The 57,671-nt window shown below is 32.6% G+C and carries 63 protein-coding genes (2 of these 63 cut by a window edge); 25 read left to right on the forward strand and 38 right to left on the reverse strand.

Features of this window, described 5'->3' with window-relative positions:
* The 5 genes from AC2D6V_RS03370 to AC2D6V_RS03390 all read right to left on the reverse strand — a co-directional run.
* Positions 1-998, reverse strand: the 5' portion of a protein-coding gene (locus AC2D6V_RS03370; protein ID WP_484646635.1) for a sensor histidine kinase. Its footprint begins 409 nt before the window's first position; the window shows 998 of its 1,407 coding nt (coding positions 1-998); its start codon is at positions 996-998; the stop codon falls past the left edge of the window.
* A gap of 174 nt (positions 999-1,172) precedes the next feature.
* Positions 1,173-1,721, reverse strand: a complete 549-nt coding sequence (locus AC2D6V_RS03375) for a CopD family protein (protein WP_484646636.1) — start codon at positions 1,719-1,721, stop codon at positions 1,173-1,175.
* Between the two features lies 1 nt (position 1,722).
* The gene (gene hemH, locus AC2D6V_RS03380) at positions 1,723-2,760 is read right to left on the reverse strand and encodes a ferrochelatase (protein ID WP_484646637.1); all 1,038 of its coding nucleotides are present in this window, start codon (positions 2,758-2,760) and stop codon (positions 1,723-1,725) included.
* A 70-nt stretch (positions 2,761-2,830) separates the two neighbouring features.
* Positions 2,831-2,992: a hypothetical protein gene (locus tag AC2D6V_RS03385; RefSeq protein WP_484646638.1), complete on the reverse strand. Its 162-nt coding sequence runs from the start codon at positions 2,990-2,992 to the stop codon at positions 2,831-2,833.
* 36 nt (positions 2,993-3,028) lie between these two features.
* Positions 3,029-3,919, reverse strand: coding sequence for a helix-turn-helix transcriptional regulator (locus AC2D6V_RS03390; RefSeq protein ID WP_484646639.1), 891 nt, complete (start codon positions 3,917-3,919; stop codon positions 3,029-3,031).
* 197 nt (positions 3,920-4,116) lie between these two features.
* Between AC2D6V_RS03390 and hemA the strand changes: the two genes are divergently transcribed.
* The 13 genes from hemA to AC2D6V_RS03455 all read left to right on the forward strand — a co-directional run bounded on the left by hemA (position 4,117) and on the right by AC2D6V_RS03455 (position 16,986).
* Positions 4,117-5,379: a glutamyl-tRNA reductase gene (gene hemA, locus AC2D6V_RS03395; protein WP_484646640.1), complete on the forward strand. Its 1,263-nt coding sequence runs from the start codon at positions 4,117-4,119 to the stop codon at positions 5,377-5,379.
* Positions 5,372-6,949, forward strand: coding sequence for a hydroxymethylbilane synthase (gene hemC / locus AC2D6V_RS03400; protein ID WP_484646641.1), 1,578 nt, complete (start codon positions 5,372-5,374; stop codon positions 6,947-6,949). The genes hemA and hemC overlap by 8 nt, the downstream gene beginning before the upstream one ends.
* 4 nt (positions 6,950-6,953) lie before the next feature.
* Positions 6,954-7,988: a uroporphyrinogen decarboxylase gene (hemE, locus tag AC2D6V_RS03405; protein WP_484646642.1), complete on the forward strand. Its 1,035-nt coding sequence runs from the start codon at positions 6,954-6,956 to the stop codon at positions 7,986-7,988.
* Positions 7,989-8,138: 150 nt separating this feature from the next.
* Positions 8,139-8,897: an EI24 domain-containing protein gene (locus AC2D6V_RS03410; protein WP_484646643.1), complete on the forward strand. Its 759-nt coding sequence runs from the start codon at positions 8,139-8,141 to the stop codon at positions 8,895-8,897.
* A complete protein-coding gene (locus AC2D6V_RS03415; protein ID WP_484646644.1) occupies positions 8,887-9,432 on the forward strand; it encodes a GNAT family N-acetyltransferase in 546 nt (181 codons plus the stop codon). Before AC2D6V_RS03410 ends, AC2D6V_RS03415 begins: the two co-directional genes overlap by 11 nt.
* 3 nt (positions 9,433-9,435) lie before the next feature.
* The gene (locus AC2D6V_RS03420) at positions 9,436-9,783 is read left to right on the forward strand and encodes a 5-carboxymethyl-2-hydroxymuconate Delta-isomerase (RefSeq protein ID WP_484646645.1); all 348 of its coding nucleotides are present in this window, start codon (positions 9,436-9,438) and stop codon (positions 9,781-9,783) included.
* Positions 9,784-9,786: 3 nt separating this feature from the next.
* Positions 9,787-10,695, forward strand: coding sequence for an oxygen-dependent coproporphyrinogen oxidase (hemF, locus tag AC2D6V_RS03425; protein WP_484646646.1), 909 nt, complete (start codon positions 9,787-9,789; stop codon positions 10,693-10,695).
* Positions 10,696-10,723: 28 nt separating this feature from the next.
* Entirely contained in the window at positions 10,724-11,713 is a 990-nt protein-coding gene (hemB, locus tag AC2D6V_RS03430) for a porphobilinogen synthase (RefSeq protein ID WP_484646647.1), read from the forward strand.
* Positions 11,714-11,739: 26 nt separating this feature from the next.
* Positions 11,740-12,825 (forward strand): CNNM domain-containing protein, encoded by a 1,086-nt coding sequence (locus AC2D6V_RS03435; protein WP_484646648.1) that lies wholly within the window; start codon positions 11,740-11,742, stop codon positions 12,823-12,825.
* Positions 12,826-12,910: 85 nt separating this feature from the next.
* Positions 12,911-13,384, forward strand: coding sequence for a methylated-DNA--[protein]-cysteine S-methyltransferase (locus tag AC2D6V_RS03440; RefSeq protein WP_484646649.1), 474 nt, complete (start codon positions 12,911-12,913; stop codon positions 13,382-13,384).
* A gap of 61 nt (positions 13,385-13,445) precedes the next feature.
* Positions 13,446-14,603 (forward strand): serine hydrolase domain-containing protein, encoded by a 1,158-nt coding sequence (locus AC2D6V_RS03445; RefSeq protein ID WP_484646650.1) that lies wholly within the window; start codon positions 13,446-13,448, stop codon positions 14,601-14,603.
* Positions 14,593-15,306 (forward strand): 3'-5' exonuclease, encoded by a 714-nt coding sequence (locus tag AC2D6V_RS03450; RefSeq protein WP_484646651.1) that lies wholly within the window; start codon positions 14,593-14,595, stop codon positions 15,304-15,306. Before AC2D6V_RS03445 ends, AC2D6V_RS03450 begins: the two co-directional genes overlap by 11 nt.
* Positions 15,307-16,986, forward strand: coding sequence for an ABC transporter ATP-binding protein (locus AC2D6V_RS03455; protein ID WP_484646652.1), 1,680 nt, complete (start codon positions 15,307-15,309; stop codon positions 16,984-16,986).
* Here AC2D6V_RS03455 and AC2D6V_RS03460 read toward each other — a convergent pair.
* From AC2D6V_RS03460 to trhO, 7 genes are all read right to left on the reverse strand, one after another.
* Entirely contained in the window at positions 16,981-17,103 is a 123-nt protein-coding gene (locus tag AC2D6V_RS03460; protein WP_484646653.1) for a hypothetical protein, read from the reverse strand. The two genes, AC2D6V_RS03455 and AC2D6V_RS03460, sit on opposite strands and share 6 nt — an antisense overlap.
* Positions 17,104-17,275: 172 nt before the next feature.
* The gene (locus AC2D6V_RS03465; protein WP_484646654.1) at positions 17,276-17,929 is read right to left on the reverse strand and encodes a 3-oxoacid CoA-transferase subunit B; all 654 of its coding nucleotides are present in this window, start codon (positions 17,927-17,929) and stop codon (positions 17,276-17,278) included.
* Between the two features lie 94 nt (positions 17,930-18,023).
* A complete protein-coding gene (locus tag AC2D6V_RS03470; protein ID WP_484646655.1) occupies positions 18,024-18,725 on the reverse strand; it encodes a CoA transferase subunit A in 702 nt (233 codons plus the stop codon).
* A 101-nt stretch (positions 18,726-18,826) separates the two neighbouring features.
* Entirely contained in the window at positions 18,827-21,172 is a 2,346-nt protein-coding gene (locus AC2D6V_RS03475; protein ID WP_484646656.1) for a penicillin-binding protein 1A, read from the reverse strand.
* A gap of 65 nt (positions 21,173-21,237) precedes the next feature.
* On the reverse strand, positions 21,238-21,732 hold the full coding sequence (locus AC2D6V_RS03480; protein WP_484646657.1) for a gliding motility lipoprotein GldH: 495 nt from the start codon (positions 21,730-21,732) through the stop codon (positions 21,238-21,240).
* A 5-nt stretch (positions 21,733-21,737) separates the two neighbouring features.
* Entirely contained in the window at positions 21,738-22,904 is a 1,167-nt protein-coding gene (locus AC2D6V_RS03485; RefSeq protein ID WP_484646658.1) for a PSP1 domain-containing protein, read from the reverse strand.
* Positions 22,905-23,093: 189 nt separating this feature from the next.
* On the reverse strand, positions 23,094-24,161 hold the full coding sequence (gene trhO, locus AC2D6V_RS03490; RefSeq protein ID WP_484646659.1) for an oxygen-dependent tRNA uridine(34) hydroxylase TrhO: 1,068 nt from the start codon (positions 24,159-24,161) through the stop codon (positions 23,094-23,096).
* A 503-nt stretch (positions 24,162-24,664) separates the two neighbouring features.
* Here trhO and recA point away from each other — a divergent pair.
* The 4 genes from recA (at position 24,665) to AC2D6V_RS03510 (ending at position 28,274) form a co-directional block, all read left to right on the forward strand.
* Positions 24,665-25,669 carry a recombinase RecA gene (recA, locus tag AC2D6V_RS03495; RefSeq protein ID WP_484646660.1) on the forward strand — a complete coding sequence of 335 codons (1,005 nt, stop codon included), beginning with the start codon at positions 24,665-24,667 and terminating at the stop codon, positions 25,667-25,669.
* A gap of 103 nt (positions 25,670-25,772) precedes the next feature.
* Entirely contained in the window at positions 25,773-26,177 is a 405-nt protein-coding gene (locus AC2D6V_RS03500) for a hypothetical protein (RefSeq protein ID WP_484646662.1), read from the forward strand.
* Positions 26,178-26,206: 29 nt separating this feature from the next.
* Positions 26,207-26,752: an RNA polymerase sigma factor gene (locus tag AC2D6V_RS03505; protein WP_484646663.1), complete on the forward strand. Its 546-nt coding sequence runs from the start codon at positions 26,207-26,209 to the stop codon at positions 26,750-26,752.
* The gene (locus AC2D6V_RS03510) at positions 26,745-28,274 is read left to right on the forward strand and encodes a hypothetical protein (protein ID WP_484646664.1); all 1,530 of its coding nucleotides are present in this window, start codon (positions 26,745-26,747) and stop codon (positions 28,272-28,274) included. Before AC2D6V_RS03505 ends, AC2D6V_RS03510 begins: the two co-directional genes overlap by 8 nt.
* Here the strand turns inward: AC2D6V_RS03510 and AC2D6V_RS03515 are convergent.
* Entirely contained in the window at positions 28,245-29,003 is a 759-nt protein-coding gene (locus AC2D6V_RS03515; protein WP_484646665.1) for a lysophospholipid acyltransferase family protein, read from the reverse strand. The two genes, AC2D6V_RS03510 and AC2D6V_RS03515, sit on opposite strands and share 30 nt — an antisense overlap.
* A 66-nt stretch (positions 29,004-29,069) precedes the next feature.
* Here AC2D6V_RS03515 and AC2D6V_RS03520 point away from each other — a divergent pair, with 66 nt between their 5' ends.
* Positions 29,070-29,312 (forward strand): GlsB/YeaQ/YmgE family stress response membrane protein, encoded by a 243-nt coding sequence (locus AC2D6V_RS03520; RefSeq protein WP_298237147.1) that lies wholly within the window; start codon positions 29,070-29,072, stop codon positions 29,310-29,312.
* Positions 29,313-29,417: 105 nt separating this feature from the next.
* A complete protein-coding gene (gene trpS / locus AC2D6V_RS03525; protein WP_484646666.1) occupies positions 29,418-30,386 on the forward strand; it encodes a tryptophan--tRNA ligase in 969 nt (322 codons plus the stop codon).
* Positions 30,387-30,393: 7 nt separating this feature from the next.
* Here trpS and dprA read toward each other — a convergent pair whose 3' ends face one another.
* The gene (gene dprA / locus AC2D6V_RS03530; RefSeq protein ID WP_484646667.1) at positions 30,394-31,497 is read right to left on the reverse strand and encodes a DNA-processing protein DprA; all 1,104 of its coding nucleotides are present in this window, start codon (positions 31,495-31,497) and stop codon (positions 30,394-30,396) included.
* 100 nt (positions 31,498-31,597) lie between these two features.
* Here dprA and AC2D6V_RS03535 point away from each other — a divergent pair, with 100 nt between their 5' ends.
* The 3 genes from AC2D6V_RS03535 to AC2D6V_RS03545 all read left to right on the forward strand — a co-directional run bounded on the left by AC2D6V_RS03535 (position 31,598) and on the right by AC2D6V_RS03545 (position 33,805).
* Complete coding sequence (locus tag AC2D6V_RS03535; RefSeq protein ID WP_484646668.1) at positions 31,598-32,941, forward strand: HU domain-containing protein; 1,344 nt, start codon at positions 31,598-31,600, stop codon at positions 32,939-32,941.
* An 88-nt stretch (positions 32,942-33,029) separates the two neighbouring features.
* The gene (locus AC2D6V_RS03540; protein ID WP_484646669.1) at positions 33,030-33,539 is read left to right on the forward strand and encodes an acyl-CoA thioesterase; all 510 of its coding nucleotides are present in this window, start codon (positions 33,030-33,032) and stop codon (positions 33,537-33,539) included.
* A 53-nt stretch (positions 33,540-33,592) separates the two neighbouring features.
* Complete coding sequence (locus AC2D6V_RS03545; RefSeq protein ID WP_484646670.1) at positions 33,593-33,805, forward strand: DUF6515 family protein; 213 nt, start codon at positions 33,593-33,595, stop codon at positions 33,803-33,805.
* 51 nt (positions 33,806-33,856) lie between these two features.
* On the opposite strand, the gene AC2D6V_RS03550 is transcribed toward AC2D6V_RS03545, so the two are convergent.
* From AC2D6V_RS03550 to AC2D6V_RS03645, 20 genes are all read right to left on the reverse strand, one after another.
* Positions 33,857-35,083: a murein hydrolase activator EnvC family protein gene (locus AC2D6V_RS03550; RefSeq protein ID WP_484646671.1), complete on the reverse strand. Its 1,227-nt coding sequence runs from the start codon at positions 35,081-35,083 to the stop codon at positions 33,857-33,859.
* A complete protein-coding gene (gene lolB1, locus AC2D6V_RS03555) occupies positions 35,083-35,850 on the reverse strand; it encodes a lipoprotein insertase outer membrane protein LolB1 (protein WP_484646672.1) in 768 nt (255 codons plus the stop codon). The genes AC2D6V_RS03550 and lolB1 overlap by 1 nt, the downstream gene beginning before the upstream one ends.
* 11 nt (positions 35,851-35,861) lie before the next feature.
* On the reverse strand, positions 35,862-37,226 hold the full coding sequence (locus AC2D6V_RS03560; protein WP_484646673.1) for a tetratricopeptide repeat protein: 1,365 nt from the start codon (positions 37,224-37,226) through the stop codon (positions 35,862-35,864).
* Positions 37,219-37,536, reverse strand: a complete 318-nt coding sequence (locus AC2D6V_RS03565) for an antibiotic biosynthesis monooxygenase family protein (RefSeq protein WP_484646674.1) — start codon at positions 37,534-37,536, stop codon at positions 37,219-37,221. The genes AC2D6V_RS03560 and AC2D6V_RS03565 overlap by 8 nt, the downstream gene beginning before the upstream one ends.
* 62 nt (positions 37,537-37,598) lie before the next feature.
* Positions 37,599-38,618, reverse strand: a complete 1,020-nt coding sequence (locus AC2D6V_RS03570) for a sugar nucleotidyltransferase (RefSeq protein WP_484646675.1) — start codon at positions 38,616-38,618, stop codon at positions 37,599-37,601.
* 18 nt (positions 38,619-38,636) lie between these two features.
* Entirely contained in the window at positions 38,637-39,071 is a 435-nt protein-coding gene (gene dut / locus AC2D6V_RS03575; RefSeq protein WP_484646676.1) for a dUTP diphosphatase, read from the reverse strand.
* Positions 39,061-40,533 (reverse strand): oligosaccharide flippase family protein, encoded by a 1,473-nt coding sequence (locus tag AC2D6V_RS03580; protein ID WP_484646677.1) that lies wholly within the window; start codon positions 40,531-40,533, stop codon positions 39,061-39,063. Before AC2D6V_RS03580 ends, dut begins: the two co-directional genes overlap by 11 nt.
* Before the next feature lie 83 nt (positions 40,534-40,616).
* Entirely contained in the window at positions 40,617-41,123 is a 507-nt protein-coding gene (locus AC2D6V_RS03585) for a hypothetical protein (RefSeq protein WP_484646678.1), read from the reverse strand.
* Between the two features lie 183 nt (positions 41,124-41,306).
* A complete protein-coding gene (atpG, locus tag AC2D6V_RS03590) occupies positions 41,307-42,167 on the reverse strand; it encodes an ATP synthase F1 subunit gamma (RefSeq protein WP_484646679.1) in 861 nt (286 codons plus the stop codon).
* A gap of 66 nt (positions 42,168-42,233) precedes the next feature.
* Complete coding sequence (atpA, locus tag AC2D6V_RS03595) at positions 42,234-43,814, reverse strand: F0F1 ATP synthase subunit alpha (protein WP_484646680.1); 1,581 nt, start codon at positions 43,812-43,814, stop codon at positions 42,234-42,236.
* Positions 43,815-43,858: 44 nt separating this feature from the next.
* Complete coding sequence (atpH, locus tag AC2D6V_RS03600) at positions 43,859-44,395, reverse strand: ATP synthase F1 subunit delta (protein ID WP_484646681.1); 537 nt, start codon at positions 44,393-44,395, stop codon at positions 43,859-43,861.
* Positions 44,396-44,402: 7 nt separating this feature from the next.
* Entirely contained in the window at positions 44,403-44,903 is a 501-nt protein-coding gene (locus AC2D6V_RS03605; protein WP_484646682.1) for a F0F1 ATP synthase subunit B, read from the reverse strand.
* Positions 44,904-44,983: 80 nt separating this feature from the next.
* Complete coding sequence (gene atpE / locus AC2D6V_RS03610; RefSeq protein WP_142784445.1) at positions 44,984-45,175, reverse strand: ATP synthase F0 subunit C; 192 nt, start codon at positions 45,173-45,175, stop codon at positions 44,984-44,986.
* 35 nt (positions 45,176-45,210) lie between these two features.
* On the reverse strand, positions 45,211-46,305 hold the full coding sequence (gene atpB / locus AC2D6V_RS03615) for a F0F1 ATP synthase subunit A (RefSeq protein ID WP_484646683.1): 1,095 nt from the start codon (positions 46,303-46,305) through the stop codon (positions 45,211-45,213).
* A 194-nt stretch (positions 46,306-46,499) separates the two neighbouring features.
* The gene (locus AC2D6V_RS03620) at positions 46,500-46,886 is read right to left on the reverse strand and encodes a DUF6168 family protein (RefSeq protein WP_484646684.1); all 387 of its coding nucleotides are present in this window, start codon (positions 46,884-46,886) and stop codon (positions 46,500-46,502) included.
* Positions 46,886-47,125, reverse strand: coding sequence for an AtpZ/AtpI family protein (locus AC2D6V_RS03625; protein ID WP_484646685.1), 240 nt, complete (start codon positions 47,123-47,125; stop codon positions 46,886-46,888). Before AC2D6V_RS03625 ends, AC2D6V_RS03620 begins: the two co-directional genes overlap by 1 nt.
* A complete protein-coding gene (locus AC2D6V_RS03630; protein ID WP_484646686.1) occupies positions 47,076-47,501 on the reverse strand; it encodes a bactofilin family protein in 426 nt (141 codons plus the stop codon). Before AC2D6V_RS03630 ends, AC2D6V_RS03625 begins: the two co-directional genes overlap by 50 nt.
* Before the next feature lie 11 nt (positions 47,502-47,512).
* Positions 47,513-50,080 (reverse strand): type IX secretion system periplasmic lipoprotein PorW/SprE, encoded by a 2,568-nt coding sequence (porW, locus tag AC2D6V_RS03635; RefSeq protein ID WP_484646687.1) that lies wholly within the window; start codon positions 50,078-50,080, stop codon positions 47,513-47,515.
* 162 nt (positions 50,081-50,242) lie between these two features.
* A complete protein-coding gene (locus AC2D6V_RS03640; protein WP_484646688.1) occupies positions 50,243-50,938 on the reverse strand; it encodes an ABC transporter ATP-binding protein in 696 nt (231 codons plus the stop codon).
* A 12-nt stretch (positions 50,939-50,950) separates the two neighbouring features.
* Positions 50,951-52,429 carry a DUF5687 family protein gene (locus AC2D6V_RS03645; RefSeq protein ID WP_484646689.1) on the reverse strand — a complete coding sequence of 493 codons (1,479 nt, stop codon included), beginning with the start codon at positions 52,427-52,429 and terminating at the stop codon, positions 50,951-50,953.
* A 121-nt stretch (positions 52,430-52,550) separates the two neighbouring features.
* Between AC2D6V_RS03645 and AC2D6V_RS03650 the strand changes: the two genes are divergently transcribed.
* Complete coding sequence (locus tag AC2D6V_RS03650) at positions 52,551-53,612, forward strand: 2Fe-2S iron-sulfur cluster-binding protein (protein ID WP_484646690.1); 1,062 nt, start codon at positions 52,551-52,553, stop codon at positions 53,610-53,612.
* 118 nt (positions 53,613-53,730) lie between these two features.
* On the opposite strand, the gene AC2D6V_RS03655 is transcribed toward AC2D6V_RS03650, so the two are convergent.
* Positions 53,731-54,753 (reverse strand): glycosyltransferase family 9 protein, encoded by a 1,023-nt coding sequence (locus tag AC2D6V_RS03655; protein WP_484646691.1) that lies wholly within the window; start codon positions 54,751-54,753, stop codon positions 53,731-53,733.
* Positions 54,754-54,831: 78 nt separating this feature from the next.
* Positions 54,832-55,437: a DUF4254 domain-containing protein gene (locus tag AC2D6V_RS03660; RefSeq protein ID WP_484646692.1), complete on the reverse strand. Its 606-nt coding sequence runs from the start codon at positions 55,435-55,437 to the stop codon at positions 54,832-54,834.
* Positions 55,438-55,581: 144 nt separating this feature from the next.
* On the opposite strand from AC2D6V_RS03660, the gene upp reads away from it, so the two are divergent.
* Positions 55,582-56,241 carry a uracil phosphoribosyltransferase gene (upp, locus tag AC2D6V_RS03665; RefSeq protein WP_484646693.1) on the forward strand — a complete coding sequence of 220 codons (660 nt, stop codon included), beginning with the start codon at positions 55,582-55,584 and terminating at the stop codon, positions 56,239-56,241.
* Here upp and AC2D6V_RS03670 read toward each other — a convergent pair.
* A complete protein-coding gene (locus tag AC2D6V_RS03670) occupies positions 56,230-57,153 on the reverse strand; it encodes a DUF6427 family protein (protein ID WP_484646694.1) in 924 nt (307 codons plus the stop codon). The two genes, upp and AC2D6V_RS03670, sit on opposite strands and share 12 nt — an antisense overlap.
* 68 nt (positions 57,154-57,221) lie before the next feature.
* On the opposite strand from AC2D6V_RS03670, the gene AC2D6V_RS03675 reads away from it, so the two are divergent.
* Positions 57,222-57,449: a DUF6341 family protein gene (locus AC2D6V_RS03675; RefSeq protein WP_484646695.1), complete on the forward strand. Its 228-nt coding sequence runs from the start codon at positions 57,222-57,224 to the stop codon at positions 57,447-57,449.
* Here the strand turns inward: AC2D6V_RS03675 and purD are convergent.
* A protein-coding gene (gene purD, locus AC2D6V_RS03680; protein WP_484646696.1) for a phosphoribosylamine--glycine ligase crosses the window boundary here: on the reverse strand, positions 57,444-57,671 show its final stretch. Its footprint extends 1,044 nt past the window's final position; the window shows 228 of its 1,272 coding nt (coding positions 1,045-1,272); its start codon lies off the right edge, out of view; its stop codon occupies positions 57,444-57,446. The genes AC2D6V_RS03675 and purD overlap by 6 nt on opposite strands.

The following is a 57,671-nucleotide window of genomic DNA, read 5'->3' on the forward strand; positions in this document are numbered from 1 at the left end:
ACAACATTAAGAGTTTCGTTTTGCTGCGCTGGCATTTTTGCAAAATTAGAAAATGCTGATGCAATAGAACTCATAGTATCTATTTGCTGAATAAGTGTTTTACTATATTCATCTACTTTTGAATTAATTTTTGGATCTTCAGGATTAAATTTCCTTTGAAAATTTTGAACCGTAAGTCGCATTGGTGTGAGCGGATTTTTTATTTCATGAGCCACCTGTTTTGCCATTTCCCTCCATGCCTGTTCCCTTTCGCTTTTTGCTAATTGAACGGCGCTATCTTCCAGCTCATCAATCATACTGTTATAAGAATTTACAAGTGTTGAAATTTCTTCACTAGTATCGTCTATTTCAATTTTTTCGTTCCGTCTTTCTAACCGCGTCGCATTTATCTTATCGCTTATGGTTTTTAATGATCTAGTGATATATTTAGATAGTAAAAAAGCTATAAATATGGCAGTAAGTAATACCAGAAGATACGCGTAGCCTAAGCGTTCTAGAAATTCATTTAGTTCTTTTGCTAAAAAATCGTCATTCTCTAGATATGGTAAATTTAAAATACCAAGCGCATTGGATTTATGATCCATGAAATAGGTGTAGGACGATTGATATGTTTTTCCATTTTTATCAATCTTTTCTATATACCTATGATCGGCTGTATTTGCCAGTTCATTTAAAATATTAGCGCTTAAACAATCTTGAATGGAATCCATTACAAACGATGCTCTAGAGGTTTTTAGAACCCCTCCTTCTAAATCATAAAGATTTATTTGTTGATTATGAATATCTGCAATTTTATGGATTTCACTTTTGAAAATAAACGGAATCTTTTCAGGAATCACTTCGAAAGACGTTTCACGAATAACAAAATCTATATTTCTCTTTATTGCTTTTTCTTTACGTTCAAGTCTTTGCTCGTGGTAATCTTTAGTCTCTTCGTTATATTGATAAATAGCTACCGCAGCAATAAGTATAGAAGCTAATAATACTAAAAGTATCATAGCTATAAATATGCGGGTTCGCAGGGAAAGTTTTTTTAATTTCATCCTAAATATTGATGCATTAAATATAGCAATAATCAAACCAAAAACGCTTTGTGTAAATTCAGAAAAAATAAAGCACCAAATTCCAATTAAACACTTTTGAAATTTGGTGCTTGGAATTTGAAAATTTATTTATGCTTCTGGATTTTTATCTCTAATGTTCTTATAAATTTTAAAACCTAACATTATCAGAATACCTAATACTATAATGCCAATAATACCCCAAACCCAATTAATAGCACTTTTTAAAACCACCAAAAATATAACTGCAAACAAAATGAATGTAGCTCCTTCATTCCAAATACGCATGAAACTAGAAGTTTTTTTAATCTCGCCTTGCTGTAGTTGCTTAAAGTATTGATGGGTTTTTAAATGATAGATAATGAGTAAAAGTACAAAGCCTAATTTTACTTGCATCCATGGCTGTTCTAGCCAATACGGCTGCAAAACGAGCAGCCAAACAGCGAATAGCGTTGCTAATATCGCCGAAGGCCAAGTAATTATATACCACAATCGTTTCGCCATAAGTTTAAGTTGCTTACCTAAAATTTCTTTATCTGGCGAAGGTTTATTAAACGCTTCAATTTGATATACAAACAATCGTGGAATATAAAACAATCCCGCAAACCATGTGATTACAAAAATGAGATGAAATGATTTTATGTATGGGTAGTATTCCATATCAATTTATTTCTACATGAGGAGATTTAGTCCATTCCTTAATCCAATTAGAAAGTAAGGCAACAAATTCATCATCGTCGTTTAAACATGGTACGGTTGTAAAATCTTTTCCTCCCATTTCATGGAATATCTCTTGCCCTTCCATAGCAATTTCCTCAAGAGTTTCTAAACAATCACTAACAAATGCTGGTGTCACAATCGCCATGTTTTTAATACCTTGTTTTCCTAATCTTTCTATAGTTCTATCTGTGTATGGTTGTAACCAAGGATCAAACCCTAATCGTGACTGGAATGAGGTTGAATACATTCCTTCATCGAGTTCAAGTTTTTCTGCCACCAACCTAGTAACTTCTAGACATTGATGTTTATAACAAAACTCATGCGCTTTTGAGGGAGTGATACAACAACTCCTGTCAATTTTACAATGTGATTTGGTTACATCACTTTTTCGGATGTGCCTCTCAGGAACTCCATGATATGAGAATAACAGGTGCTCGAAGTTTTTATTTTCTAAATGTCTACTTATGGAATTTGAAAGCACCTCAATATAATCAGGTTTATTATAAAACGCTGGAACCGATTCTATTTTTAAATTTGGAAAATATTCTTGACGAAGTTCTTCGGCTAAAACCAAAATAGTTTCGGTTGTAGCCATAGCAAATTGAGGATATAATGGGAACAACAGCACTTCATCAACACCTTTATCCACCAATTCTTGAAGTCCTTTTTTTATGGTCATACTACCGTAACGCATAGCTAAGGCTAAAGGTGTTTCAACTTGTTTTTGTACTTTATTTTGAAGTCTTTGAGATAAAACAATTAACGGAGATCCTTCTTCCCACCATATTTTTTTATAGGCAGCAGCCGACTGTTTTGGACGTGTATTCAAAATAATTCCTTTTACTAAGGCCGTTCTTGCCACCAAAGGGATATCAATAACACGCTCATCCATTAAAAACTCACCTAAATACTTTTTTACATCTTTTGGTTCAGGACTATCAGGTGAACCAAGATTAACAAGTAAAACTCCTTTTTTCATATAGCAATATTATTTTCCAAAAATACGACACAAAGGGCAATTAAATAATTTTAACTTACCCAACTCTAAATTATTTAATACCTTTTTCTGTTTTCTCCTCATAATATAAACTAGGTTTATCTTCTGAAGGATTACAATCTTGAAAAATACCGCAAGACACATTAGTGCGTGCTAAGGACTTTTCATTTAAATTTTTATAGAAAGCTGCAATTTCCGGGGTTAAATATTTCATGTTATAAATTTAATACTCAATGTGCAATCTTAAAATTTAACTCAAAGACATCACATACTTTTTAGGTGTCGTCCCATACTTCTTTTTAAACGCAGCTATAAAATGACTGGATGTACTATAGCCCACTTTATGCCCTACTTCGTTTACATTATCATCTCCTGCTTCAAGAAGTTTTCTCGCAACTTCCATTTTGTAATCAAATAAAAAACTAAATACTGAATCGCCATAAATTTGTTTAAACCCTTCTTTAAGCTTTTTAATATTAAGTCCTATTTCATCCGCAAGCTCTTGTAAACTAGGTGGTTCTGCCATACGAGCAACTACAATATCTTTAGCTTTTCTGATTTTTATCACGTTATCTTCATCTACTAAAAACGGGCATTGTTCTATATTGGCATCTTCACTTCTATTAAAATATAAGCTTAATAACTCATACCCTTTTCCTTTAAAATACAATTGTTTTATAGATGAATTTAAACTATAACTAATCAATTGATTCAATACAATTGCCATTGATGGGGAGATAACCCCATCCTTGTAATACTTTTTATCCTTATTGTCTTTATTCAAAAATGAAATATAATCTGCCTCTTGAGAAAACAAGCCATGAAACTGTTTTATCGAAATTAAAACAGAAACAATCCATGAATTTGAATCCACTTGAAGATCAATAGGTAATTCCCGTTGAGGATTGTATAAAAGCAACGAATTCTCTTCTTGAATATCTAAAGTATAGCTCCCTTGGTTAAAAACAAATTTGGTAGCCCCTTTAACGCAAAAATGAAACTGAATGAATTCGCTATCTATTTCTTTAGCAACATTTTGAGCGATATTTTGATCATTTTTAAATGTTAAAATAAAAAAACCTTCGTCTATTTTTGTTTCTTTAAAAGAACTTCTAGCGACACTTTTTATATTGTTTTCCATATTCATTTCTAGATTTTATTTAGATTTGTTCTAAATTACATCAATAAAAACAGTCAATTAAAGTACAAAAATATGACAATTATCAGGTTTTAAGAAAAAACATCGATAAAAAACCACAAACGATATTAAAAGTTCTTTGAGCGTTATTTTTTTTTCAAGCATCCCGTTACTTTTGTTTCGAAATTTCAGGTATAGCAATGCAGAAGTACAACATTTCACGCAGTAATTATTTTTATGCAATAGGCTTAAGTTATAAAAAAGCCGATGCAGATACTAGAGGTCGATTTAGTTTAGACAACGATTCTAAAGTTGCTTTGCTTAATCAAGCCAAAGAAAATGACATTGAAAGTTTAGTTGTAACATCTACATGTAACCGAACTGAAATTTATGGTTTTGCACAACACCCTTATCAACTAATTCAATTACTTTGTGATAATACTAATGGTACAGTTGAAGAATTTCGCGATGTGGCCTATATTTATAAGAATAAGGATGCTATTGCGCACATGTTTCGTGTTGGCTCTGGGTTAGATAGCCAGATTCTTGGTGATTTTGAAATTATTAGTCAGTTGAAAGTTAGTGCTAGACTTTCGAGAAAATATAGTTTATTAAATCATTTTACAGAACGTTTAGTCAATGCTGTAATTCAAGCAAGTAAACGTATAAAGACCGAAACAAATATTTCATCTGGTGCTACATCGGTATCTTTTGCTTCGGTACAATATATTTTTAATACTATTGAAAACGTTTCAGATAAAAATATTCTACTCTTTGGAACAGGTAAAATAGGTAGAAATACTTGTGAAAACCTAGTAAAGCACACTAAGAACGAACACATCACACTCATAAATAGAACAAAATATAAGGCGGAACAGGTTGCTGGAAAATTTAATTTACTAGTTAAAGACTATGCAAATTTACAAGAAGAAATAAGCGAATCCGACATCTTGATTGTTGCAACTGGTGCACAAAGACCAACTATTGATAAATACATTATTCAGTCTCATAGACCACTTTTAATTTTAGATTTATCAATTCCTAAGAATGTTAATGAAAATGTTCAAGAATTAGATAACGTATCTTTAGTTCATTTAGATCATTTGTCTAAAATTACTGATGAAACCTTAGAAGCTCGTAAAGCTCATATTCCTTCGGCTGAAGTTATTATAGAAGAAGTAAAAGGCGAATTTAATAGTTGGTTAGAAACTAGAAAGTTTGCACCAACCATAAAAGCTTTAAAACACAAATTAACCGATTTCGCAACTGCTGAATTGGATACACAACGTAAAAAATTATCTGATTTTAACGAAGAACAAGCCGAATTAATCAGCAATAAAATCATTCAAAAAATTACAAATCATTTTGCACATCACTTAAAAGATGATGATGTATCTACTGATGATAGTCTGGAACTTATTAAAAAAGTATTTCAGTTAGAACCTACAACAAAAAATGTCTAAAATCATAAGAATTGGCACGCGCGATAGTCAATTAGCACTATGGCAAGCCAACATAGTAAAAAAACTGCTAGAAGAATCGGGTCATAAAACCAAATTAGTTCCAGTAAAATCTACAGGCGATTTAGTTTTAGACAAACCACTCTACGAATTAGGCATTACAGGTATTTTTACCCGAACTTTAGATATCGCCATGTTAAATAATGACATCGATATTGCGGTGCATTCTTTAAAAGACGTACCAACCGTTTTACCAAATGGCATTATACAAGCTGCGGTTTTAAAACGGGGTAACGTAAACGATACTCTAGTTTTTAAAGATAATGAAGAATTTTTAGGTGCTAAAGAAGCTGTTATTGCAACAGGTAGCTTACGTAGAAGAGCACAATGGTTAAACAGATTCCCAACACATACCATTACCGATTTAAGAGGAAATGTAAATTCTCGTTTGCAAAAACTAAAAGATAATGAAGATTGGAACGGCGCTATTTTTGCCGCTGCCGGCATTGGACGTATTGGTATTAGACCAGAAGAAGCTATCAATTTAGATTGGATGATTCCTGCACCAGCGCAGGGTGCCATTATGATTACCGCTTTAGATGAAGATGACTTTGTTAAAGAAGCTTGTGCTGAATTAAATCACGAAGAAACCGAAATTTGCACAACTATTGAGCGTGAATTTTTAAACAAACTAGAAGGCGGATGTACTGCACCTATTGGTGCATTAGCTTACATTAAAGATGAAGAAATCAACTTTAAAGGCGTTTTATTAAGCCCAGATGGTACAAAAAGAATTGATGTTACCCGAGTTAAAAAACTAGGTGAACATAACGATATGGCACAATTCTGTGCAGATTTTGTTATTGAACGTGGTGGCAAACGTTTAATGGATAAGATTAAACAATCTAGTAAAAAAACGAATGTGTTCTCTACAAAGAGTTTTACTGAAGACCAACGTTTGCTATTTCATGAAAAAGTTGTTGTAGAAAGTTCAGACTTCATAAAAATAAGCTTGAATCGTATTCATCCGCGTTTCTTAAAAAATGAAATACAGAATGTAGTGATTACTAGTAAAAATGCCATAGAATCATTAACTACAAATTATTCAGCAATAGAATTACAGTTTAAAAACATCTACTGTGTTGGAAGAAGAACTAAACGTTTGGTAGAAAATAAAATAGGAAAGGTTACCCACACTGAAAAGAATGCTAAAAAGCTCGCAGAGTATTTGGTTGAATTTATGGATGGTACCGAAGTTACTTATTTTTGCAGCGACATTAGATTAGATGCTTTGCCAACTATTTTATCTGAAAATCACATAAAAGTAAATGAAGTCGAAGCCTACCAAACAAAATATGATGGTTTTAAGGTAGCTGATTCAGTTGAAAGTGTGATGTTTTACAGCCCATCAACAGTTGAAAGCTTTGTGCGCAATAATAAAGGCGAAGTCATTGCTTTTTGTATTGGAGAAACTACAGCGAAAGAAGCTAAAAAACACTTTAAGGATGTTCGGGTTGCGAAAGTACCGACTGTGGAGAGTGTGATTGAATTAGTAAACGAACATTACGTTTAAGAATATGAGCATTAAGAACGATTTATTTTTAAGAGCATTAAAAGGAGAAACCGTAAACCGTCCTCCAGTTTGGATGATGCGTCAAGCGGGACGCTACCTTCCAGAATTCATGGAAATTAAGGCAAAATACGATTTCTTTACACGTTGTCAAACTCCAGAATTAGCAAGTGAAATTACTGTGCAACCTATTCGTAGATATGGTATGGATGCTGCTATTTTATTCTGTGATATTTTGGTAATTCCTCAAGCCATGAACATTGAGGTACAAATGAAACCAAATTTTGGTCCGTATTTACCAAACCCTGTGCGCTCTCAAAAAGATGTTGATAATGTGATTGTTCCAGACGTAAAAGAATCTTTAAACTACGTTTACCAAGCCATAAAAGCCACCAAAGAAAAACTTAACGACGAGATTCCGTTAATAGGTTTCGCAGGTTCTCCATGGACTATTCTATGCTATTGCGTACAAGGGCGAGGCAGTAAAAACTTTGATAAAGCCAAAGAATTTTGCTTTACAAACCCTATTGCTGCGCACCAATTATTACAAAAAATTACAGATACAACCATTGCATATCTTAAAGAAAAAGTAAAAGCAGGATGTAACGCTGTTCAGGTTTTCGATTCTTGGGGAGGCATGCTTTCTCCAGTCGATTATCAAGAGTTTTCGTGGCAATATATCCAACAAATTATTGATGCTTTAAAAGACAATGCGCCCGTTATTGCCTTCGGTAAAGGCTGTTGGTTTGCACTTAACGACATGGCAAAATCTGGCGCTTCAGCATTAGGTATAGATTGGACATGCTCTGCTAGAAACGCTCGCTATTTAACTGGAGGCAACATTACGTTACAGGGTAATTTCGACCCAACACGTCTATTTTCTCCTCCTTCAGAAATCAAGAAAATGGTACACCAAATGATTAATGATTTTGGCAAAGACAAATACATCGTAAACCTTGGGCACGGTATTTTACCAAATATTGGATTAGATAATGCTAAAGCGTTTATTGATGCAGTTAAGGAATATAAGAGTCCCTCTTAATCTCCTTATTTCGGCCACGCTCAATACTGGCTCAGGGAGAAACTCGTACTCAATTAAATGTTCGCTAATGACTTTTGAATTTGGAACGAAATTTGAACAATAAAACGACCCAAACGCCCTCTCCTTTGGAGGGGGTTAGGGAGAGGCTTTATGATTAAAAATATCATTTCAGGAATTAAAGCATATTTTGGTGCTTTCAGCTTAATTTCAAAATTAAAACTTTGGAAATATTTTGCTGTTCCAATGATAATTAGTTTGGTAACTGCAATTATTGTCTTTAGTTCAGCCTATGGGTTATCAGATAATATTGGCGCTTTCATCTCAAAAATTTGGATTTGGGATTGGGGGAAAGAAACCTTTTCTTCAATAAGCAATTTTATCGGCGGGCTAATTATTCTAGTCATCGGGCTCATTTTATTCAAACACATTATAATGGCTTTATCAGCCCCATTTATGAGTCCCGTTTCAGAAAAAATTGAAGCCCATTTTACAAGTAACACATCACATTCGCATAGAGACACTTCCTTTATGCAACAACTCATGCGTGGAATAAAAATTAATGGTAGAAACTTATTTATGGAATTGTTGCTTACTATTCCTATTCTACTTTTAAAATTTATTCCCATAGTCAATATATTTTCCACCATATTACTATTTATGGTACAAGCTTATTATGCTGGTTTTGGTAATATGGATTACACTTTAGAACGTCATTTTCAATATAAACAAAGCTTACAATTTGTGCGTAAAAATCGTGGATTAGCCATTGGCAACGGCATTGTATTTATTCTGTTTTTATTAATTCCGGTAATTGGTGTAATTTTAGTGCTACCTTTATCTGTTACGGCAGCTTCAATTAGAACGGTAGAAGCGCTTCAACTTAATAATAAACCTGTACATGCAGCTTAATTTTGAATCATATCTTATCACCCCTATTAATCTAAAAGATGGATGGGCCCTTTGCAATTTTGCTGTAGCAAATGAAGACCGATTAAAAAACTATTTCCCAAAAACACTAGAACAGAATTTAACACCCGATTTATCAAATAGTTTTGTCACAAAAATGGTCAAACAATTTGAAGCTAAAGAGGTCTTTTTATTCACTTTAAGAGAAACCGAAACCAATAAATTAGTTGGTTTAGTGTACATCAAAGAAGTCGATTGGAACAAAAAACAAGGTGAGTTCGCATATTGTATAGATTATACTGTTGAAAGCAAAGGTTTAATGACTGAAGCCGTAAAACAACTATCAGACTATGCTTTTGAAACTTTAGGTTTAGAAACACTGCAAATCATTGTTTACAAAAATAATATAGGAAGCGTTAAAGTTGCAGAAAACAACAACTTTACTTGGATTAAAACTCTCGAAAATGAGTTTACACCTCCAGGAAAAAGTCCATTAAATATGGAATTATATGAATTGTATAAAAAATTTCAATCTTAAAATATGCCACATTTTGTAATTGATTGCTCAGAAAACATTTTAAGCTTACAACAACCAGAAAAAATAGTTTTAGAAGTACATCGAGCCGCTACTGATACTGGATTATTTGATGAATTAGATATTAAAGTGCGCTTAAACCCTTTTAAAGAACATTATCTAGTTGGAGGGAAACAAGGCGATTTTATTCATGTTTTTGCTAATATTATGGAAGGCAGAACAACAAGCCAAAAATCAAACCTTTCTAAAAGTATTGTAGCTAAATTAACCACTATGTTTCCTCAAGTTGAGTTTATCGCTATTAATATTAACGATTTTGAAAAAGCTACATACTGTAATAAAAATATGGTATAAATTATGAAAGACAAATTCTACCAATACATACAAGATTTACAAGATCGCATTACTACGAAACTAGAAGCCATTGATGGTGCCGCTAAATTTGAAGAAGATATTTGGAAACGACCAGAAGGTGGCGGCGGACGGACACGAGTTATTGAAAACGGCAACGTTTTTGAAAAAGGTGGCGTAAATATTTCTGGTGTTTATGGTAAATTACCAAAATCCATGCAAGCTTATTTTAAAGTAGGCGATGTTGACTTTTTTGCCTGTGGCTTAAGTTTGGTTTTGCATCCTAAAAACCCAATGGTCCCAACTGTTCATGCAAACTGGCGTTATTTTGAAATGTATAATAAGGATGGAAACATCATTGATAGCTGGTTTGGTGGCGGACAAGATTTAACACCGTATTATTTGTTTGAAGAAGATGCAAAACACTTTCATCAAACCTGTAAATCAGCTTGCGACAAACACAATCCTGAGTTTTATCCTACCTATAAAAAACGTTGTGATGAATACTTTTACAACGCACACCGAAACGAAGGTAGAGGCATAGGGGGATTGTTTTTCGATTATTGCAAAGCATCAGAAACCATGACTATGAAAAATTGGTATAGCTTTGTAACAGAAGTTGGAGATAGCTTCTTGGATGCTTTTGTACCAATAGTTAAAAAACGAAAAGACCTAGGTTATACCGAAGCACAACGCAATTGGCAAGAAATAAGAAGAGGCCGTTATGTTGAATTTAATTTAGTTCATGACAAAGGCACATTGTTCGGGCTAAAAACCAACGGACGTATAGAAAGTATTTTAATGAGTTTACCACCGCATGTGCAATGGGTATACGATCATCATCCAGAAGAAGGAAGTGCAGAAGAAAAACTTTTAGAAGTATTAAAAAAACCAATTGACTGGGTAAACAAATAAACGCATCAACACATAAACATTTTTTACAATGTATCCACTTAGAAGAAACCGAAGATTAAGAACCAACGAAGCCATTCGCTCCTTAGTTCGTGAAACCGTAATTACACCAGACGATTTTTTAGTACCGCTTTTTGTTGTTGAAGGTAAAGGCATAAAAGGTGAAATTCCATCCATGCCAAATTACTTCCGTTACAGTTTAGATTTGTTGGAAGGTGAAGTAAAAGAACTTTGGAAACTAGGTTTAAAATCGGTGTTACTCTTTGTGAAAGTACCCGATAATTTAAAAGATAACAAAGGCACAGAAGCATTAAACCCAAACGGATTGATGCAACGTGCAGTGAAAACCGTTAAAAATGTGTGCCCAGATATGTTAGTAATGACTGATGTGGCATTAGATCCATACTCAGCTTATGGGCATGATGGTATTATTGAAAATGGACAAATCATCAACGATGAAACTGCAGAAGTGTTAGCAGAAATGAGTGTTTCTCATGCCGAAGCTGGTGCCGACTTTGTAGCACCAAGCGATATGATGGACGGACGTATTATAAGCATTCGCGAAGCCTTAGAAGATGAAGGATTTATCAATACAGGCATTATGAGTTATTCTGCAAAATATGCTTCAGCATTTTATGGCCCTTTTCGTGATGCTTTAGATTCTGCTCCTGTTGATTTAGTTGATATACCGAAAGATAAAAAGACCTATCAAATGGATTATGGCAATCGTTTTGAAGCTATTCGTGAAACCGAAATGGATATTGACGAAGGGGCCGACATTGTTATGGTGAAACCCGGCATCTCTTATTTAGATATTCTTAGAGAAATTAAAAATGAAGTAGATGTTCCTGTTGCTATATATCAAGTATCAGGTGAATATGCCATGATTAAAGCTGCTTCTGGAAAAGGTTGGCTAGACCACGATAAAACTATGATGGAAACTACTACTGCTTTCAAACGTGCTGGTGCAGATATTATAGCAAGTTATTTCGCAAAGGATGTAGTTAAATTACTTTCGTAAATTAGCCTTCAACTAAAACCTATTTAATGAGCGCATTAATCTTTTGGGCAACCATTTCTATTTTCTTTTCCTTTTTATGCTCCATCCTAGAGGCAGTATTATTAAGCATTAGCCCTACTTTTATAAATTTAAAAAAACAAGAGGGTAAAGATTATGCATTAACCTTAGAAGCTTTAAAAAAAGATGTAGACAAACCACTCATTGCGATACTAACATTAAACACCATTGCGCATACTTTAGGCGCTATGATGGTAGGTATTGAAGCTGAAAAATTACCTTTTAAAATTGAACTTTGGGGAATTAATACCGTAGGTATTGTTTCGGCAATTATGACCTTTTTAATTTTAGTTGCTTCAGAAATAATTCCAAAAACTATTGGTGCTACTTACTGGAAAAAACTAGCTAATTTTACATCAAAAGCATTAACAGTATTAATTTTTCCTCTCAAATGGACTGGTATTCTATGGCTACTTCAATTAACCACAAAGCTTATTGGGGGCAAAGGTCATGGAAGTGTTTTGAGTCGCGAAGGCTTTATGGCAATGACGGATATAGCGCATGAAGAAGGTGTTTTTCAAGAAAATGAAAGTAAGATTATAAAAAACCTACTCACATTCAAGGAGGTATTCGCAAAAGATGTGATGACACCACGAACCGTAATGAAAACCGAAGACGAAAATACTACTGTTGAAGATTTCTTTAAAAGAAATTTAAATCTACGCTTTTCTAGAATTCCTATTTACTCAGGAGATTCAGATAATATTATAGGGCTTGTACTAAAAGATGAAATCTTTAAAGAGATGGCATTAGATAATAATAATAAAAAACTGTCTGCCCTCAAACGAAATATTATTGTGGTCAACAGAAATTTAGCCATTCCTACTCTATTTGAAAAGTTAGTAGAAACGAGAAATCATATGGCTTTAGTGGTCGATGAATATGGTTCGGTAAGTGGTCTAGTGACTATGGAAGATGTTATTGAAACACTTCTTGGGTTAGAGATTATGGATGAAAGTGATAATGTTTCAGACCTACAACATTTAGCTAGAAAAAGTTGGGAAGCACGCGCTAAAAAACTAGGTATTTTAGATGATGAAAAACCTACTGAATAATGAAACTTTCATACTTGAAACAAGAATAAAAACTATAAATAATTATGAATGTTGCATCTGACAATTTTAAAATAAAAATAACCAGATGAAAACTTGTATCATTAATTCACCTCTAGGGTTTACTAAAATTGTTGGTGATGAAAATGGTATTAATTCCGTAACTGTTTTAAATTCCACAGAAAAAGTCACAGACATTATTCCAATTGAATTAGAAGATTGCATTATTCAACTCAATGAATATTTTAAAGGCAAACGTAATCAATTCGACCTAAAATTAAATGCTTTAGGCACCGATTTTCAAAAGAAAGTATGGAAACATCTTGAGCAAATTCCTTATGGAAAAACAGTGTCTTATCTAGAATTATCAAAACAAATTGGTGACGTTAAAGCTATACGTGCTGTGGCAAATGCTAATGGAAAAAACCCATTATGGATTATTGTACCGTGCCATCGAGTTATAGGTAGCGATGGTTCACTAACAGGATATGCTGGAGGTTTATACCGAAAACAATGGTTGCTAGAACATGAAAGTCCTTATAAGCAACAATCTCTTTTTTAGTTTCAATCATTACTACTCTTCTTCATTTATTGCTATATTTAGCTACTACTAAATATTTGATATGAAATTTTTAAAAAAGATACTTAAATGGTTTATTATTACCATCTCTACCATTGTTATTTTACTATATATTTTTGATTACGACTATCTTATAAAAGGTTTCCGCGTTGTTTACTTTACTGGACATTCAACAGCCTTTATTGATGATTATCCTTATTTTGTAAACGATACTATTAAAAAAGGGGCGACCTCTTCACCCTGGCCAAACCATAAAAGGTACAATACAGTTATTGAAACTGATAAACTTACCAAAGCAAATAAAGATTGGGGAACTGTGGCATTTGTTATAATAAAAAATGATAGTGTTTGGTTTGAGAACTATTATGATGGTGTTAATGAAAACTCCAAAACCAATTCGTTTTCAATGGCAAAAAGTATTACAACGACTCTCCTCGGTAAAGCCATTATGGATGGCTATATAAAAAGCCTAAATCAGCCCATTAGTGATTTTTACCCAGAATATAATGAAGTAAGAGCAACCGTTGGAGACTTAGCGTCTATGTCCTCAGGAATGGATTGGACAGAACACTATAAGAATCCTTTTGGAATAACTGCAAGGCTCAATTATGGAAATAACGTTGGTGAAACTATTTTATCTCAAAAAATAACTAAACCATCTGGCGTAGAATTTAAATACTCAAGTGGTGATATTCAATTACTAGGAATGGTAATTGAAAAAGCTACAGGAAAAAGATTAGCACACTATCTATCCGAAAAATTTTGGCAACCTATGGGAGCTGTTAATGATGCCTTATGGCAATTAGATGATGATGAAAACAAATTAGCAAAATCTTATTGTTGTATTTCTAGTAATGCAAGAGATTTTGCGCGATTTGGCAAATTGTATAAAGATTATGGCAAATGGAATGGCAAACAACTTTTAGATTCTGTTTTTGTGGCAAAATCCATAAAACCACGTTTTAAAGACAGCCCTCAATATGGCTATGGGTGGTGGCTTCACAAGATTTCGGGTAAAGATTTTTTTATGATGCATGGTCTTCTTGGACAATATGTAATGGTTCAACCAAATGATAATTTAATTATAGTTAGGTTAGGGCATAGCAAACCACCCAATGCAGTTAATGGTGTAGGTACTAACACAGAAGACCTTGTCACATATATTGAAGAAACTTATAAAATGTTAGGTGATGATAAGTAAACTAAACCTAGAAAACATATTATTTCTGGACATAGAAACTGTTCCTGAATTTGAACACTTTTCAGAATTAGAAAAAGACAAACAAGCCCTTTGGGAAGCCAAATCGCAATACCAAAGAAAAGAAGATTATACTGCTGAAGAATTTTACGATCGAGCTGGAATTTGGGCAGAATTTGGAAAAATAATCTGTATCTCTGTTGGTTATTTTACATTTCAAGGAGAAGAACGAAAGTTTAGAGTAACCTCTTTTTATGGAGATGAAGTTAAAATTTTAAAGGATTTTAAAAGCTTATTAATTTCACATTTCAGTCAAACAAAACATTTGCTTTGTGCGCATAATGGTAAAGAGTTCGATTTCCCTTATATAGCACGTAGAATGATTATTAACGATATTGTGTTGCCATATAAACTAAACCTCTTTGGCAAAAAACCTTGGGAAGTTCCACATCTTGATACCTTAGAATTATGGAAATTTGGTGATTATAAAACTTATTCCTCCTTAAAATTACTTACAAATGTTTTAGGTATTCCTTCTCCAAAAGATGACATAGATGGCAGTGAAGTTTGCAAGGTTTATTATGAGGAAAAAAATATAGATCGTATAATCATCTATTGTGAAAAAGACACTATTGCAGTAGCTCAAATATTTTTACGTCTACGTGGTGATGCTATTTTAAACGATGATGAAATAATCCACATATAAATGTCAGAAAGCCCAATTTTGAGCATTAAAAACTTATCCATCTCCTTTGGTAACAATGAAGTAATTCATAACATTTCTTATACCTTAAACAAAAATGAGATTTTAGGTATTGTTGGTGAATCGGGCTCGGGCAAATCGGTGTCATCTTTGGCTATTTTAGGTTTATTACCAAAGAAAATTTCCAAAATTAGTTCAGGAAACATTTTATATAGTGATAAAGATTTAACCACAGTTTCAAATAAAATATTCCAAAATATTAGAGGGAACAAAATCGCCATGATTTTTCAAGAACCTATGAGTTCTTTAAATCCTTCGATGTCTTGTGGTAAGCAGGTTTTAGAAATTTTAGTTCAGCATACAAATTTGTCAATATCTGAAGCAAAAAGTGAAGTTATTTCGTTATTTGAACAAGTAAAACTCCCTAATCCATCTCGAGTATATAGTGCTTATCCCCATGAAATTTCTGGTGGACAAAAGCAACGTGTTATGATTGCTATGGCTATAGCGTGTAAGCCAGATATTTTAATTGCAGACGAGCCTACAACGGCACTTGATGTTACCGTGCAAAAAGAGATTATTAGTTTGCTAAAAGAGTTGCAACAGCAAACAAAGATGAGCATCATTTTTATTACGCATGACCTGGCATTAATTTCTCAAATAGCAAATCGTGTTCTAGTAATGTATCAAGGCAATATTGTTGAACAAGGTTTGGTTGAAAACATATTTAGAAATCCGCAGCATAATTACACCAAAGCATTGATAAATTCAAGACCTTCTCTCGATACACGATTAAAAGTTTTACCTACTATTCAAGATTACTTGGATGAAGACTTTTCTGAAGAAGTGGTTACGAGCGAACAACGCAAACTGAAACATGAAAAATTATATAGTAGTACTCCTTTATTAGAAGTTATTAATGTAGAGAAAGATTATATATCCCAATCTGGTTGGTTTACAAAACCTAAATTTTTTAAAGCTGTAAATAATGTTAGCTTCAAATTATTCAAAGGCGAAACTTTAGGCTTAGTTGGTGAATCTGGTTGTGGAAAATCAACTTTAGGAAATGCTATTCTTCAACTAGATAAAGCTACTGTAGGGAAAATTTTATATAATGGTATTGATATTACCAAATTATCGAAAACAGAAACTAGAAAACTAAGAAAAGATATTCAAATTATTTTCCAAGACCCATATTCATCATTAAATCCTCGTATACCTGTTGGCGAAGCTATTATGGAGCCAATGCGGGTTCACAATCTTTATAATTCTAATAAAGAACGAAAAGATGCTGTTATTGATATCCTTAATAAAGTAGGCTTATCTGAAGACTATTTTAACCGTTACCCACATGAGTTTTCTGGAGGACAAAGACAACGAATCGGTATTGCTAGAACTATTGCATTACAACCTAAATTAATTGTTTGCGACGAGTCTGTTTCTGCATTAGATATATCGGTTCAAGCTCAAGTTTTAAATTTACTAAATGATCTAAAAGAAACATTTGGATTTACTTACATTTTTATTTCACACGACTTAGCTGTAGTAAAATACATGTCTGATCAATTATTAGTTATGAATGAAGGTAAAATAGAAGAACTGGATGATGCCGACGTTATTTACTGTAATCCCAAAAAAGAATACACAAAAAAATTAATTCATGCTATTCCAAAAGGATTATAGCATGAATACTTTTTTTGTTAAATACATTAAACTTCTTATAAATCGTAAATTCTCTTGAATAGTTTCTTTGAATTTACTTTCTTCAAAAGTAGTTTGTTCAGATAGATTTGGTTCCATATTCGTAGGTTAAGTTTATGGTAGATTTTGGGCAAATCTGTTATTTAATTTGGTTTATTTGGGGATTGTAAATATGAAACAAATTTTCAATATATCAGTTTAAAAACAAAAATAATCGATGAAATGCATTTAATTTTAACATTTACCCGATTATTATTACACTTTATGATATCTATAGGTTCATTTCAGGAATATCTCCATCAATAATTAAATTCCCTTCTGTGGCATTTTTTATATCTTCAACTGAAACTCCAGGAGCGCGTTCTAAAAGTTTAAATCCGTTTGTTGTTACCTCTAATACAGCCATATTAGTAACAATCTTTTTTACGCACCCTACCCCTGTTAACGGAAGTGTACAATTCTTAAGTAATTTAGATTCTCCACGTTTATTAGTATGCATCATGGCTACAATAATGTTTTCTGCACTTGCTACTAAATCCATAGCACCTCCCATGCCTTTAACCATCTTTCCTGGAATTTTCCAATTTGCTATATCTCCATTTTCAGCTACTTCCATAGCACCTAAAATAGTTAAATCTACATGTTGGCCACGAATCATAGAAAAACTCATCGCTGAATCAAAAAAACTAGCACCTGGTAATGTTGTAATAGTTTGTTTACCTGCATTAATTACATCAGCGTCTTCTTCTCCTTCAAATGGAAAAGGCCCCATGCCTAAAACCCCGTTTTCACTTTGAAATTCTACCTCTATATCATTTCGTACATAGTTAGCCACTAAAGTAGGAATACCAATTCCTAAGTTTACATAGTAACCATCTTGCACTTCTTTAGCTATTCTTTTTGCTATTCCTGTTTTATCTAACATTCTTTTTAAGTTATAAGTTATTAGGTATTTAAAGTTATAAGTGGCTCATTCACATAATCTATAAACTTTAGAGCATTTTAGGCACTTTTACTTTTTAACTTTTTGATCTTACAGTTCGTTGTTCAATACGTTTTTCATACATTTCTCCTTGAAAAATACGTTTTACAAATATTCCAGGAATATGAATTTGATTAGGATTTAATGTGCCTAACGGAACAAGCTCTTCTACCTCAGCAACAGTTATTTTTGCTGCTCCACACATATTCGGATTGAAGTTTCGCGCAGTCCCCTTAAAAACTAGATTTCCAGCCTCATCTCCTTTCCATGCTTTAATAAAAGCAAAATCAGCTTTAAAAGCATGTTCTAAAACATACATTTTACCATCAAACTCACGAGTTTCCTTGCCTTCGGCTACTTCGGTGCCATAACCCGCTGGTGTATAAACGGCCGGAAACCCAGCTTGGGCTGCTCGACAACGTTCAGCTAGTGTTCCTTGTGGAATAAGTTCCACATCCAATTCGCCAGACAGCATTTGGCGTTCGAACTCATCGTTCTCACCTACATAGGAGGATATCATTTTTTTTATCTGCTTTTGCTGAAGTAATAGCCCTAATCCAAAATCGTCCACACCTGCATTATTAGATATGCAGGTTAGTCCAGACACGCCTAGTTTCACTAATTCTGCTATGGCATTTTCAGGAATACCGCTAAGTCCAAAACCCCCAAGCATGAAAGTCATATTATTAGAAACACCCTGAAGTGCTTCTTGAACGTTTGCTACTTTTTTACTAATCATTTAATTCGTAATTTTTGTTGTATAAAATTACGAATAATTGAATTATAAGATAAGAATATTAAGAAATAAAAACTGTTCTTTTACAGAATGACTTTTCAATTTTAATTGAAGTCTAAATCATCAGGAATTTCTTCATCACCAGAATCATCAATTATTTTAGTTCCTCCCTTTGAGCAATCAACATTAATAGAGAGTTCTGTAGGTTCTATAAATTGATCTGTTGATATTCCTAATTCCTCATCACCATAACAACTCCTCATGTAAATAGCCCAAATTGGCAATGCCATTGCTGCCCCTTGCCCATAAGTAATACTGGCAAAGTGTGCTGCTCTGTCTTCGGCTCCTACCCACACACCAGTTACTAGGTTTGGAACCATACCCATAAACCATCCATCACTTTGATTCTGTGTTGTTCCTGTTTTTCCAGCAATTGGATTTGTGAATTCATACGGATAGCCCGTAATAATTTCGCGATAATCTGCTCTGTAGGCATCTGCCCCTTTTGTTCTTAAACGAGCTCCAGATCCATATTGGGTAACCCCTTCTAATAGTTTAACGGTAACATAGGCTGTTTCTTCGCTTAATACATCTTTGGTTTCAGGAGTAAACTGATATAAAATAGTCCCGTTTTTATCTTGAATACTAGTAACCATAACTGGCTTGGTATATACACCTTGATTTGCGAATGTAGAATAGGCACCAACCATTTCGTAAACACTTAAATCAGGTGTTCCTAAAGCTATAGAAGGAACTGGAAGTAATTCAGATTCTACACCTAATTTTTTTGCTAAATCAACGACAGTTTGTGGACCAACCTTATCAATTAATCTCGCAGTTACAGTATTTACAGAATTTGCCAATGCATTTTTAAGAGTTCTTGTGCCGCCATAATCATGATTTGAATTTTTTGGACACCATTCTTTAGGGTTGCCATATTTATCCGCTTCTATACAAAATGGCGTATCTGGATATTCATCGCATGGCGATGCGTGCAATTGGTCTATCGCAGCCGCATATACCAATGGCTTAAAAGTAGAACCAATTTGGCGCTTTCCTTGTTTTACCATATCGTATTGAAAATGTCTATAATTCATTCCTCCAACCCAGGCTTTAACATGACCTGTTTGCGGATCCATCGACATCATGCCTGTTCTTAAAAAAGATTTATAATAACGCATCGAATCGATTGGCTTCATGATGGTATCAATCTCTGAAGGGAATCCATCTTTCCATTCGAAAACAGACATTTTTATAGGCTTATAAAATGATTTCTCTATTTCTTCATTAGGTTTTTTTAAATCATATTTCATATGACGCCAACGTTCAGACTGTCGCATAGAGCGCAACAAAAGGGTGTCAATTGCCCCAGTTGTTAAATCTAAAAAAGGTGCAGTTGGATTTCTTTTAGGTGTATTTTGGTGAAAAAACTCCGTTTGCAACCGAGGCATGTGCTGTTGCACAGCATCCTCGGCATATTGTTGCATACGCGAATCTATTGTGGTATAAACTTTTAAGCCATCGCTATTAATATTGTACTTAGTGCCATCAGGTTTTGGGTTCTCTCTTATCCAATCTTTCATAAAAGCTCGTAAATACTCTCTAAAATAGGTGGCTATCCCTTCTCGATGAGACTCAGGCGTATAACGCAAATCTAACTCGGTATCTTGAAGTGAATCCTTCTCTTTTTCAGAAATGTAGCCATACTTTTCCATTTGTGCTAATACAACATTGCGTCTGTTTTTAACACCTACAGGGTTTCGTCTTGGATTATACAAAGCGGAATTTTTAAACATCCCAACTAACATTGCCGATTCCTTTAAATCTAATTTATTTGGTTCTTTACCAAAATAAATACGAGATGCGCTTCTAATACCATCAGCATTATTTAAAAAATCGTAAATATTAAAATACTGTGCTATAATTTCTTCTTTCGTATATTGACGCTCTAAACGTGTGGCAATAATCCATTCTTTAAACTTTTGGGTGATTCTTCCCAATGTCTTTTGTGAATGTTCACCGACAAATAGTTGTCTAGCCAATTGTTGTGAAATGGTACTTGCCCCTCCTTTGCTTCCTAAAAAAACAAATGCCCTTAGGGTGCCTCTACCATCAATTCCAGCATGATCGTGATATCTTGCGTCTTCAGTAGCTATTAGAGCATCTACTAAGTGTTGAGGTAATTCAGCATAATCAATAGGTGTTCTATTATCATTGAAATAAAATTTCCCTAATGTCTGTCCGTCTGAAGAAATAATTTCAGTAGCTAAATTCGTTTTTGGGTTTTCTAAAATAGTATGATCAGGCATCTCACCAAACGCCCCCCAAGAAGCAAGTAAAAATATTAACACAACTAAAAGAATTCCTCCTAAAAACAACATCCAAAACCAACGGATGTACTTTGAAAAATTCTGAATAACTTTTGTTTTTTTCTTTATTACTTTTGCCATGTACTTAATCTATATAATACATCTCGATACTATTTTGCTTACACAAAATTACTCGATGTGACATTTTAGTTATTATTTATACTTTCTATTCTAAACCCAATATCTGTTACTCCTTCAAGCTCTATAATCCCATTTACTTTTCCATTTTCTCTCATAGCATGTTGAATATTAACAGTATATTCTCCTGATTCTTCAAATATAACTTGCTCTTTATACCATAGCTTATTCTCTTTTACATCTGTAAAGCCAGAACCTAGTAATTTACCTGTAGGATCTGCCATTCTATACTCTAAAGTATCCTTTATAGTTTTTCCATGAGGAAAAACCATTTCAACAATTAAAAATAAGTTATTGTACTTGTAAGTATTGGTATTTCTTAAATTAACAAACAGATTATACGGATTAATTGAGTCTGGCGGAATAATTTTAAAACTTGTTATGGAGTCTTTATGCCACGAATCTGGGACAGATTTATATTCATCGAAAGCGCGATTAGAATCGCATGAAACAGCTAGAACCAAAAATATTAGAAAAAACAAGAATACACTATTTCGAGGCATTTTTACTATTTTTGAGGTTTTTTTCGGTTGTTTCTATTTTTATTAGATCTGTTCCTATTATTTTTACGTTTCTTATGATGTTTTGGACTATCGAAGCGTGTTAAACTATCTTGACCTACAACGTTTTCAAATTCAGTTTTAGTGTCTTCTAAAAGGTCTGATGCGTATTCTTCTAAGCTTGACACCTTTTTCTTATTCTTATTAATAGCTATAATTTCATTCGCTTGTTTAGTCGTAATCTTATGCCAATTCATCCATTCCCCTTCATAGGCATACCACATATGTCCTTTGAAAATATCTGTTTTTTGACATACTGCAGTTCCTTTCTCTGTTTGTAATTTAATATCTGTTTTAGGAAATTCCTTAAGAGCATCTAAATAGGTGTCGAGCTCATAATTTAAACAACATTTAAGTTTGCCGCATTGACCTGCTAATTTCTGTGGGTTTAGAGATAGTTGTTGGTATCGCGCCGCTGAAGTGCTTACCGAACGAAAATCAGTCAACCATGTGGAGCAACATAATTCGCGCCCGCAAGATCCAATACCCCCTAACCTTGAAGCTTCTTGACGAAAACCAACTTGTTTCATTTCTATACGCGTTCTAAACTCGCGAGCGAATACTTTAATAAGCTCTCGGAAATCTACACGTTCTTCAGCAGTATAATAAAAAGTTGCTTTGCTAGCATCTCCTTGAAATTCAATATCTGAAATTTTCATTTGCAATTTCAAATCGATTGCAAATTGTCGCGCCCTCACCTTCATAGGTTCCTCTTTGTCACGAGCTGCTGACCAAATATCAATGTCTTTTTGACTTGCCTTACGATATATCTTTAAAATATCTTCTCCTTCTGGAGCAATATTCTTGCGTTTCATTTGAACTCGAACAAGTTCGCCTGCCAAGGTAACCATACCAATATCATGTCCAGATTTAGCTTGTGTAGCAACTATCTCGCCAATACTAAGTGTTAAGTTCTCAAGGTTTTTGTAGTAATGTTTTCTTCCGTTCTTAAAACGAACTTCAACCCAATCAAAAGGCTTCTCTCCATTTGGTAAGGACATATTTGCAAGCCAATCGAAAACAGTTAATTTATTGCAACTATCTGTCCCGCAAGTGCCATTATTTTTGCATCCTTTAGGTTGACCGTCTTTAGTTGAGCAACTAGCGCAAGCCATATATTTTATATATTGAATTCGTTAATAATTAATAATTATTACGAATGAAGGTTAATAATTAATTGTTTCTCGCTTAAAATTAGTTACTTATAACAAATCTGTGAGACACAACTTCTTGAGGTAAAGATAAGATTATTATACAGACTTAAAAACAAAGTTTTTTAAGAAAATTTACAGCTAATAATTGCCTTATTTCTTCTTTAAAACATCAAAAATATTTCTCAAATCCTTTTTGTATGGCAAGTGGTCGGCACGTCCTTTTTTAAAGATATCATTACTATTACCCTGTCCTTTACGCAATGCTTTTTGTTTTTCATAAGGCAATTCGTGTATTTCTTTGCAATTAGTCGAACAGCAATTACTCATTTCTACTTTGCATGAATCACACTGGATGAATAATAAATGACACGCATCGTTTGCGCAATTTGTATGTATATCAAAAGATTCTCCACATTGATGACATTGAGCTATCACATCATCACTTATTTTCTCTGCCCTACGCTCATCAAACACAAAATTCTTACCTAAAAATTTGTTCTCTAGATTCTCTTCTTTTATTTGACGTGTATATTCAATAATCCCACCTTCTAGTTGATATACATTTTTAAACCCTTTATGCTTGAAATAAGCACTTGCTTTTTCACAACGAATACCTCCTGTACAATACATAACCAGTTTTTTATCCTCCTTATGCTCTTTTAAATCATCTTCTATAATATCTAAAGACTCTCTAAAGGTATCTACATCTGGTGTAACGGCATTTTTAAAACGACCTATTTCGCTTTCATAGTGATTACGCATGTCTACCAAAACAGTATTTTCGTCTTCAATAAGCTCATTAAACTTTAAAGCACCAACATGAACACCTTTGTTTGTTACATCAAATGTGCTATCATTTAAACCATCTGCTACTATTTTGTTTCGAACTTTTACTTTTAATTTCAGAAAGGACATGTTATCTTGCTCGATAGCAATATTCAATCGGATACCATTTAAAAAACCTATAGTATCTAAATGTGCTTTGAATTCATTAAATCTATCTGCAGGTAAAGACAGTTGTCCATTAATTCCTTCTTGAGCCACATAAATTCGCCCTAAAACATCTAATTTATCCCAAACGATAAATAATAGGTCTCTAAATTCTTGCGGATTGCCAATTTTGGCATATTGATAAAAAGAAAGTGTTAATCGGTCCTTTCCGGCCTTTTCGATTAATTCTGCTCTTTCTTTTGCGCTTAGTTTATTGTACAGTTGCATGCTATACTAATTTATAAGGTTAAAGAATATTTTAAGCTGTAAAAGTACAATAATTTTGGAAAGTGATTTTAATAATTACGGCTCGGAATAATTCATAAAAAAAGCGCTTCAGTAAACTTAAAACGCTTTTTATTGACTAATCCTTGGTTAATATATTTTTAAAATTTCTTAAAAACTATACCTCAGATTAACCACCATCGGCTTTACAATTACTATTTATAAAAACGGTAATTGAAACACCTAATGTTGATATTAAAATTGTTTGTTTGAAAAATTTCATTTTTCTTTCATCTTCGTGTTTTAGTAAATTACTATAAGTAAGATGTAATTGGCATAACCAGAAAATTCAGTAAAAAAGAAGCTCTGGTTATGCTCATTTCACAGCAAAAATTTTCCTCTTCATTTAATAGATGCAATTTGTAGAAAAAGGTTGCGTCATAAAATTGTATTGTGATAAAAGTTGTAGTATTTTAGCAAGCATAACTTCAGAAAAAAACATATAAATGAGTGAAAAAGAAGCAAAGTTAAAAGCGCTTAAGCTTACTTTGGATAAGCTAGATAAGGCTTACGGAAAAGGTACTGTTATGAAAATGAGTGATGCGGCTATTGAAGACGTAGATGCCATTTCTTCTGGATCTCTAGGGTTAGATATTGCATTAGGCGTTGGTGGTTACCCAAGAGGGCGTGTTACAGAAATATATGGACCAGAATCTTCTGGAAAAACTACATTAACATTGCATGCAATTGCTGAAGCTCAAAAAGCTGGAGGCATTGCTGCATTTATTGATGCCGAACATGCTTTCGATAGGTTTTATGCTGAAAAATTAGGAGTTGATATTGATAATTTAATTATTTCTCAACCAGACAATGGCGAGCAAGCTCTTGAGATTACCGATAATTTAATTCGCTCTGGTGCCATAGATATTGTTGTAATCGATTCTGTCGCAGCTTTAACACCAAAAAGTGAAATTGAAGGAGAAATGGGCGATTCTAAAATGGGCCTGCATGCACGCTTGATGTCTCAGGCACTAAGGAAGCTTACAGGTTCTATTAGTAAAACAAATTGTACCGTAATTTTTATTAATCAATTACGTGAAAAAATTGGTGTTATGTTTGGAAACCCCGAAACCACTACTGGTGGTAACGCGTTAAAATTCTATGCTTCTGTTAGGTTAGATATTAGACGTTCTACACAAATTAAAGATAGCAATGGATCTGTTTTAGGGAACAAAACCCGAGTTAAAGTAGTTAAAAACAAAGTGGCTCCACCATTTAAAATGGCAGAATTCGACATAATGTATGGCGAAGGTGTAAGTAAAGTTGGAGAGGTATTAGATATTGCCGTTGAACACGAAATAGTTAAAAAAAGTGGCTCCTGGTTTAGCTATCAAGACACCAAACTAGGACAAGGTCGAGATGCTGTAAAATCTATAATAAAAGATAATCCCGAGTTACTCGACGAACTAGAGGAAAAGATAAAGGCCTCCTTAAAAGGAGTTGAAGCTTAAAAAAAATCCCGATAATTCGGGATTTTTTGTTTTTAATACGCAACCTTATAGAAGTATCATCATCTAAAGAGTACATATAATAATTATACCAAAGGAAATTATAATGAAAAAACTACTGTTCTTTCTTATTATAGTTATTGTTTCATCGTGTAGTTTAGGTAACGATTCTCAAAGTTCGTTTTTCGAAATCCTACCTATAGAACATGTTGTTTTACCAAATGAATTTATCAAAGGTGAAACCTATGAAATATTTATGACATACATTCGCCCTAATAATTGCCATTCTTTTAATGACATCTATTATGAAGCTGAAACAAATATTAGAAAAGTAGCGATTGTTAGTGAGGTTTTTGATAATTCAAATTGTGATGAAATAAGTTTAGAATTAGAAGTGTCTTTTGATTTTAAAGCGGTTTCAACAGGAGAGATCGTTTTTAAATTCTGGAAAGGTAAAGATGTAAATGAAAATGATCAGTATTTAGAAGTTATCGTCCCAATTATAGATTAAATTTTGGTGTTAATTAATACGTGTTTAATTTGGGTTTAAAACAACTCGTAGATAATTGTAAAAATAATGATACTAAAGCGCAAAGTGAACTTTATAAACTCTTCTCGAGTAAATTGTTTTCTATTTGCTTAAAGTATTCAAGAAATCATGCAGAAGCACAAGATAATCTGCAAGATGCCTTTGTGACTATTTTTAACAAAATATCACAATTTAATAATAAGGGTTCTTTGGAAGGTTGGTTAAAGAGGGTAACAATAAATACCGCATTGCAATGCTATCGAAATAAAGGCGTCTTTGATATTATAAATGAAGACGCTATAGAAGATGTTATTTTAGAAGTTGAAGATGACATATCAATAGATTATCTCTTAAAAATCATACAAGAGCTACCAGATAGATACCGATTAGTATTTAATCTTTATGTTTTAGATGGCTATTCACATAAAGAAATTGCAGACATGTTAAAAATAAATATTGGAACCTCTAAATCCAACCTAGCTAGGGCTAGGCAAATTTTAAAACAAAAAATTGAAAAATACAAAGCAATAATAGTTTCGCTAACATATAATGAGTAATAAAAAACATATAGATAGACTATATCAGGAGAAATTCAAAGACTTTGAAGTTATTCCTGATGATATAACTTGGAACAACATAAAATCAAGACTAAACAAAAAGAAAAAGAGAAGGATTATCCCTATTTGGTGGCGATATGCTGGTATTGCGGCATTATTTCTTATTCTTGTTACTGGTGGTAGTTTGTTTTTTGAAAACAATAATGTTCAACCTACAAATCAAGTTGTTGATTCTAATGTTGATTCTAATGTTGATTCTAATGTTGATTCTAATGTTGATTCTAATATACAAAAGAGTACTACTGAAAATAACTTAAATAAAACCAAAAACACAGATAATCAATTAAAAAGTAAGTCGAAAAAAGAAAAAAAATCAAATTCTTTATTCAACGATTCACCTTTTGAAAATGTGATTGCTTCAACAACTATAGAAGAAAAGGCAGCAATTGATAAAACAATAAATAGTTTTAATAAAGATTCACAATCTTTATTAAATAATTCATCTCAAAATAATACAATAGAAAAATCTTTACCAATTGTAATTAACCCCGAGGACAAAAACAGCTCAAGAATAAAAACCGCATCTAATAATCCAAGCGATTTAATAAATGTATCAGATAAAAAAATAGGTCTTGAAAATAAAGAAAACTCTAATTCAAATTTCGCAAGTAATGACTTACAGGTTGCTGATTCAGATAATGAGATTTTGAAAGAAATCGAATCTCTAAGTTTAACGGAACAAATTGAAAAAAATAAGGATTTAATTGAAAAAGAGAAATCCAAAAACAGGTGGAGCGTCACTCCTAACGTTGCACCTGTTTATTACAATTCTTTTGGAACCGGTTCTCATATAGATGATCAATTCATTAACAATTCTAAAAGTGGTGAACTTAATACTAGTTATGGAATTAATGTCTCTTATGCTTTAAATGATAATCTTAAAATCCGGGCTGGAGTCCATAATGTTGCTTTGAGTTATGACACCAACAATGTTATTTTATTTCAAAATATTACTAATAGTATTTCATCAAATCAATTAAGAAATTCAAGCCAGCTTAAAAATATCACTTTATCTAAGAGCGCTCAAAACATTTCTGCTATAAGTTCAGAAAACATTGCAGCTCAACAACTAGGAGGTGTTCTTGGAGGCAATTTTAACGCTGCAATAAGTCAACGCATACGTTATTATGAAATTCCTCTTGAACTACAGTATGATTTGGTTAGAAAAAACAAAAGTTTTGGACTTAATATTATTGGTGGTTTCAGTACGTTTTTACTTGATAATAACGAAGTTTTTTCAGAATTTGAAGAACGAAAAACCTTTATTGGTAGAGCCAACAATATTAACGATTTGAGCTTCAGTGCTAATTTTGGTGTCGGAGTAAATTATTTCTTTTCTGAAAAATTTAAATTTAATTTAGAACCTATCTTCAAGTATCAGCTTAATGCTTATGATAACACATCTGGTGACTTTAAGCCCTATATAATAGGCTTATATACTGGTTTTAGCTTCAAGTTTTAGATCTGTCTGTAATTCTTTTAAAATAATTGCCTTTGCATTATTATTTAATTCTCTAGTTTCTTCCGTTTTTAACCCCTCGGTTTCCATAAATTTATGAATCTTAACACGCATTTTCCCTGGCCCGCCACTAAAAAACGTATACGATAAGCGTTTTTTATTATCAGCAAACGTTATAGGAACAATCGGGATTTTATGATTTATAGCTAACCTAAACGCACCGTCTTTAAAGTCGTCAAGTATAACATGCTCTTCGGGCACACCTCCTTCTGGAAAAATACAAATACTTAGCCCTTGCTTTAAACGTCTTTGAGCTCTTAAAAAAACAGCCTTTCTGCTCTTTTCCGAACTTCTATCTACCAAGATACATGTACGCTTATAAAAAAAACCAAATAAAGGAATTTTAGTCAGTTCCTTTTTTCCAACAAAAACAAATGGGTTTTTAACTGAAACCAACATAAGCATAATGTCTGCCATAGAAGTATGATTAGCAATAAACATATAACTTTTGTCCTTTTCTGGATGCTCTATTCTTTCTATCCTATATCTAAAACCCATCCCTATCAAAATGAATTTAGCCCATATGCGTGCAATTTTAAAAAAGAATGGATACCAAGATTCCTTTAAAATAGAAATGAATAGAATAGGAAACAAAATAAGTATTGGTAAGGCAACTAATATATAAAACCAGATACGATATAAAGTCCAGAACAGGTGTTTTACAATTTTCATCAATCCCAAAAATAGTATTATAATTTGATTATCTTTAATTCATATTAATTTTAAACAATTTAAATTATGGGTTTACTTTATTCACTTTTAATTGGTGCCGTAGCTGGTTGGCTGGCAGGAAAACTTATGAAAGGTGGTGGTTTCGGGCTGCTTTTCAACATTATTATTGGGATAATTGGAGGTATTGTTGGTAACTGGCTTTTCTCTCAATTAAGTATTTCTTTAATGGATGGTGTTATTGGAGACATCCTTACTGGAGCCATTGGTGCTTCTGTTATTCTTTTAATTGCAGGTTTATTTAAGAAATAACCTTATTTTATTATTAAACCCTAACTATAATATTATTAAAAAGTGGCTAATGCCACTTTTTTTTTTGCCTAACTTATCTTTACATTTGCGATTAATAACAAATTTATGGCACGCATTCTTACTGGAATACAAAGTACAGGAACTCCACATTTAGGAAATATTTTAGGCGCTATTATGCCTGCAATTAAAATGGCTGAAAAACATGAGAATGATTCTTATTTATTTATAGCCAATTTACATTCGCTCACGCAAATAAAAGATGCAGAAATGCTCAAAATGAACACCTATTCTACTGCTGCAACTTGGTTAGCATTTGGATTAGATATTGAAAATAGTGTGTTTTACAGACAAAGTGATGTGCCTCAAGTAACTGAACTAACTTGGTATTTAAGTTGTTTTTTTCCATATCAGCGTTTAACATTAGCGCATAGTTTTAAGGACAAAGCCGATAGATTAGAAGATGTAAACTCTGGTTTGTTTACCTACCCGATGCTTATGGCTGCGGATATTTTACTATATGATGCAGAAATTATTCCTGTTGGAAAAGATCAAGAGCAACATATTGAAATGACGCGTGATGTCGCATCTCGCTTTCATACCAAGGTAGGAGAAACATTTGTGCTACCAAAGGCAGATATACAAAAAGATACGATGCTAATTCCTGGCACTGATGGTGAAAAAATGAGCAAAAGTAAAGGGAACACAATTAATATATTTTTGGATGATAAAAAATTACGAAAACAAATTATGACAATCCAAACAGACAGCACGCCTCTTGACGAACCTAAAGATTGGGCTAGTTGTAACTGCTTTGCGATTTATAGTTTATTAGCTGATGATGTTAAAATTGAAACTATGAAAGCAAATTATGAAAAGGGTGGTTATGGCTATGGGCACGCAAAACAGGCTTTGTTTGAATTAATAGTCGAGAAGTTTGCTTCTGAACGTGAGAAATATAACTATTATATGAATAACCTCAACGAAGTTGATAAGGCGCTTACTTTAGGTGCAAACAAAGCAAAATTAGTTGCAAACGAGGTGCTACAAAGAGTTAGAGGAAAGGTTGGATATTAAAAAATTACTACACAAGCTCAAATAACTTGCCGGGTAAAGGCCTAACAACACCTTTTAATTCCATTGTTAACAATATACTAGCCACTTTAAAAATTGGCAGATTACAATTAATAGCAATAACATCCAATTGTTGTTTCTCGTTTTCTTTTAAATAATTATAAATTACTTTTTCAGGCGTATCAAGCTCAACAAATAATTGCTTTTGAACTGACTGTTTTTCTTGCTCTTCCAGCTGCCAATTCAACATATAAGGAATATCCAAAGGCGTAGTAAGCATGTGTGCTTTTTGGTGTTTTATTAAATTATTGCATCCTATACTTTGACTGTCTGTTATGCGACCTGGTAAAGCGAAAACATCTCGATTGTATGAATTTGCTATATCTGCAGTTACTAAGCTCCCGCCTTTTTCAGCAGATTCAATTACAATAGTAGCTTCACTTAAACCTGCTATAATTCTGTTTCTTTTTAAAAAATTATTTCTATCAAAATTATCAATACTCCAAAAATCGGTTAAAAAGCCACCGTTTTTCTCAACATCAGTCATATACTTTTTATGAACTTTGGGATAAATTTGGTTTAATCCATGTGCTAAACAACCTATAGTCTGCAGGTTATTTTTAATAGCTACTTTATGCGCTGTAATATCAGTTCCATAAGCAAACCCAGAAACAATTACTGGATTGTATGGCGCCAAAGTTTCAACTAAACGCTCACAGGTTGCTATACCATTAGTTGTTATTTTTCTTGTTCCAACAATGCTAATTATATGCCTGTTTTTTAAATTAATATTTCCAACTTCAAATAATAAAATAGGAGCATCTATGCAATGCTTTAATTTGTTGGGATAATTTTCATCTTGAAAATAAGAAACTTTGATGTTATTACTTGAGATAAATTCTATTTCCTTTTCAGCTTCCTTTAGATGATTTGCATTTAGCAAATCTTTTAAGATAACACTACCAATCCCATCAATTTTAACCAACGCTTGCTTCTTTTCTTTAAAAACAGCTTCTGATGATCCACAATGCGAAATAAGTCTTTTTGCAAGAATATCTCCAATATTTGGAACATGCTGCAGCGCTAAAGTATATAGTAAATTGGTTTCAGTCATTTATCTTTATTTTTCACTTACAAGAAAAGAATTTTTAGACTGTTAATAAATACTTCTATCTAAATTTTATTCGCATGTATATTTTTTTAACTTTGTTTTCATGCAATTAGAAACCTACATTAGCGATTTACTTTTCAGATACGAATGTGTTACTATTCCTAACTTTGGAGCGTTTTTAACAAGACGTATTTCTGCTACTATTGAAGATTCATCGAATGCGTTTTATCCGCCAAAAAAAATGATTTCTTTCAATGAGCAAATTCAAAAAAATGATGGGTTACTAGCTCATTATATTGCTGATATTGAAAAAATCCCTTTTGAAGTTGCTAACAAGAAAATTGATAAGCGTGTTAAAATTTTAAAAGCCTATTTAACACAAGGTGAAACGCTTACATTTAAAAACATTGGAGATATTGTATTTAATAAAGATGGTAAGATTTTATTCGACCCTTCATATCATCTTAATTACTTAACCGATTCTTTCGGTTTATCTAAGTTTGAGTCTCCAATTATTACTAGAGAAGTTTATAAAGAAACGGCTGAAGCGATTGAAAAGGTTGTTCCTATATCTGTTACTCCTGAAAAACGCAAGGCAAGACCTTATTTAAAATACGCAGCTGTTGCCTTAATTGCATTAACCCTTGGTGGTTTTGGAGCTTCTAATTACTATGTTAGTCAGATTGAAAGTCATAATCGATTAGCTCAAGAACAAGCAAATCAACAACTTGAAACCAGAATACAGGAAGCGACATTTAGTTTAAACCCAATTCCTGCCATTACATTAAATGTTACTAAACAGACCGGAAATTATCATATAGTCGCTGGCGCTTTTAGAATTGAAGAAAACTGTGATAAAAAAATTGACCAACTAAAAGTAGATGGCTATACAGCGAGAAAAATTGGCGCTAATAAATATGGGTTACACCAAGTAGTTTATGCAAGTTATGAAAATCGGATTGATGCATTAAAAGCGCTTCGGAAAATTAAAAACACTCATAATCAAGATGCTTGGTTAATGATTCAAGATTTGAATAAAGCTAAACCGAATAATAACCTTAATAAAACAGCAACACTTAGAACGGAGGAATTTTCAAGTAGCAATATAATTTCCAACCCAGGAAAAGAAAGCTTAATGAATGAAGGCGATTTTACTAATACACACAACCCAAATATTATTCCAATAATAAAAGGCGTAGATAACTTGGAAAGTGGTTTTTATTCAATAGTTGGCACTTTTTCAAATGTTTCGGAAAAAGACATTTTCTTAAATGAATTAGCTTCAAAAGGGCATTCTAAAATTGACTTTTTCTTTGACGAAGACAGCCAAAAATATTTCGTGTATAACAAAAAATTTACAACCATAGAGCAAGCTAAAGAAGCATTTACTTCAAAAAGAAATTCAAAAGTTACAGATAAAATTTCCCTAGTAAAGGTTGAAAAATAATAGTTTCTCCTTTTAATTTTTCACTATTATTTTACTTCTTAAATCCTTAAAAGGGTAGTACCTTTGTGCCATCTTTAAAAAAGAAAGCATGAAAGCAAAAACGCCATCTCAATCAAAAACCATTATGACCGATATGGTTTTACCAAGCGAAACTAATCCAATTAATAATTTATTTGGTGGAGAATTACTTGCGCGTATGGATCGAGCTGCGAGTATTGCTGCAAGACGTCACAGTAGACGTATTGTTGTTACGGCCTCTGTTAACCACGTAGCGTTTAATAGAGCAGTGCCTCTAGGAAGTGTTGTAACTGTTGAAGCTAAGGTGTCTCGTGCTTTCAAAACATCTATGGAGATTTTTATTGATGTATGGATGGAAGATCGAGAATCTGGAGCTAAAACAAAAGCCAATGAAGCCATTTACACTTTTGTTGCTGTAGATGAAACAGGTCGTCCTATAGTAGTCCCTGAAGTCCTTCCCGAATCTGATTTAGAAAAAGAGCGTTATGATGCTGCGTTAAGAAGAAAACAATTAAGCTTACTTTTAGCTGGAAAAATAAAACCCAACGAAGCAGTTGAATTAAAGGCTTTATTTGAATAATTAAACTTTTTCATCAAAATTAGGTCTTATAGTAAACCCCTAAATTTTATGCTATGAGAACTTGTTTAATTTTATTTTCTACAATTTGCCTTATTAGCCTTTCATCTTGTGCTACACATGTTACTACAAGGCCAGCCAATGTAACTGTTATAAAAACAACTCCTAGGCATTACAAAATTGTAAAAGTTAAAGGCAAAAAATACTATTTCTGGAATGGTAAACATTACAAAAAAACGCGTAGAGGCTTTTTTGCGGTAAGAGTTTAATTAATTACTCCAAAATGAGATCCTGAAACAGGTTGAGGGCGGCGCCTTGTGTCACATTTTATATATCCAAGATGAAGGATTTTGAGTGGTACTTTCTTTTGAAACAACAAAACTTAAAATAGATTCGCCGGTAGACCTATTAGTAAAAACCTCCCCAATTTCTTGTTTTGTAGTAACCTTATCACCTTCTTTTACATACACTTTAGATAGGTTTTTATATGTGGTTATGTAATTACCATGTCGAATCATTACGAGTGGATTTACATTTTTCATGGTTATTATACCTATCACTTCACCATTAAAAACAGCACGTACTTTAGCACCTTTTTCTGTAGCTATACGTACCCCATTGCTCTTAATGGTTAAGGATTTATTTATAGGATGTGGCTGTGCACCATAGCGTACTTTAATAAAACCTTTTTCTACTGGCCAAGGCAGTTTTCCTTTATTCGCTATAAAATTAGAGGCTAGTATTTTTTCTTCAGCAGTTAACGCAAAACTTGCAGCCGTTACAGATTTTCCAGCTTTTTCATTAGATCGTGCTATAGCTGCTTTAATTATTTTTTCAATCTCTCTGTCTATTTTATTAGCCTCACGTTGTTTTGACCTTATTTGAGCAGTGTATTTGTTTATATTTGACTTAATGGATTTCATTAAATCTTGATGTTGCACCCTAGCTGATTCTAGTGATTTTTGAGTTATTCTATTATCTGCAATAAGTTTCTTTTTATCATCCTTCTGTTTTAATAAACTTGTATTTATATCTTGAAGTTCTAAAGTTTTATTTTTTATCGATTCTCCTTGTTGCTTTTGATAATTTGTGTATTGTTTTATGTATTGAAGTCGTTTATAAGCTTGTTTAAAATCGTTTGAAGACAACAAAAACATAACGCGACTTTGTGTGTTCTTGCTTTTATATGATTTTACAATCATTGCTGCATAATCTGCCTTAAGTTGCTTTAGTTCATCACGAAGTGAGCTTATTTTTTTTTGATTGGAGTTAATTTCTCTAGTTAAATGATTCGCCTGTTGATTTGTTACTTTTATAAGATTATTAAGAACGCTAATCTTATAATTAAAGTCTTCAATTAGAGACAATTGCGATTTCTCTTTCGATTTATTTTCGGCTTGCAATTCATTTATCTTCTGAATTTCTCTACGTAATTCTTGTCTTCTATTTTCTAATTGTTGTTGCTTATTATTTTGCGAAAACAATAAGGCAGTAAATAGTAAAAAAATAAATAGAGGAAGTTTAAATATGTACTTATGTTTAGTCATTAAAGCTTTATTTCATCATATCCCGAAGGAATTTTAAAAGGAAATCTTAATTTTTCGTTTAATGATACACCTTTGAACTCTAAATCCATAACCATTTCATCGTTCGCTTCAACTGCAATCACTTTTATACGTTCTGGCAACACTTGTTTATCTACTTCTTGATGCGCTAAATAGTCAATTTGCAAATGTCTAAATTCATTAGGTTGTGATATTTGTTGCGATTTAATTTTGAAATGAGAAGGGTTTAATAAGTAGAATATTTCAAATAATTCTAATTGGTTTTTTGGTTGAAGTGCATATGATTTTTCATGGATAGAAACTTTATAGGGTTCTTCTTTTAAATTAAACAAAGCCTCGCCAATTAATAAATTTTGAACCTTTTTAAAATCTAATTCGGTTCCCAACAACTCGCTTAAATAAGCATAATCTCCCTCAAAAAAAGTGTTATCTAGTTTATTGTAAAAACTTACTTTTTCTGGTGTAATAAGTGCTTTAACAACTGAAATAGGTGTAGACATAAGCAATATTTTCTTATCTTTCTCTAATCTCATGTTAACGGTATAACCTTTAACTTTTTCTCCTTCAACAATATCAATCTTTACGCGGGATGCTAGCGTATTGAATTCTGGGGCTTTCTTTGCATTCTCTCTAATGACTTGCTTTGCCGACAAATCATAATTAGCTTCGCCAGAGCCAATTGTTTTAGACGATTTACAGCCAACCAAAAATAGACTCGAGACGATTAATATAGATAAATAGTTTTTCAAAAAAATATTTTTTAATTAGATGTCTGCAATTGTTTAGCTTTATCACTAAACGCTTTTGCCTTGGTCGTATTGTTTAATAAGGTATATGCCTTACTTAATTGTGTGTAAAAATCGCTTTCCATTTTAGTGTCATCAATAATGTAATCTAAACCTTCTTCAAGAATTTCTGAAGCTTCTTTTGGACTGTTCAATTCATTTAAAGCAACGCCATTTATTAAATAAAATAATGGTTGTGATGGATATTTTAAAAGCGCATTGGAACTTTGACTTTTAGCAGATTCAAAATCTTTTAAGTCTATTTTTAATAATAATATATTTCTTAAAACCTGAAAATTATCTGGTTCCAAATTATATGCATTCTCAAAATAAGTAAGTGCTTTAGTTTTATCTCCTTTTACTAAATAATACTGCCCTAATTCTACCATAGACTTTTTATCATTCCCGTTTGAAACTAATGCTGTTGCTTCTAGTAAATCGGGTTCAAACTGAGGGCTTTCTTTTACAAATTTTACAAAATCTGATAACACTTTAAGCTTAGCGTCCGGTTTTATTTTTGTGCTTTTCAAAACAATTTTCATAGATTCTATTGCCTTTTCTGGAGCATTATCATCTAAATAAAATTTATAAAGTGCTAGATGAACTAATTGAGAATTTGGATTTATTTCAAGTAATTCTTTTGCCGTTTTAAACGCCTTCTCTTTCTGATTGTTCTCACTATATCTGAAAATAAGAGCTAAATAATTAGACTCTTTATTCGGATTAGTATCTACCCTTTTTTCTAAATTTTTAATTTGATCTTTTTTACGCCCAGTTGCCTCATAAATTCTATTTCGCATCGCATCGCGAGATAGAGAAACACCTAGCTTTGTGTCTAATTCATCCAATAACACAAGTGCATCGTCATACTTTTTAATTCTGATGTAAAGCGATGCCAAATCTTCCTTATAATCGGGATGATATTGAACTAGTTGCTTAACCGTTTTTATTGCTTTATCATATTCGTTCTGTTCTGCATAAAAGCCATACAGCTCGTCTAAAAACCATTCGTTATCTGGTTCCTTATTAACTGCTTTTTTTAGAGCATCTTCAGCAGCTCCAAAATTTTTAAGTTTAAAATAATTTTTTCCCAACTCGAAGTACAAAACAGCCAGGGAATCGTCCAGATCTATGCATTTTAATAACGCTTCAACAGAACGACCATAGTTTTCAATTCCCTTTTGTTTCAGCGCTTCATAAAAATGTTCTTGAAATTTATCTTCAACAACGCCTAAATCATCGTCTGGTCTTTTATTAAAATCTACCTGCGCATAATTTACCTTTGGGATAATAAATAGCCCAATAAGAAAAGTAAATATGTATAGTTCTTTCTTAGTCATTTAATTTATTAGCGAGTAAATCTTCAACAACATCAAACTTATTAATTACTTCTATTTTATCGCATGCCAGTCGCATTAAATCTCTATGTTTATTCGCTTCTTGAGGTAATTCTCCTCCAGAAGCAGCTTCGAATTTATCTTTATTTGGCCATTGCGCATAAGCTATATATTCGAATGATGATTTTTTATGCAGTCTAGACCCTAGACTTCCATGATATTTATATATCAAACTTGTTAACCCTTTCCAAGAATCCATAAATTGTTTTTCATGATTTTTCTTTACAACAAAAAGATACATTACAATATGCATATTGGCCAATAATTTAATTTATGTGATACCCAATGATGTTTCACACAATATGTTTTCAAATATTATTCCAAAGTTGAGTAATCACCAATACTTACTGAAGTATAATTACCATCATACTTTACGTGATTACCAATCATTGCTTGGTCTAAATTAGCATTTTTAATAGTAGTATGACTTTGTATTAAGCTATTTTTAACGATTGAATCTTCAATGGTTGTATTATTTCCTATGGAAACATGAGGCCCCACGGTTGTGTTTTTTAAAGTAACGTTTTCACCCAGAAAACACGGTTTTATTATGCTTGCATTGTCAAGCTTTACAGAAGATGCTACCAATTGCTCTTCTCCATCGTCATTTAAAAAACCCAACATTCTTTGATTGGTTTCAATGGTAATTGCCTTATTCCCGCAATCCATCCACTCATCAACTCTACCTGTTTTAAAAACCTTCCCTTCTGCCATCATGCGTTTAATACCATCGTTAATTTGATATTCACCACCATTCATAACGTTTTCATCAAGAATTTCTTGTAGTTTTCCTTTTAAGACTGCAACATCTTTAAAGTAATAAATACCTATCACGGCTTGGTCACTTACAAAGGTTTTTGGTTTTTCCACAAGTTCTACAATTTCACCATTTGTATTTAATTTAACCACTCCATAAGCTTCTGGATTGTCGACTTGTTTTGTCCAAATAACACTATCTGCAACAGGATCTAAATCAAACTCAGCGCGAATCAACGTGTCTGCATAGGCTATTACTGCTGGACCTGATAATGAAGGTTTTGCGCACATAATTGCGTGCCCAGTCCCTAATGGTTTGTCTTGACGATAAATAGACGCTTTTGCTCCTAAGTCCGTAGCTAATTTTTCTAGACTAGAAACTACATCATCGCCAAACCATGCTGGATCGCCTAAAACAAATGCAATTTCTTCAATTGGTTGTTTTAATACTTTGGCTATATCTTTTACAAGTCTATGAACAATCGGTTGTCCAGCTACTGGGATCAATGGTTTTGGCACTGTTAAACTATGTGGGCGTAAACGAGAGCCTCGCCCTGCCATTGGTACTATTATTTTCATTTTTTAAAGTTAAATTGTTTATTTGGTTCCCGTACTTCCAAAACCTCCAGCACCTCGATCAGTATCAGATAATATTTCAACCTGTTCCCATTCTGCCCGTTCATGTTTTGCAATGACCAATTGCGCAATACGCTCACCACTATTTATAATAAAATCTTCATTTGAAAGATTTACTAGAATAACTCCTATTTCACCTCTATAATCAGCGTCAATAGTTCCTGGTGCATTGAGGACCGTGATTCCTTTTTTAGCAGCCAAACCACTTCTAGGGCGAACTTGGGCTTCTATTCCTATAGGAAGTTCTATAAATAGCCCTGTGCCTACAATACTACGTTCTAATGGTTTTAAAATTCTTGATTCTGATATATTCGCTCGTAAATCCATTCCTGCCGAAGCTATGGTTTCATAGTGTGGTAAATCGTGATTGGATTTGTTTATTATTTTAATTTGCATTTTTTCTAATTAATAATTGCTTTATTGCTTTCTGTTCAAGAAAATATACTAGTCCCAAAAATACAACTAACAAAGATATTCCTATAATATATTCCTCTCTATATCGGTAAAATGACACTAAAGAAAATGACGCTGACACTAATAAATAGAGTCCTATTTTTTTTAGATTATAAGGTATTGGGTAATATTTTCTTCCGAAGTAATATGATAGTCCCATCATAATTGCATAGGCAACTAAAGTTGCCACAGCTGATGCTTTATAACTATACTCGCTAATAAACGCAAAATTGATTACCAGAGTAATTATTGCCCCTACAATCGAAATATACATGCCATATTTTGTCCGGTCTGTAATTTTATACCACACCGAGAGGTTGTGATAAATTCCTAAACAAAAATTAGCCATAAGAATAATAGGAACCACCCACATAGCTTCCCAATAGGCTTCGCTTCTAACAATAATTGGTTTTAAAACATCTGCAAAAACAACTACTGCTAGCAAAATAATCGAACCAAAAGCCACAAAAAACTCTAATATTCTAGCATAATTTTTTTGTGGATTATCACTTTTAGCATGACTAAAAAAATAAGGTTCAATTCCCAAACGATATGCCGTAGCGAACAAAGTCATAAATAAGGCTATTTTGTAGCATGCAGAATACATTCCTATATCTGTTTCGGCAATATTAGCGGGCAGCAATTCTTTTAAAAGAATTCGATCAAACGTTTCGTTAATTGAAAACGCAACTCCAGCTATTAAAACTGGAAATGCATAGCGAAACATCTTTTTCCATAAAATTTTACTAAATACATACTTAATTTTAGCATAAAACGGTAGCATAAATAGCAGCGTAGCGCCACTCGCAATTAGGTTCGAAATAAAAATATAACTAATTTGAAAGTCAGGTTTATATATAGAATCGAAAAAAGAAATACCCTTTGCCAAATCTTTTAATGCAAGAAGGAAAAATAGATTTAAACCCAAATTAATAGCAACATTGCAAATTTTTACAACCGCATATCGCATTGGTTTCTGAGTAGCTCTTAACCAAGCAAATGGAATAATAACTAGCGCATCTAAAAGTAAAATCCAAATAACTAAATTGATGTATTTAACATTTATATCAATATAATTAGCAATTTGATTTTGAAATATTAAAGCAATTATAAAAAACCCTAATGAAGATATTATTAATGAAATTGTAGAAGTCCCAATAACGCCTTCTTTATTTTCTTCTTTATTGAAGAATCTAAAAAAAGCAGTTTCCATTCCATAAGCTAAGACGACATTGAATAATACAAAATATGAAAATATGACTGAAACCTCACCGTACTCTGCTACAGATGACAAAACCCCTTTAGTCGTATACAGTGGTACTAACAAAAAGCTTAACATTCTAGGAAGCACAGTAGCTAAACCATAAATAAATGTTTGCTTAAAAAGATTTTTGAATGCGCTCAAGTAAGGTTGTTTTATCCAGCTAAAAATACGTTATTAGCTAACGTAAACCAAACGACCTATGGTTGATTTGAGTATTGTCTAAATTAGTTTCTTGGCGGAGTCTTTGGGTAAAACTGCGCTTCTTTTTTTATGATACCTGAAATTTTATAATATTTTGTCTTTTTTTCATCTATAAAGCTTACTACACATTCATCCTCCTTTATTTCAAATGGAATCTTTTTAGGAATTTCAGGAATAGGATTATTCACTTCGGCAAGACGGTCACTACTCATAACAATATCCTTTTTTTGATTTGTAGCTTTTTTAAAACGTCCAACGTAAAGTGATTTATTCTTTTGTTCCAACTTAACCTGTTTCCCCTGAAAATAAACACTATCTAAAACAATATTATTAGTATTCATTACAATTGGAATAAACAAATTAACTCCTGCACCACCACCTTCAATACCAGCAACCCAACTTTGATAGCTTAATTGTCCTATTTCTAAAGGAGCTTCATCTTGAAGTTTTTTAGTACTTGCGCACTGAGAAAAACTCATCATAAATACTGGTATGAATAAAAAGGATAGTTTGTTTTTTATTGGAGTCATGGCATTGCATTTAATATTATAAATATACCCTTTCCAAAATTAATGCCATAAAAAAAGCCCCACTAAAAAAGTAAGGCTTGATATTTATCGTTAGACCCTTCGACTGCACTCAGGATGACAATTTATTTTTTGTCAACTTAGTTGTTCAAAGCTTCTAATCTCTCTTTAATAATTTGGCTTTGCCTAATTATTAAGTGCTTCTGCTCCACCAACAATTTCAAGAATTTCGTTAGTAATTGAAGCTTGACGCGCTTTGTTGTACGTTAATTTAAGTTGATCTCTCAATTCAGTTGCATTATCTGTTGCTTTATGCATTGCAGTCATACGTGCTCCATGCTCACTAGCAAAGGAATCTCTAATACCTTTATACAATTGTGTTTTTAAAGACTTAGGAATTAATTGCTCAACTATTTCAACTTTTGAAGGCTCAAAAATATAATCAGTATTATTATTTGCTTCACCTTCCATAGGAACGATTGGCAAAAATTGCTCTGTCATTACTATTTGCGTTGCAGCATTTTTAAACTTGTTGTAAACGATTTCAATTTTATCAAATTCGCCAGTAATAAATTTATCCATTAACATTTCGGCAATTTCAGCAACATTATCAAAAGTTAAATCATCAAAAACTTGACTTTTATTAGCAATTACAATGTTTTGCTTTGAAAATGCATCATTAGATTTTTTACCTATTGCAACAACAGACACCTTTTTGTCTCCATACACATTACTAATTAAATTTTGTGTTTGTTTAATAATGTTTGAATTAAATGCACCACACAAACCTCTATTAGATGTGATAGGAACAATTAAAACATTGTTTACTTCTCTTTGTGTAGAAAATTTACTTCCAGAATCTGCATCTAAGGTTGCGCTTAAACTTTGTAAAAGCTCAGTTAACTTATCTGCATAGGGACGCATAGCAGTAATAGCATCTTGTGCCTTCTTCAACTTTGCAGCCGATACCATTTTCATGGCACTGGTAATCTGCATGGTAGAAGACACCGATGATATTCTGTTACGTATTTCTTTAAGATTCGCCATTCTTTATTTTTTATAAAGACTCTTCGACTACGCTCAGAGTGACATTAATTTTAAACTTTGAACTTCTTAAGCTCTATATTTCCCTGATAAATCTTTTGCTACAGCCGTTAAAGTGTCTGTAACTTCATCAGTTAATTTTCCTGCTTTCAATGTAGAAAGTACTCCTGCATGTTTAGCTTTCAAGAATTCTAAATAATCTCTTTCAAATTCTTTTACTTTTTCAACAGGCACATCTCTTAATAAGTTTTTAGATCCAGCATATATAATTGCAACTTGATCTTCTACTGTAAATGGATCGTTTTGAGCTTGTTTTAAAATCTCAACATTACGTTTTCCTTTTTCAATTACATTTAAAGTAACGGCATCTAAATCTGAACCAAATTTAGCAAACGCCTCTAACTCACGATATTGAGCTTGGTCTAATTTTAATGTTCCTGCTACCTTTTTCATTGATTTAATCTGTGCGTTACCACCAACACGAGATACCGAGATACCTACGTTAATTGCTGGACGTACACCAGAGTTAAATAAATCTCCATCTAAGAAGATTTGCCCATCTGTAATAGAAATTACGTTTGTTGGAATATATGCAGAAACATCTCCCGCTTGTGTTTCAATAATTGGTAAAGCTGTTAAAGAACCTCCACCTTTTACCAAAGGTTTTAAAGAATCTGGAAGGTCATTCATGTCCTTAGCAATTTCATCATCATTGATAACTTTTGCAGAACGCTCTAACAATCTTGAGTGTAAATAAAATACATCACCTGGATACGCTTCACGTCCCGGTGGTCTTCTTAATAATAAAGATACTTCACGATACGCTACGGCTTGTTTAGATAAATCATCATAAACAATTAATGCTGGTCTACCAGTATCTCTAAAATACTCACCAATAGCAGCACCTGCGAAAGGCGCATAAACTTGCATTGGTGCAGGATCTGATGCATTTGCAGCTACTATAGTAGTATAAGCTAATGCTCCTTTTTCTTCTAATGTTTTAGCAATTAAAGCTACTGTTGATGCTTTTTGACCAATAGCAACATATATACAAAACACAGGTTCTCCTGCATCGTAAAATTCTTTTTGATTTAAAATAGTATCAATACAAACGGCTGTTTTACCAGTCTGGCGGTCACCAATAACCAACTCACGTTGACCACGACCTACCGGAATCATCGCATCGATAGATTTAATACCTGTTTGTAATGGCTCAGTTACTGGCTCACGGAAAATAACCCCTGGTGCTTTTCGCTCTAAAGGCATTTCATAAGTTTTACCAGAAATTGGTCCTTTACCATCAATAGGACTACCTAAAGTGTCAACAACACGACCAACAATACCTTCTCCAACATTAATAGAAGCGATACGACCAGTACGTTTTACCGTAGAACCTTCTCTAACACCTACAGAAGGGCCTAACAATACAATACCTACGTTATCTTCTTCCAGATTTAGTACAATACCTTCTAATCCACCTTCGAATTCTACTAACTCGCCATATTGCGCATTAGCTAATCCGTAAGCACGTACAATACCATCACCTACAGTTAATACAGTTCCTACCTCATCTAATGAAGCACTTGCTTCAAAACCTGAAAGTTGTTTTTTTAAGATTGCTGATATTTCAGCTGGTTTTACTTCTGCCATCTCTATTTAGTATTTAGACCCTTCGACTGCGCGCAGGGCAAGTCTTAATTTAATGTAAATTCTCTTTTTAGTTTGCTTAGTTGATTCACAACACTTGCGTTGTATTGTACATCTCCAATGCGTAAAATGAAACCACCTAAAATGCTTTCATCTATAATATTTTCTACTTCAACATTTTTTCCTGTAAGCTCTTTAGCTTTTGCTAAAACTTTCTTCTCTAAATCCGTTGTTAAAGCTATTGCAGTTGTAACAGTAGCTAACTCAATTCCTTTTGATTGATCAAATAACTGATTGTATTTTGAAGCAACATTACCTAAAATATCTATTCTATTATTACTAATCAACATGTCAATTAACCCTAAAGTTGTCTTATTTGAACTTTTAAACACATCCAATAAAACAGCTTTTTTAGCTGAAGAAGGTATTACAGGGCTTTGAAGCATGTTACTTAAATCTTCGCTTTCTGCAATTGTTTTAGCGATAGACTTCATATCATTATTTACAGCATCTGCCGATTTTTGATCTGACGCTAAACTTAGTACTGCTTTTGCATAACGTATTGCTGCTCTTGCTCCTGCCATTATATAATTAGTTTAATGATTTTTCACCTAACATAGTTTCAACCAATTTTAATTGCTTGTCCTTGTTAGATAATTCTATACGCACAACTTTTTCAGCAATCTCTAAAGATAAACCAGCTACATGGTTTTTAAGTTCTGCCATAGCTGCTTTCTTTTCGCTTTCAATAGCTGCTTGCGCTTGAGTAATCATTTTATTTGCTTGTTCTTGAGCTTCGCCTTTTGCATCTTCAATCATTTTGGTTTTGATTTCACGTGCTTCTTTTAACATAGTCTCACGTTCTGCTCTAGCTTCTTTTAGTAACTTTTGATTATCGGCCTGAAGGTTTTCCATTTCTAACTTTGCTTTTTCAGCAGAATCTAATGCATTTTTTATACCCTCTTCTCTATCGTTAACAGAATCCAAAATTGGTTTCCAAGCGAATTTTTTTAATAAAAGAATTAAAGCAATAAAAAGTACCGCTTGCCAAACAAATAATCCTAATGAAAAGTCTTCAAATAATTTTCCCATAATAATTTATATTTCTAAAAACTTATGTTTAATTTAAAAGAACAGCTATAACCAACCGTTATAGCTGTTTCTTGTTTGTCTTAAACTGCAAATAATGCAGCAAATCCAATACCTTCAATTAAGGCTGCTGCAATAAGCATAGCCGTTTGAATTTTTCCTGTAGCTTCAGGTTGACGAGCGATTGCATCCATAGCAGAACCACCGATTCTACCAATACCAATACCTGCTCCAATAACTACTAAACCTGCTCCTACGATTGCTGGAATTTCCATAATATATATATTAAATTAATTAAACATTCTATTTATTAATGACCTTCTTCGTGATCATGTTCTTCAACTGCCATACCAAAGTATAATGCTGAAAGTACTGTAAAAATATAGGCTTGTAAAGCAGCAACAAGCAACTCTAGAATAGCCAAAACAAACGCTAATAAAAATGATAAAGAACTACCTAACCAATTTTGGAATAAAAATATCATCCCTACAATACTCATTAAAACAACGTGTCCTGCAGTAATATTTGCATACAAACGAATCATTAATGCGAAAGGTTTAATAAGAGTTCCTAATAATTCTATTGGAGCTAATATTATTTTCATTGGAACAGGAACACCTGGCATCCAGAAAATATGTTTCCAATAGTTCTTATTTCCAGAAAACGTTGTTATTAAATAGGTGATAAGTGCTAAGCAAAGCGTTACAGCAATGTTATTAGTTACATTCATTCCTATTGGTGTTAAACCAAACAAGTTTACTATCCAAACAAAGAAAAACACAGTTAATAAATAACTCATGTATCTCTTATAATGCTTTTCTCCAATATTAGGTCTGGCAATTTCGTCTCTTACATAAAGTACAATAGGCTCTAATAGGCGCCCCATGCCTGTTGGCACACCATTATTCTTTTTATAAGATTTAGCCATTCTGCTAAACATAAAAAACATAATACCGAATACTAGAAAAATTAAAGAAACATTTTTAGTGATTGAAAAATCTAAAGGCTTTTCGTTAATAGCATGATGATGATCGTCTTCAATTATCTCTCCGTTTGGACCATCTACTTTATAAATTTTTGAGTGATGTACTTTGTAGTAATCTCCTCCAGCCTCAGCAACTTCTTCACCATGATGAAATTTAGAAGAAGAAAAAACCTTAAGGCCATTATCCCAAAGGATTACTGGTAACGGAAATCCAACATGCTTATGCTCACCATTATCAGCTGTATAAGAAAACAAGCCGAAATCATATGAATCTTGTAAGTGGTGTTGGATATATTCTTTTACCTCTGTTGCTTTGTCGGTTTCAGTTTCACCGTGTCCCTCTTGTTCTTTTCCATAAGAAACAAAGGTTAATAAAAGCAATAATAATGTAATTGGTTTTAAAGATATTTTTCTTCGCATATCACTCTATATAATAGTGGCTTAAAAATCGGTGCAAAGGTATGTTTTTATCTCAAAAACAAAAATTATTTTATCTTTTATTTAATTATGAAATCGTTATTGATTTTTTCATTGAAAAATACGCTACTAAAAAGGTTTTTTATTGCGCTATAAATCTTATTGTCAATACAATTATAAAGAATTCATAAATAAAATTATGACAATTTGTTTAGCCATTTACTTAGGCTCACCGTTTCTAGAATTAACCCCAAAACGTAGGGTACAAAAAAAGCAGCAAACTCAAGTTTAGTTATTTCTCCATCTTGCTTGTAGAAAGGATAAAAAACAATAAAAAAAACCGCAAACTTTAGAAAACTTCCAATTAAGAATAAAAAACCCAATTGACTTGTGTATTTGTCTTTTAGTAAAAATAGTCCTCCAAAAACAACAATAACTAACGTTAAATTAACAAGATAGGACGCTATTATTCTATTTTCGAATAAAGGAAGATTCAAGAATTTTAAAACGCCTAGGTGAATACCAAATCCGATAGCTAAAAGCAACAATACTTTTATGCTAAAACTAATAAAAGGATTACTCATTAATATTTAATTCGATTGACTTGTTTTAGAACAGCATAAAGCGAGATACCAACACCAAGAAGCGTCATAATTATAATAAATAGTTTATCGCCTTCATTAAACTTATTATCTAGCCACTTACCCAAAAGGACAAACAGATAAATTGTTACACCCATTTGTATTCCTATACCAGATAAAATAGCGACATTTTTAAGCTGTTTTTTCTGATTCTGCTTTTTGTTGTCTTTGCGGTGAACCATTATTCATTTCTTTTACAGCTCCCTTCATCATACATGTAACATTAAAGGTTGCTCCAGGCTCTACGGCTAATTTACCAACAACCACTTCGCCTTCAATATGTGCTGCCGATTTTAAAGTTAATGTTCCAGAAAGCGCCAATTTTCCAGAAAATTTACCTTCAAAGTAGGCATCGGTGCCTTGTAAAGTTCCTTTTATATAACCATGTTTACCAACTACTACTTTTCCAGAGGTTTTTATATTACCCTCAACAATGCCATCGATTCTAAAATCGCCCTCACTATTAAGGTCTCCTACAATCTTAGTGCCTTGAGCAATAAGATTTTGATTAGATGTTCCTTCTACCATGTTTTTGTCTTTTTTATTATCCGAGAACATAATATTGTTTGCTAATTATTACTTGTATTTAAATACGAATCTAAATTCTTATGAATTTGAATAATTTGATAATTTGAAGAAGACATCGCAAAGTAAGGTTTTGCTATTTTGCGCCAATCCTCTTTAGTTAACAATTGATCAAACGTTTTTGCAATCTGTTCATTTGTTAAACCATGAACGAGTACAAATGTTGTTTGAGGGTCATAGACATCCATAGATGCCTTTAATTTATAGTACTTAACACCCTTTAAAAAACCGCTAAGGGTGTCTTTAAAAGTATTAATTTCTGAAACTTCCGTGTTATCAAACTTAAATACTACTTTATAATTCTGAGCGATACTATCATTTGATTGAACAAATTCTGAATTTGCTAATTGCGGGATAATTTTTGATTCAATCTCCTGCGCTTTCATCCCTTCAGGTGCATTCGCATAAGTAACGGCTATATAATTAATAGCTTCACTGTAAGGTTTGTATCCATATAATCGTCCTGTTGCAGTCGCTTTTAAAAGTTCAAACTTTGCCACAATTGATTCGCCATCGAAAGCTGTAATATACTCTTCACACTTAGAAATCACCTCAGTATATTCCTGGTTTTCATACTTCTCATAAAGCTTTTCGTATAAATTTTCAGGACTGTTATCATCTGTCAGTGATGCCAATTCTGGGTTATTTAATAAGGTTGCATATCTTGAATCTGGATAATTAGAAACAATGTCATTTTTTGCAATGGATGCTTCATCACTTTTTCCTAATAATTCATAGATTTTATACAAATTATACTTTGATGGTAAAATCAATCGTTCCTCAGGATTGCTCTTTAACAAGTTTTGAAATTTGCTTTTAGCTAAGTCATATTCCTTAAACTTCTCTTTGTAGATTAATCCCAATTGGTAGTAGGCAAAGTTTCTTTCTTTTGAAATACTGTCAATTTCTTTTTCCTCGGAAGGAACTTTAGCTATATAAAACTGTGGGTCGTATAATTCTTCTTCTGTTGCTGTTGCCAAAATATCGCCGCCTAAAGGATTTCTAGAACCACTTGAACTACTTTTATTAGACCATCTCCAATCATCCTCTAAAGCTCTGTTTCCCCAAATTTTAGCAAATTCGTTTTTTCCATAAGCTACAGTAGTTGGATTGTAAAAATAAAATGCCGTAGCCGTTTGCCCTGGTAGACCTGCTCCTGCATTTGGTAATTGACCTCCAATTTTATTATTAACCGTAATTATTCCTTTGTTACGTTCTGCAGCTTCTCGTTTTTCCTTAGCTTCCTCCGCAGCGGTTTTTAAATCGTCTGTGAACTTTTGGAAAAACGCTAATCTTTCTGCTTCTGGCATATACACCAAATGTAAAATGCTGTCATTTATTTGAGCAACATCTTCATAATAAATAACATCTTCAAGATTATCTCTTTTTTTCTTAATAACTCGATAAGGCTTAGAGTCTACCATAAGGTTTATCATGGTGCTATCGTAATAAGCGCCTGCTTCTCTATAATCTGAAGCATCAAAATTCATATTACCAAGCGTTTCATAATTTTTCGCTTTGAGTAAATTATCTTGTGTATTCGTTCGAAGTGATTTATTATAGTATGTAACCGCTAAAGAATCGGATTGATTATTTAAATAATATTCTGCTATTTGATGATAAATCTTATCTAGAAACGGTCTGTTTTCTCTATTTTCTTCAAGCTCGGTAAGCTGCTCTAATAGAATTTGTTTATTCCCACTATTATAATCGAAGTTTTTTATTTTTTCTATATGAGCGCTTATCATATAGATTCGAGGCGTTTTCCTATTGAGTTCAATAACTTTATCGAACGCAATGTTAGCACTATCTTTATAACCTAATTGATTATATAGTTGCCCTTGAATAAATTTATATCTACCGCGTTCATCACCACTTTTGGTGGCATTGGATGCAATCTCTAACTGAACAATAGCACTATCTACTAATTTAGTGTTTAAATATGCTTGCGCTAACATAGAAGACGCATCTGCTAAGTCTTGGTCTTCGAGTTCTTCCTGATTTAATAAGCGTCTAAGGTTATTAATAGCAAGCTCATCATTCTCCAAACGGATGTTAGTTTTTTCTCTCCAAATTTTTGCTTGGTTTATTTTATCACTCGCCGGATATTTATAAAGAATAAAATTAAATGCTTCTAATGCGGGAACAAACCGTTGATCAAAATAACGCGATTTGCCAAGTAGTAAATATGCTTCGTCAATTTGAGGGTTTTTCTCTTTGCCTCCAATATTCATTGTATGCTTCTGAATAGCCTTTACTGCTTTTTCTTCAGCTTTACTAAAACTTTCATTTTTAGATTGTCCTGGTAATACAATCTCATCAAACACCTCCATGCGCTCTATTGGTAGAACTTCCCAGTAATTATCCCGATAATCTTCATTTAGGTCATTTCTACCTTCTTCAAGTGCTAAATAGCCATTATACAGCGCATTGAATTCTGTAGCAACAGCGTGAAAATTTCGGCTTATAAAATTGTCTTTTTTTCTAGAACAACTAGCGAGTATAAATATGACGCATATTATTGTTAGTATGGCTTTTATAGATGTTTTCAATACCTGACTATTTGATTAATACCAACTCAATTAGAAAATGTCATTTTATAATTAAATCGGTATGATAAATAACTACAAACACTTACATATATTATGCAAGTAGGTAAAAATAAGCATCTTTTTCGATTAACCTATAAAATACAGTGGATTTTGAAGAAAGTCCTAGTTCGTAAAATGCGCTTCAAGTTCTTTTAAAGTAGCTTCGCTGGTAACCAAATCTTTAACTAATTCTCCTTTTTCAAGCACTACAATGCGCTCGCAAACATCCGTAACGTGCAATAAATCGTGACTAGAGATTAGCACCGTTACATCTCTGTTTTCAGTTAGACCTTTTATTATTTCCTTTAAGCGAATTTGAGTAGTGGGGTCTAAATTGGCAAAGGGCTCGTCTAGAATAATAACTTCTGGGTTACCAATTAATGCAGCGACAATACCTGCTTTCTTTTGGTTTCCCTTGCTTAAATCGCGTAAATACTTCTTTTGGCCTAATATTTCACCGTGAAAAAAATCTTCAAACTGGCTAACTAGTTTGTCGACATCAGCTTTATTTTGACCTCGCAATTCTCCTATGAAATAAAAATATTCTTCAGCAGTTAAATAACCAATTAAAAAGCTTTCGTCTATAAATGCAGATGTAAATGGCTTCCAAGCTTCACTTTGGTTTACTTGAATATCATTACTTTTTATAAAACCTGTTGTTGGTTGAATTAAATCTAGAAGCAAGCTGAAATATGTTGTTTTCCCTGCACCATTATTTCCAACCAAACCAAAGCTTTGTCCCTTTGGAATATCCAAGGATTCTATATTTAAAACTTGATTTTCTGCGTATTTTTTTGATAAATTAGATGTTGTTATCATAATTGTAAATTATTAGTTGTTTTGATCGAATGCACCAATCATTTTATATTTTGATTCTAAATATTTTGCTGTGATAGCCTTCATAAGTCTTTGATGGAAAATAATCCCTACAATTCCCATTATAGCAAGTATTAAACACGCTATTTCAAAGCCAATTAAAAAATAGAAAATTGCAAATAGCCCCATTGGAAGCAATAACAACGGAATTCCAATAAGCCATTGTACCGCGCCTGTCCCTTGATAATTAAAGGCGGCTTTTTGCCCTAAATCTATCTTTTTTCTATTAAAAGACCCCCCGTAAAGAATAACATGTGTATTAACACCAATATTATAAATGGCAGCTACGAAATGAGCCAATAAAATTTTCCATCCAAAGAAAACATAAGGAATCCCTAGTATAAATAATATAGCCACACTTACTGCCATTAAAGTGAATTTAGATTTTAAATATTGCTCGTACTTAATATTTTGACTCATTAATAATTTGTAATATCCACTATCCCATGCTGGAATAAACTGACCAAAATTAATTAGGAAAATTCCAGTACAGAATACCCCGATAAAAACAAAAAACCATGGCATTTCTTGGTAAGTCGGCTGGGGATAAAAGAATAGACCATAAAGCAACCCTATGGCGAGCATCCAAACTGAAGACTTTGTGCGCTTATTTCTCCAAATAAGTTTTAAATCTAATTGCATAAACGGTGCAATGTCTCCAAAATTCTTTGTCCATTCTAGATTAGAAGTATTAACTTCTTTTATTTTAGTTTTCAACCCACTATCTAAAAATAGCTTTTGCCTCAATAACTTAAAATTATAAGCATAAAGCCCAATAAGAATTAATATTGGTATAAATAATAAAATCGGAGTTTTAGAAATGGTTGTTATTCCATTTGAAAGCGCTTGAGCAATATTTATTATTTCAAAATAATTTAACGCATAAAGACCTCCTACCAATAGAATAATAGGTAAAAATGATAATTCTGTCTCTGCAGATAAGCTTTCAATAATAAAATTGAGAAAGTTGTTAATCAAGGTTAATATTATCATTACTAATAACCAAACTAAAACTGTAGAGACATCATACCCGCCATATATTAGTTTAATGCTGAAAGGAATAACTGCAAATAATGGTAAAAAATTTATAAACGATGTTACCGATTTTCCTAATACGTAATTGACAATTGTTTTTCTTTTAATTGGAAGTTTAAGCAATGGTTTAACGCTCATCACTGGTAACTTCTGAAAGAAAAATCTAACTAAAATATCGCCTAGTATCCAAAAGAATATTAAGCCATTAAAAGCGACAAGCGGATCAAAATCTGGATACACTTCTTTTAAAATTTTATCCATAAAAAAGCCTATGAATAAAAATATACCCATAAAATAAAGTGCTATAAAGCCCATGAATATTTTAATACCTAAACTTTTTCCAAAGCTGGCAGATCTAAAAAAAGATTTCCACTCTAAACTTAAAAAGCGTTTTATCATTTTTGGTTAGTTTGAATTAATAAAAATAGAATTCTATGTGTTAGTAATATTTTTAATCGAATTGTTACAATCAAAGTAAAATTTACAAATCAACTTTACTACTTTTGTCAAAAATTCATTCATGTCGTCATTTCACACACTATCCGTTAAAGCAATAAAAAGAGAAACGGAAAAAGCTATAAGTATTTCATTCAATCTACCGGATAACTTAAAAGACGTCTTTTCTTTTCAGGCAGGGCAATATATAACTTTAAAAACCGAAGTTGATGGTAACGAAGTACGTCGGGATTATTCACTATGTGTTTCTCCTAAAAGTGGTGAATTAAAGGTTGCTGTAAAAGAAGTTAAAGATGGTACTTTTTCGGCATTTGCAAATAACACATTAAAGGTTGGTGACAATTTAGAAGTGGCTCCGCCAAAAGGTCGATTTGTTTTTCAACCTAACGACTCTAAAACTAAAAATATAGCGCTTTTTGCTGCTGGTAGCGGTATCACACCTGTCTTAAGTATTATAAAATGTGCTTTAGAGGAAGAAGTTAATAGCAAAGTGATACTTGTTTATGGTAATAAATCTACACAAGACACCATGTTTTTGAATGAACTTCTTGAGTTACAACATAGCTACAAAGAACGTTTTTCAATTCAGTTTGTTTTTAGTCAAAAGGATGAAGAAAATTCTATTTTTGGTCGTATTGAAAAAAGCACCGTTAATTATGTGATGAAAAACAAGCACAAACATGTTGAAGTTGATGCTTTTTATTTATGTGGGCCAGAAGCTATGATTCATACCGTTAAAGATGTGCTTACCGAACATGGTATTAAAGAGGAACGTATCCATTTTGAGCTATTTAAAGCAGCAAAACCCGCTGAAATTAAAGTAGAATCGTCTAGTGTAACCTCTGGGAATTCTAAAATAACAATTATTGTTGATGAAGAAGAAGCAACTTTCGAAATGTCTGCAAAACAAACCATTCTTGAAGCAGCATTAGATGAAGATTTAGATGCCCCATATTCATGTCAAGGAGGTATTTGTAGTAGTTGTTTAGCTCGTATTAAAGAAGGTGAAGCTACTATGCGACAAAACAATATTCTAACGGAAAGTGAAGTTGCCGAAGGTTTAATTTTGACTTGTCAAGCACATCCAACCACACCAACTATTATTGTGGATTATGATGATGTTTAATCCCCTCTGCCTTAAAGGCATCCCCGAGAGGGAGAAAACAAAACATAAATCCGTCTATTTTTAAAAGAATTCACGTCTTATTAAAATAAGTTCTGCATGAATCGAAAGAAAGACAACTCTATAAAATAGACTTAATTTTATTTACTATTGTTTCAGGTTTAATACTTCCTGCGGCTAGTTCATATCCTTCTGGATAGTTATTCCCATAAACAGAAGTTGGTATTTCAGGAAATTTATTTCGATCTGCAAGTAAAGCATAGTCTTTTGGTTGATTAAACGGTGCAAAACCAGCAAATGGATGTGTAACGCCCCAGATAGTCACTACTTTCACTCCTAACATGGCGGCTAAATGCGCATTTCCGGAATCCATCGAAAGCATTACATCTAGGTTTGAAATTATATCTAATTCCTCATCTAAAGTCAATTTGTTTGCTACGCTTACAACATTATTATGTTGATTTTCAATATCACTTAAAATTTGAGCTTCATTGATCCCTCCACCAAATAAAACAACTTTGTAATTTCCCGAAAGCGCTTGAATTACTTGTCGCATTAAATTTAAAGGATACATTTTACCTTCATGAGCAGCAAATGGCGCAATACCAATCAGATGTTTATGATTAGATTCCATTAATTGTTGCGATTTTTCATTTAGAACTGCCTTTTCTGGAAAAGTTGGCTTGCGGAGGTCAACTGAATAACCCAATCGTTTGAAAACATCTGCATATCTCTGATGGGTTGTTTTTAATTGGGTAAACTTACCCCCTGATGTTAAAAGACGTTTTTCCTCTCTTCCTTTATTAATACTAATAAAGCATTTACATCTTAGAAACTTTTTTAAAATCTTACTTCTTAATACACAGTGCAAGTCCGCAACTGCATAATATCTATCGTCTTTATTTAGTTCTCTAGCTAATTTGTATAATCCATAAACTCCTTTATGTTTTACTTTTAGGTCTGCTGAAAAGACTTTTACATGATTCAAATCTCTAAAAAAAGGTTTGAAAAAAGCGCGTGTTAAAACTGTTATTCTAAATTCTGGATATTGGTGGGTTAATGCTCGCAAAACAGGAACCGTCATAGCAACATCTCCCATGGCTGAGAGACGAATGACTAAAATATGTGTCGTTTTTATAGACATAAATATATTATGTCATGTTGAGCGTAGCCGAAACATCTTTAAAGCGAGATTCTTCACTTCGTTCAGAATGACAAACTGTTATTTTTGTGAACGAAGCACTGGATTCAATTCATCATCATTATACATTTTCATCTGCTTGTAGACCTTCATGTATTTATCCCCTTTTTCTATATCGTTTAATAGAGTATCGATAGCTGTAGATAAATCAACACGCTGCTCTAGTAAAATGTTTAATTTATTTTGACAAGATTCTCTATGAGAATCAGAAGCATCTGTACGAGTTGCTTCTTCATTCATATGGTACACTTTTAATGCCAAAATAGATAGTCTATCTACTCCCCAAGCTGGACTTTCGGTATTAATAGTTGCACCTTCCTTAACAGAAACATCTTTATATTTTTCTAAAAAATAACTATCTATATACTCAACCATATCTGTCCTGTCTTGATTGGAAGCATCAATTTGACGTTTTAAAGTCAATGCTGCGACAGGATTAATTTGTGGATCTCTAATAATATCTTCATAATGCCATTGTACAGTGTCTATCCAACATTTTCTGTATAATAAATGTTCTAATAAATCACTTTCTGGATACTCATTTTCGAATGGTTGATCCACCGTGTTAATAATGTGATATTTGGCAATAACATCTTGAAATATTTTATTAGCTTTTTCTGTAAACATGTTCTATAAATTTTAAAGCACAAAATTACATAAATTATACAAGAATCTATATCAAAAGATTCGTTGCTATTCTTAATTAAGATTCTTCTTTCCATTTTAACCATTGGTTTTACTAACTTTACTATTTAAATTTAGTTTCAAGACATGATTATTCACAATTTATCTGAACAAAATTCAATCTTAAATAATTTTATTTCAGAAATAAGAAGCGCTAATATTCAAAAAGATAGCATGCGCTTTAGAAGAAATATAGAACGTATTGGAGAAATTTTAGGTTATGAATTAAGTAAAACATTAAATTTTAAATCTTCCGAAGTTATAACCCCTTTAGGAAATTGTTCTATTAATTTAATTGAAAACAATATTGTTTTATGCTCTATATTAAGAGCTGGTGTTCCTTTACACAATGGATTATTAAATTACTTTGATGCTGCCGAAAACGCATTTATTTCGGCATACAGACATCATAAAAACAACCCAGAAAGTTTTGAAATCATAGTTGAATATTTAGCCTGTCCCAGCTTAGAAGGTAAAACACTTATTTTAGCAGATCCAATGCTAGCCACAGGACAATCTATGGTCGCTACTTACGAAGCTCTAAAACCTTTTGGCAAACCCAAAGAAGTACATTTAGTAAGTGTTATTGGAGCACAAGAGGGCGTTGATTATGTTGACAGCTCATTTACAGAAAAAACTCATTTATGGATTGCAGCAATAGATAAAAATCTTAACGACAAAGGATATATTATACCAGGTTTAGGAGATGCAGGAGATTTGGCTTTTGGCGATAAATTACAACACTAAAATTACAAATGGTACTAATAAAAGCAGTAATAAAAACACCTCTTTAAACCACTTTTCTTGAATAACTTCAATATAATTAGTGATAATAATTGCCAATGGAGCAAACATAAATAAGAATTCGCTTCCATCTTTCTCAGGTGCTAAAATTACAACCATAAAAGCAACTAGCATAGCTATTAAAATAACATTAAAAGAAGGCCTAAAAGCTTTCTTTTTTTGCTTTATTGTTTTAATAAAAAATATGGCAGACCATATTCCAAAAGAGAATAACATGGTAATGGCAGTTATAAATGCTGTTGAATTATAGCTACTAAAATCATAACTAAATTCGGGTAAAGTATTAAATGCGCTAAAAAAATCATCGTACCTTAAAATAGAAAGGCAAACCGTTATAAGAAAAACTGTAAGGACTCCAGAAAAGGGAATTATCCAATGGTTAAGTTTATTATCTGTATACAAGATCAACGAGACGATAATAATTATAAAAAACAAAATTGCCCAAAAGTAAAATAATGATGCAATTGCTATCCAAAAAGCTGCATCGAATAACTTTTTATTTACATTTTTCTGCGATCGAATACTAAGAACTCTCCGAAGCCCGAGCAACACAAAAAAATTAGCAAACAACATATTAATATTTGTAGTTGCTTGCACTATTGCTAATAAAAATAAGCTATAGAGTAAAATTTCATAATTATTATTCTTCGTTAGTTTATTCTTACTAACGATGAAGTTGAGAACCAAAATCGATATATAACATATTGAAAATAATACAACTTGTTTGAAAACAAAATCTATAGTTATAGGCTCATTTATTAGTTTAAAATAAGTGACTGAAAAAGCCAAAAGTGTGATAAAAAAAACAATGATGAAATTTATTGGCTTAGATTTACTAAAAATGCTTGTAATCATTAACTGTTTTTGTATTTTTGCCTTGTAAATATACTAACTATAATGTGGTTAGAAAACAATAAGTACCTATGAAAGACTTCTTTTACGCAATACAAGATTTATTTGTAGATGTATTATTTGCTCCTTATGATGCTTTAAGAGCTTTAGAGTTAGAAAATTGGTTTGCTGCGAATTCTGTTTCTTGGATTTTCCTAGTAATAGGTTTTGTAGCCATGCTTTATTGGATGAAGCAACTCAAAATGTTTAATGATAATAACGAAGAAGATAAAAGTATTTCTTCGCACTCATATTTATAAATCGAAACCAATATCTTTACGATAATACATCTTATCAAAATGTAGTTTTTCTATACTTTGGTAAGATTTTTTTATAGCTTCTTGGTAAGTGTCTCCATACGAAGTAATTGCCATAACACGTCCGCCTGAAGTCACTATTTTTCCATCTACAAGTTGAGCTCCAGCATGAAAAGGAATGGAATCTACAATATCATTGACGCCTATTATCTCCTTGCCTTTTTC

The organism is Algibacter sp. YIN40, from assembly GCF_057219435.1.

Coding starts and splice junctions, on each gene's coding strand:
- AC2D6V_RS03420 (WP_484646645.1), top strand. CDS start 9,436: ATGCCACATTTTGTAATTGATTGCTCAGAAAACATTTTAAGCTTACAA.
- AC2D6V_RS03670 (WP_484646694.1), bottom strand. CDS start 57,153: ATGATTACAAGCATTTTTAGTAAATCTAAGCCAATAAATTTCATCATT.
- AC2D6V_RS03465 (WP_484646654.1), bottom strand. CDS start 17,929: ATGTTAGATAAAACAGGAATAGCAAAAAGAATAGCTAAAGAAGTGCAA.
- AC2D6V_RS03560 (WP_484646673.1), bottom strand. CDS start 37,226: ATGACTAAGAAAGAACTATACATATTTACTTTTCTTATTGGGCTATTT.
- AC2D6V_RS03645 (WP_484646689.1), bottom strand. CDS start 52,429: ATGATAAAACGCTTTTTAAGTTTAGAGTGGAAATCTTTTTTTAGATCT.
- AC2D6V_RS03440 (WP_484646649.1), top strand. CDS start 12,911: ATGAAAACTTGTATCATTAATTCACCTCTAGGGTTTACTAAAATTGTT.
- AC2D6V_RS03550 (WP_484646671.1), bottom strand. CDS start 35,083: ATGACTAAACATAAGTACATATTTAAACTTCCTCTATTTATTTTTTTA.
- atpE (WP_142784445.1), bottom strand. CDS start 45,175: ATGGAAATTCCAGCAATCGTAGGAGCAGGTTTAGTAGTTATTGGAGCA.
- AC2D6V_RS03500 (WP_484646662.1), top strand. CDS start 25,773: ATGAAAAAACTACTGTTCTTTCTTATTATAGTTATTGTTTCATCGTGT.
- AC2D6V_RS03450 (WP_484646651.1), top strand. CDS start 14,593: ATGATAAGTAAACTAAACCTAGAAAACATATTATTTCTGGACATAGAA.
- AC2D6V_RS03625 (WP_484646685.1), bottom strand. CDS start 47,125: ATGGTTCACCGCAAAGACAACAAAAAGCAGAATCAGAAAAAACAGCTT.
- AC2D6V_RS03675 (WP_484646695.1), top strand. CDS start 57,222: ATGAAAGACTTCTTTTACGCAATACAAGATTTATTTGTAGATGTATTA.
- AC2D6V_RS03480 (WP_484646657.1), bottom strand. CDS start 21,732: ATGCCTCGAAATAGTGTATTCTTGTTTTTTCTAATATTTTTGGTTCTA.
- AC2D6V_RS03570 (WP_484646675.1), bottom strand. CDS start 38,618: ATGAAAATAATAGTACCAATGGCAGGGCGAGGCTCTCGTTTACGCCCA.
- upp (WP_484646693.1), top strand. CDS start 55,582: ATGATTATTCACAATTTATCTGAACAAAATTCAATCTTAAATAATTTT.
- AC2D6V_RS03660 (WP_484646692.1), bottom strand. CDS start 55,437: ATGTTTACAGAAAAAGCTAATAAAATATTTCAAGATGTTATTGCCAAA.
- AC2D6V_RS03520 (WP_298237147.1), top strand. CDS start 29,070: ATGGGTTTACTTTATTCACTTTTAATTGGTGCCGTAGCTGGTTGGCTG.
- AC2D6V_RS03410 (WP_484646643.1), top strand. CDS start 8,139: ATGATTAAAAATATCATTTCAGGAATTAAAGCATATTTTGGTGCTTTC.
- hemF (WP_484646646.1), top strand. CDS start 9,787: ATGAAAGACAAATTCTACCAATACATACAAGATTTACAAGATCGCATT.
- AC2D6V_RS03585 (WP_484646678.1), bottom strand. CDS start 41,123: ATGACTCCAATAAAAAACAAACTATCCTTTTTATTCATACCAGTATTT.
- trhO (WP_484646659.1), bottom strand. CDS start 24,161: ATGCAACTGTACAATAAACTAAGCGCAAAAGAAAGAGCAGAATTAATC.
- AC2D6V_RS03650 (WP_484646690.1), top strand. CDS start 52,551: ATGTCGTCATTTCACACACTATCCGTTAAAGCAATAAAAAGAGAAACG.
- atpB (WP_484646683.1), bottom strand. CDS start 46,305: ATGCGAAGAAAAATATCTTTAAAACCAATTACATTATTATTGCTTTTA.
- dut (WP_484646676.1), bottom strand. CDS start 39,071: ATGCAAATTAAAATAATAAACAAATCCAATCACGATTTACCACACTAT.
- AC2D6V_RS03445 (WP_484646650.1), top strand. CDS start 13,446: ATGAAATTTTTAAAAAAGATACTTAAATGGTTTATTATTACCATCTCT.
- AC2D6V_RS03655 (WP_484646691.1), bottom strand. CDS start 54,753: ATGTCTATAAAAACGACACATATTTTAGTCATTCGTCTCTCAGCCATG.
- atpA (WP_484646680.1), bottom strand. CDS start 43,814: ATGGCAGAAGTAAAACCAGCTGAAATATCAGCAATCTTAAAAAAACAA.
- hemA (WP_484646640.1), top strand. CDS start 4,117: ATGCAGAAGTACAACATTTCACGCAGTAATTATTTTTATGCAATAGGC.
- AC2D6V_RS03375 (WP_484646636.1), bottom strand. CDS start 1,721: ATGGAATACTACCCATACATAAAATCATTTCATCTCATTTTTGTAATC.
- AC2D6V_RS03470 (WP_484646655.1), bottom strand. CDS start 18,725: ATGATTAGTAAAAAAGTAGCAAACGTTCAAGAAGCACTTCAGGGTGTT.
- AC2D6V_RS03640 (WP_484646688.1), bottom strand. CDS start 50,938: ATGATAACAACATCTAATTTATCAAAAAAATACGCAGAAAATCAAGTT.
- hemB (WP_484646647.1), top strand. CDS start 10,724: ATGTATCCACTTAGAAGAAACCGAAGATTAAGAACCAACGAAGCCATT.
- hemC (WP_484646641.1), top strand. CDS start 5,372: ATGTCTAAAATCATAAGAATTGGCACGCGCGATAGTCAATTAGCACTA.
- AC2D6V_RS03540 (WP_484646669.1), top strand. CDS start 33,030: ATGAAAGCAAAAACGCCATCTCAATCAAAAACCATTATGACCGATATG.
- recA (WP_484646660.1), top strand. CDS start 24,665: ATGAGTGAAAAAGAAGCAAAGTTAAAAGCGCTTAAGCTTACTTTGGAT.
- AC2D6V_RS03415 (WP_484646644.1), top strand. CDS start 8,887: ATGCAGCTTAATTTTGAATCATATCTTATCACCCCTATTAATCTAAAA.
- AC2D6V_RS03475 (WP_484646656.1), bottom strand. CDS start 21,172: ATGGCAAAAGTAATAAAGAAAAAAACAAAAGTTATTCAGAATTTTTCA.
- AC2D6V_RS03630 (WP_484646686.1), bottom strand. CDS start 47,501: ATGTTCTCGGATAATAAAAAAGACAAAAACATGGTAGAAGGAACATCT.
- AC2D6V_RS03535 (WP_484646668.1), top strand. CDS start 31,598: ATGCAATTAGAAACCTACATTAGCGATTTACTTTTCAGATACGAATGT.
- AC2D6V_RS03510 (WP_484646664.1), top strand. CDS start 26,745: ATGAGTAATAAAAAACATATAGATAGACTATATCAGGAGAAATTCAAA.
- AC2D6V_RS03385 (WP_484646638.1), bottom strand. CDS start 2,992: ATGAAATATTTAACCCCGGAAATTGCAGCTTTCTATAAAAATTTAAAT.
- AC2D6V_RS03620 (WP_484646684.1), bottom strand. CDS start 46,886: ATGAGTAATCCTTTTATTAGTTTTAGCATAAAAGTATTGTTGCTTTTA.
- AC2D6V_RS03455 (WP_484646652.1), top strand. CDS start 15,307: ATGTCAGAAAGCCCAATTTTGAGCATTAAAAACTTATCCATCTCCTTT.
- AC2D6V_RS03545 (WP_484646670.1), top strand. CDS start 33,593: ATGAGAACTTGTTTAATTTTATTTTCTACAATTTGCCTTATTAGCCTT.
- trpS (WP_484646666.1), top strand. CDS start 29,418: ATGGCACGCATTCTTACTGGAATACAAAGTACAGGAACTCCACATTTA.
- AC2D6V_RS03485 (WP_484646658.1), bottom strand. CDS start 22,904: ATGGCTTGCGCTAGTTGCTCAACTAAAGACGGTCAACCTAAAGGATGC.
- AC2D6V_RS03515 (WP_484646665.1), bottom strand. CDS start 29,003: ATGAAAATTGTAAAACACCTGTTCTGGACTTTATATCGTATCTGGTTT.
- hemH (WP_484646637.1), bottom strand. CDS start 2,760: ATGAAAAAAGGAGTTTTACTTGTTAATCTTGGTTCACCTGATAGTCCT.
- AC2D6V_RS03435 (WP_484646648.1), top strand. CDS start 11,740: ATGAGCGCATTAATCTTTTGGGCAACCATTTCTATTTTCTTTTCCTTT.
- hemE (WP_484646642.1), top strand. CDS start 6,954: ATGAGCATTAAGAACGATTTATTTTTAAGAGCATTAAAAGGAGAAACC.
- AC2D6V_RS03460 (WP_484646653.1), bottom strand. CDS start 17,103: ATGGAACCAAATCTATCTGAACAAACTACTTTTGAAGAAAGTAAATTC.
- atpG (WP_484646679.1), bottom strand. CDS start 42,167: ATGGCGAATCTTAAAGAAATACGTAACAGAATATCATCGGTGTCTTCT.
- AC2D6V_RS03565 (WP_484646674.1), bottom strand. CDS start 37,536: ATGCATATTGTAATGTATCTTTTTGTTGTAAAGAAAAATCATGAAAAA.
- atpH (WP_484646681.1), bottom strand. CDS start 44,395: ATGGCAGGAGCAAGAGCAGCAATACGTTATGCAAAAGCAGTACTAAGT.
- AC2D6V_RS03605 (WP_484646682.1), bottom strand. CDS start 44,903: ATGGGAAAATTATTTGAAGACTTTTCATTAGGATTATTTGTTTGGCAA.
- AC2D6V_RS03390 (WP_484646639.1), bottom strand. CDS start 3,919: ATGGAAAACAATATAAAAAGTGTCGCTAGAAGTTCTTTTAAAGAAACA.
- dprA (WP_484646667.1), bottom strand. CDS start 31,497: ATGACTGAAACCAATTTACTATATACTTTAGCGCTGCAGCATGTTCCA.